Origin of the sequence: Candidatus Mycoplasma haematobovis (assembly GCF_001645765.1) — a bacterium.
In the GTDB taxonomy this organism is placed as follows: domain Bacteria; phylum Bacillota_I; class Bacilli_A; order Mycoplasmatales; family Mycoplasmoidaceae; genus Eperythrozoon_B; species Eperythrozoon_B haematobovis.
Genome location: NZ_LWUJ01000011.1, coordinates 1 through 57671, shown reverse-complemented (window position 1 = coordinate 57671; position 57671 = coordinate 1). Strand labels below are relative to the sequence as shown.

Annotated in this window: 55 protein-coding genes and 7 tRNA genes (1 of these 62 running past the window's edge); 48 read left to right on the top strand and 14 right to left on the bottom strand. The window is 29.5% G+C overall.

Features of this window, described 5'->3' with window-relative positions; translation table 4 throughout:
- The 7 genes in view from A6V39_RS02415 to A6V39_RS02385 are tightly spaced (at most 47 nt apart) and all read left to right on the top strand, a layout consistent with a single transcriptional unit that may run on beyond the window.
- Positions 1-544, top strand: the final stretch of a protein-coding gene (locus A6V39_RS02415; RefSeq protein WP_245633489.1) for an adenylosuccinate synthase. It extends 683 nt beyond the left edge of the window; 544 of the gene's 1227 nt are visible here — the last part of the coding sequence; its start codon lies off the left edge, out of view; it ends in the stop codon at positions 542-544.
- Complete coding sequence (locus A6V39_RS02410) at positions 534-1325, top strand: GTPase (protein WP_187150069.1); 792 nt, start codon at positions 534-536, stop codon at positions 1323-1325. Before A6V39_RS02415 ends, A6V39_RS02410 begins: the two co-directional genes overlap by 11 nt.
- A 47-nt stretch (positions 1326-1372) precedes the next feature.
- Positions 1373-1948: a hypothetical protein gene (locus A6V39_RS02405; protein WP_187150068.1), complete on the top strand. Its 576-nt coding sequence runs from the start codon at positions 1373-1375 to the stop codon at positions 1946-1948.
- On the top strand, positions 1948-3240 hold the full coding sequence (gene mnmE, locus A6V39_RS02400; RefSeq protein ID WP_187150067.1) for a tRNA uridine-5-carboxymethylaminomethyl(34) synthesis GTPase MnmE: 1293 nt from the start codon (positions 1948-1950) through the stop codon (positions 3238-3240). The genes A6V39_RS02405 and mnmE overlap by 1 nt, the downstream gene beginning before the upstream one ends.
- Complete coding sequence (locus A6V39_RS02395) at positions 3241-3981, top strand: TatD family hydrolase (RefSeq protein WP_187150066.1); 741 nt, start codon at positions 3241-3243, stop codon at positions 3979-3981. It abuts the gene before it with no gap.
- The gene (locus A6V39_RS02390; protein WP_187150065.1) at positions 3972-4232 is read left to right on the top strand and encodes a hypothetical protein; all 261 of its coding nucleotides are present in this window, start codon (positions 3972-3974) and stop codon (positions 4230-4232) included. The genes A6V39_RS02395 and A6V39_RS02390 overlap by 10 nt, the downstream gene beginning before the upstream one ends.
- Positions 4210-5001 carry a phosphotransferase gene (locus tag A6V39_RS02385; protein WP_187150064.1) on the top strand — a complete coding sequence of 264 codons (792 nt, stop codon included), beginning with the start codon at positions 4210-4212 and terminating at the stop codon, positions 4999-5001. Before A6V39_RS02390 ends, A6V39_RS02385 begins: the two co-directional genes overlap by 23 nt.
- Here the strand turns inward: A6V39_RS02385 and A6V39_RS02380 are convergent.
- On the bottom strand, positions 4990-6078 hold the full coding sequence (locus A6V39_RS02380; protein WP_187150063.1) for a guanosine monophosphate reductase: 1089 nt from the start codon (positions 6076-6078) through the stop codon (positions 4990-4992). The two genes, A6V39_RS02385 and A6V39_RS02380, sit on opposite strands and share 12 nt — an antisense overlap.
- A 36-nt stretch (positions 6079-6114) precedes the next feature.
- Here A6V39_RS02380 and A6V39_RS02375 point away from each other — a divergent pair, with 36 nt between their 5' ends.
- Positions 6115-7416, top strand: a complete 1302-nt coding sequence (locus A6V39_RS02375) for a lysylphosphatidylglycerol synthase domain-containing protein (RefSeq protein WP_245633488.1) — start codon at positions 6115-6117, stop codon at positions 7414-7416.
- On the opposite strand, the gene A6V39_RS02370 is transcribed toward A6V39_RS02375, so the two are convergent.
- Together A6V39_RS02370 and secA are read right to left on the bottom strand one after the other, a co-directional pair.
- Complete coding sequence (locus A6V39_RS02370; RefSeq protein ID WP_187150062.1) at positions 7367-7960, bottom strand: RNA polymerase sigma factor; 594 nt, start codon at positions 7958-7960, stop codon at positions 7367-7369. The two genes, A6V39_RS02375 and A6V39_RS02370, sit on opposite strands and share 50 nt — an antisense overlap.
- Positions 7961-8436: 476 nt before the next feature.
- Positions 8437-10827 carry a preprotein translocase subunit SecA gene (gene secA, locus A6V39_RS02365; protein WP_187150061.1) on the bottom strand — a complete coding sequence of 797 codons (2391 nt, stop codon included), beginning with the start codon at positions 10825-10827 and terminating at the stop codon, positions 8437-8439.
- Positions 10828-10832: 5 nt separating this feature from the next.
- Between secA and A6V39_RS02360 the strand changes: the two genes are divergently transcribed.
- Together A6V39_RS02360 and A6V39_RS02355 are read left to right on the top strand one after the other, a co-directional pair.
- Positions 10833-12287, top strand: coding sequence for a hypothetical protein (locus tag A6V39_RS02360; protein ID WP_187150060.1), 1455 nt, complete (start codon positions 10833-10835; stop codon positions 12285-12287).
- On the top strand, positions 12274-13734 hold the full coding sequence (locus A6V39_RS02355) for a preprotein translocase subunit SecD (RefSeq protein ID WP_187150059.1): 1461 nt from the start codon (positions 12274-12276) through the stop codon (positions 13732-13734). Before A6V39_RS02360 ends, A6V39_RS02355 begins: the two co-directional genes overlap by 14 nt.
- 11 nt (positions 13735-13745) lie before the next feature.
- Here the strand turns inward: A6V39_RS02355 and A6V39_RS02350 are convergent, their stop codons facing one another.
- Together A6V39_RS02350 and A6V39_RS02345 are read right to left on the bottom strand one after the other, a co-directional pair.
- Entirely contained in the window at positions 13746-14084 is a 339-nt protein-coding gene (locus tag A6V39_RS02350; RefSeq protein ID WP_187150058.1) for a hypothetical protein, read from the bottom strand.
- Between the two features lie 171 nt (positions 14085-14255).
- Positions 14256-15188: an L-lactate dehydrogenase gene (locus A6V39_RS02345; RefSeq protein WP_187150057.1), complete on the bottom strand. Its 933-nt coding sequence runs from the start codon at positions 15186-15188 to the stop codon at positions 14256-14258.
- Positions 15189-15241: 53 nt separating this feature from the next.
- Between A6V39_RS02345 and A6V39_RS02340 the strand changes: the two genes are divergently transcribed.
- A tRNA-His gene (locus A6V39_RS02340) sits at positions 15242-15317 on the top strand.
- 4 nt (positions 15318-15321) lie between these two features.
- Positions 15322-15993: a hypothetical protein gene (locus A6V39_RS02335; protein WP_187150056.1), complete on the top strand. Its 672-nt coding sequence runs from the start codon at positions 15322-15324 to the stop codon at positions 15991-15993.
- Here A6V39_RS02335 and A6V39_RS02330 read toward each other — a convergent pair.
- Positions 15985-16914: an RluA family pseudouridine synthase gene (locus tag A6V39_RS02330; RefSeq protein WP_245633487.1), complete on the bottom strand. Its 930-nt coding sequence runs from the start codon at positions 16912-16914 to the stop codon at positions 15985-15987. The genes A6V39_RS02335 and A6V39_RS02330 overlap by 9 nt on opposite strands.
- Positions 16915-16963: 49 nt before the next feature.
- On the opposite strand from A6V39_RS02330, the gene dnaK reads away from it, so the two are divergent.
- The 12 genes from dnaK (at position 16964) to A6V39_RS02270 (ending at position 31032) form a co-directional block, all read left to right on the top strand.
- The gene (dnaK, locus tag A6V39_RS02325; RefSeq protein ID WP_187150055.1) at positions 16964-18757 is read left to right on the top strand and encodes a molecular chaperone DnaK; all 1794 of its coding nucleotides are present in this window, start codon (positions 16964-16966) and stop codon (positions 18755-18757) included.
- Between the two features lie 78 nt (positions 18758-18835).
- Entirely contained in the window at positions 18836-19351 is a 516-nt protein-coding gene (locus A6V39_RS02320) for a ribonuclease R (RefSeq protein ID WP_245633486.1), read from the top strand.
- A gap of 4 nt (positions 19352-19355) precedes the next feature.
- Positions 19356-20150, top strand: a complete 795-nt coding sequence (locus A6V39_RS02315; protein WP_187150054.1) for a TIGR00282 family metallophosphoesterase — start codon at positions 19356-19358, stop codon at positions 20148-20150.
- A gap of 1 nt (position 20151) precedes the next feature.
- A complete protein-coding gene (dnaX, locus tag A6V39_RS02310) occupies positions 20152-21744 on the top strand; it encodes a DNA polymerase III subunit gamma/tau (protein WP_187150053.1) in 1593 nt (530 codons plus the stop codon).
- A 13-nt stretch (positions 21745-21757) separates the two neighbouring features.
- Entirely contained in the window at positions 21758-22048 is a 291-nt protein-coding gene (locus A6V39_RS02305) for a YbaB/EbfC family nucleoid-associated protein (protein ID WP_245633485.1), read from the top strand.
- 1 nt (position 22049) lies between these two features.
- Positions 22050-23480 carry a lysine--tRNA ligase gene (gene lysS / locus A6V39_RS02300; protein ID WP_187150051.1) on the top strand — a complete coding sequence of 477 codons (1431 nt, stop codon included), beginning with the start codon at positions 22050-22052 and terminating at the stop codon, positions 23478-23480.
- Position 23481: 1 nt separating this feature from the next.
- A complete protein-coding gene (locus tag A6V39_RS02295; protein WP_187150050.1) occupies positions 23482-26244 on the top strand; it encodes a PHP domain-containing protein in 2763 nt (920 codons plus the stop codon).
- Positions 26237-27049, top strand: a complete 813-nt coding sequence (locus tag A6V39_RS02290) for a 5'-3' exonuclease (RefSeq protein ID WP_187150049.1) — start codon at positions 26237-26239, stop codon at positions 27047-27049. The genes A6V39_RS02295 and A6V39_RS02290 overlap by 8 nt, the downstream gene beginning before the upstream one ends.
- Positions 27049-27636: an aminoacyl-tRNA hydrolase gene (pth, locus tag A6V39_RS02285; protein ID WP_187150048.1), complete on the top strand. Its 588-nt coding sequence runs from the start codon at positions 27049-27051 to the stop codon at positions 27634-27636. The genes A6V39_RS02290 and pth overlap by 1 nt, the downstream gene beginning before the upstream one ends.
- 41 nt (positions 27637-27677) lie before the next feature.
- The gene (locus A6V39_RS02280; RefSeq protein WP_187150047.1) at positions 27678-29900 is read left to right on the top strand and encodes a hypothetical protein; all 2223 of its coding nucleotides are present in this window, start codon (positions 27678-27680) and stop codon (positions 29898-29900) included.
- 9 nt (positions 29901-29909) lie between these two features.
- A complete protein-coding gene (rpmF, locus tag A6V39_RS02275) occupies positions 29910-30080 on the top strand; it encodes a 50S ribosomal protein L32 (protein ID WP_187150046.1) in 171 nt (56 codons plus the stop codon).
- Positions 30081-30249: 169 nt separating this feature from the next.
- Positions 30250-31032 carry a hypothetical protein gene (locus A6V39_RS02270; protein ID WP_187150045.1) on the top strand — a complete coding sequence of 261 codons (783 nt, stop codon included), beginning with the start codon at positions 30250-30252 and terminating at the stop codon, positions 31030-31032.
- On the opposite strand, the gene nrdF is transcribed toward A6V39_RS02270, so the two are convergent.
- Positions 31029-32012 (bottom strand): class 1b ribonucleoside-diphosphate reductase subunit beta, encoded by a 984-nt coding sequence (nrdF, locus tag A6V39_RS02265; RefSeq protein ID WP_187150044.1) that lies wholly within the window; start codon positions 32010-32012, stop codon positions 31029-31031. The genes A6V39_RS02270 and nrdF overlap by 4 nt on opposite strands.
- A gap of 19 nt (positions 32013-32031) precedes the next feature.
- On the opposite strand from nrdF, the gene nrdI reads away from it, so the two are divergent.
- Together nrdI and nrdE are read left to right on the top strand one after the other, a co-directional pair.
- Complete coding sequence (nrdI, locus tag A6V39_RS02260) at positions 32032-32397, top strand: class Ib ribonucleoside-diphosphate reductase assembly flavoprotein NrdI (RefSeq protein ID WP_187150043.1); 366 nt, start codon at positions 32032-32034, stop codon at positions 32395-32397.
- A complete protein-coding gene (gene nrdE / locus A6V39_RS02255; protein WP_222702663.1) occupies positions 32397-34499 on the top strand; it encodes a class 1b ribonucleoside-diphosphate reductase subunit alpha in 2103 nt (700 codons plus the stop codon). The genes nrdI and nrdE overlap by 1 nt, the downstream gene beginning before the upstream one ends.
- Here the strand turns inward: nrdE and asnS are convergent.
- Complete coding sequence (gene asnS, locus A6V39_RS02250; protein ID WP_187150042.1) at positions 34496-35818, bottom strand: asparagine--tRNA ligase; 1323 nt, start codon at positions 35816-35818, stop codon at positions 34496-34498. The two genes, nrdE and asnS, sit on opposite strands and share 4 nt — an antisense overlap.
- Positions 35809-37794: an NAD-dependent DNA ligase LigA gene (gene ligA / locus A6V39_RS02245; RefSeq protein WP_187150041.1), complete on the bottom strand. Its 1986-nt coding sequence runs from the start codon at positions 37792-37794 to the stop codon at positions 35809-35811. The genes asnS and ligA overlap by 10 nt, the downstream gene beginning before the upstream one ends.
- Here ligA and mnmA point away from each other — a divergent pair.
- Positions 37794-38894: a tRNA 2-thiouridine(34) synthase MnmA gene (mnmA, locus tag A6V39_RS02240; protein WP_245633484.1), complete on the top strand. Its 1101-nt coding sequence runs from the start codon at positions 37794-37796 to the stop codon at positions 38892-38894. The two genes, ligA and mnmA, sit on opposite strands and share 1 nt — an antisense overlap.
- On the top strand, positions 38884-41358 hold the full coding sequence (gene alaS, locus A6V39_RS02235; protein WP_187150040.1) for an alanine--tRNA ligase: 2475 nt from the start codon (positions 38884-38886) through the stop codon (positions 41356-41358). Before mnmA ends, alaS begins: the two co-directional genes overlap by 11 nt.
- Here the strand turns inward: alaS and A6V39_RS02230 are convergent.
- On the bottom strand, positions 41342-42049 hold the full coding sequence (locus tag A6V39_RS02230) for a hypothetical protein (RefSeq protein WP_187150039.1): 708 nt from the start codon (positions 42047-42049) through the stop codon (positions 41342-41344). The genes alaS and A6V39_RS02230 overlap by 17 nt on opposite strands.
- Positions 42050-42081: 32 nt before the next feature.
- On the opposite strand from A6V39_RS02230, the gene A6V39_RS02225 reads away from it, so the two are divergent.
- A complete protein-coding gene (locus tag A6V39_RS02225; RefSeq protein WP_187150038.1) occupies positions 42082-43605 on the top strand; it encodes a phosphoribosyltransferase family protein in 1524 nt (507 codons plus the stop codon).
- Positions 43606-45375, top strand: coding sequence for an adenylosuccinate lyase (purB, locus tag A6V39_RS02220; RefSeq protein WP_245633483.1), 1770 nt, complete (start codon positions 43606-43608; stop codon positions 45373-45375).
- Here the strand turns inward: purB and A6V39_RS02215 are convergent.
- Together A6V39_RS02215 and A6V39_RS02210 are read right to left on the bottom strand one after the other, a co-directional pair.
- Positions 45372-45740, bottom strand: coding sequence for a hypothetical protein (locus A6V39_RS02215; protein WP_187150037.1), 369 nt, complete (start codon positions 45738-45740; stop codon positions 45372-45374). The genes purB and A6V39_RS02215 overlap by 4 nt on opposite strands.
- Before the next feature lie 33 nt (positions 45741-45773).
- Positions 45774-46124, bottom strand: a complete 351-nt coding sequence (locus A6V39_RS02210) for a hypothetical protein (protein WP_187150036.1) — start codon at positions 46122-46124, stop codon at positions 45774-45776.
- Positions 46125-46762: 638 nt separating this feature from the next.
- On the opposite strand from A6V39_RS02210, the gene A6V39_RS02205 reads away from it, so the two are divergent.
- Positions 46763-46939 (top strand): hypothetical protein, encoded by a 177-nt coding sequence (locus tag A6V39_RS02205; RefSeq protein WP_187150035.1) that lies wholly within the window; start codon positions 46763-46765, stop codon positions 46937-46939.
- A gap of 40 nt (positions 46940-46979) precedes the next feature.
- Here A6V39_RS02205 and ptsP read toward each other — a convergent pair whose 3' ends face one another.
- Positions 46980-48680 carry a phosphoenolpyruvate--protein phosphotransferase gene (gene ptsP, locus A6V39_RS02200; RefSeq protein WP_187150034.1) on the bottom strand — a complete coding sequence of 567 codons (1701 nt, stop codon included), beginning with the start codon at positions 48678-48680 and terminating at the stop codon, positions 46980-46982.
- A 27-nt stretch (positions 48681-48707) separates the two neighbouring features.
- Here ptsP and A6V39_RS02195 point away from each other — a divergent pair, with 27 nt between their 5' ends.
- Genes A6V39_RS02195 through rpoE form a run of 4 tightly spaced genes read left to right on the top strand, consistent with a single transcriptional unit; the run spans position 48708 to position 53010 of the window.
- On the top strand, positions 48708-49907 hold the full coding sequence (locus A6V39_RS02195) for a serine hydroxymethyltransferase (RefSeq protein ID WP_187150033.1): 1200 nt from the start codon (positions 48708-48710) through the stop codon (positions 49905-49907).
- Between the two features lies 1 nt (position 49908).
- Positions 49909-51360, top strand: a complete 1452-nt coding sequence (gene gltX / locus A6V39_RS02190; protein ID WP_187150032.1) for a glutamate--tRNA ligase — start codon at positions 49909-49911, stop codon at positions 51358-51360.
- Positions 51353-52537, top strand: a complete 1185-nt coding sequence (locus tag A6V39_RS02185; protein ID WP_187150031.1) for an HD domain-containing protein — start codon at positions 51353-51355, stop codon at positions 52535-52537. The genes gltX and A6V39_RS02185 overlap by 8 nt, the downstream gene beginning before the upstream one ends.
- An 8-nt stretch (positions 52538-52545) precedes the next feature.
- Complete coding sequence (gene rpoE / locus A6V39_RS02180) at positions 52546-53010, top strand: DNA-directed RNA polymerase subunit delta (protein ID WP_187150030.1); 465 nt, start codon at positions 52546-52548, stop codon at positions 53008-53010.
- Here the strand turns inward: rpoE and A6V39_RS02175 are convergent.
- A tRNA-Leu gene (locus tag A6V39_RS02175) sits at positions 53011-53097 on the bottom strand. It lies immediately after the preceding gene.
- A 9-nt stretch (positions 53098-53106) separates the two neighbouring features.
- Between A6V39_RS02175 and infC the strand changes: the two genes are divergently transcribed.
- The 13 genes from infC to A6V39_RS02110 all read left to right on the top strand — a co-directional run.
- Positions 53107-53631, top strand: a complete 525-nt coding sequence (gene infC, locus A6V39_RS02170; RefSeq protein WP_245633482.1) for a translation initiation factor IF-3 — start codon at positions 53107-53109, stop codon at positions 53629-53631.
- Entirely contained in the window at positions 53631-53828 is a 198-nt protein-coding gene (gene rpmI / locus A6V39_RS02165; protein ID WP_370664256.1) for a 50S ribosomal protein L35, read from the top strand. Before infC ends, rpmI begins: the two co-directional genes overlap by 1 nt.
- Positions 53828-54160 carry a 50S ribosomal protein L20 gene (rplT, locus tag A6V39_RS02160; RefSeq protein ID WP_187150029.1) on the top strand — a complete coding sequence of 111 codons (333 nt, stop codon included), beginning with the start codon at positions 53828-53830 and terminating at the stop codon, positions 54158-54160. Before rpmI ends, rplT begins: the two co-directional genes overlap by 1 nt.
- Positions 54151-54639: a dUTP diphosphatase gene (locus tag A6V39_RS02155; RefSeq protein WP_187150028.1), complete on the top strand. Its 489-nt coding sequence runs from the start codon at positions 54151-54153 to the stop codon at positions 54637-54639. Before rplT ends, A6V39_RS02155 begins: the two co-directional genes overlap by 10 nt.
- A complete protein-coding gene (locus A6V39_RS02150; protein WP_187150027.1) occupies positions 54639-55187 on the top strand; it encodes a translation elongation factor P in 549 nt (182 codons plus the stop codon). The genes A6V39_RS02155 and A6V39_RS02150 overlap by 1 nt, the downstream gene beginning before the upstream one ends.
- Complete coding sequence (locus tag A6V39_RS02145) at positions 55165-55890, top strand: hypothetical protein (protein WP_187150026.1); 726 nt, start codon at positions 55165-55167, stop codon at positions 55888-55890. Before A6V39_RS02150 ends, A6V39_RS02145 begins: the two co-directional genes overlap by 23 nt.
- A tRNA-Tyr gene (locus A6V39_RS02140) sits at positions 55881-55966 on the top strand. The genes A6V39_RS02145 and A6V39_RS02140 overlap by 10 nt, the downstream gene beginning before the upstream one ends.
- A 6-nt stretch (positions 55967-55972) precedes the next feature.
- Positions 55973-56047, top strand: a tRNA-Gln gene (locus A6V39_RS02135).
- A 1-nt stretch (position 56048) separates the two neighbouring features.
- Positions 56049-56123, top strand: a tRNA-Lys gene (locus tag A6V39_RS02130).
- 12 nt (positions 56124-56135) lie between these two features.
- Positions 56136-56222 (top strand) — tRNA-Leu (locus A6V39_RS02125).
- 3 nt (positions 56223-56225) lie between these two features.
- Positions 56226-56299, top strand: a tRNA-Gly gene (locus A6V39_RS02120).
- A 23-nt stretch (positions 56300-56322) separates the two neighbouring features.
- A complete protein-coding gene (locus A6V39_RS02115; RefSeq protein WP_187150025.1) occupies positions 56323-57153 on the top strand; it encodes a hypothetical protein in 831 nt (276 codons plus the stop codon).
- A gap of 23 nt (positions 57154-57176) precedes the next feature.
- Positions 57177-57671 (top strand): hypothetical protein (locus tag A6V39_RS02110; RefSeq protein ID WP_187150024.1); only part of this gene is annotated, 495 nt, incomplete at its 3' end.

The following is a 57671-nucleotide window of genomic DNA, read 5'->3' as shown; positions in this document are numbered from 1 at the left end:
AGGTACTTATCCCTTTGTTACTTCTTCAAATATTATTGCTTCTGCATCTTCAGGTACCTCTATGCCTTTTTCATACTTTAAACGATTAATAGGAGTAGTTAAAGCCTATAGTAGTAGAGTAGGTAATGGTAGCTTTATCACAGAACTTACCGATGAAAGATTAACTAATTACATAAGACAAACAGCTAATGAATTTGGTTCTGTAACTGGAAGACCTAGAAGAATAGGTTGATTAGATTTAGTAGCACTTAAATATTCAGTAAATATTTCAGGAATAACAGAATTAGCTTTAACTCTAGTAGATGTACTTAATGGCTTAGATGAAGTTAAAGTATGTATTAATTATGATAAAGATTCTAATCCTGAATACAAAGCATTCAAGGGTTGAAAAGATGATTATTCTAAAATTAAGTCTTATTTGGATTTTTCTAAAGAATTGAGAGATTACTTAGAATTTATTGAATTTTTCATAGGAGTAAAAATTACCATTATTTCTTATGGCAAAGAAAGAGACGAAACATTTATTCGTATAGATGGGAATTAAGTTAGAGCTTCCTTCTCATATAAAAAACGCCTTACTTAACTTAAATGTTTTCAAAAAAGAAGTAGATTTAATTATTAATGTTATTGATGCTAGATCTACAAAAGTAAGTAATTTAAATGATGAGATTTCTAAGATATTTTTTAATACTAAAATTCTAAGCCTTTTTAGTAAAGTAGATTTAGCTGATGTTAAGCCTTCTAAAAATGCTTTTGATTTTAGATTTCAGAGCAATAGGAATAAGATACTTAAATTAATAAAGGACATATTAGCCCCTGAAAGAGCTAAGTTTAGAGCGGAGGGCTATTTGCAGCCCCATTTCCAAATATTAGTAGTAGGACTTCCTAATACAGGTAAATCCACTTTAATAAATCTCTTAAAGAATAAGAAGATCTCTCCTTGCGAAAATACACCAGGAGTTACTAAAAAAATAACTAAATATTACTTAGGTGATAACTTATGACTTTACGACTCTCCAGGAATCTTTTTCTACAAAAACATTTCAGAAGAATTACTCCAAAAACTAATAGTAATTAATGCTGTACCTGCTCAAATTAAAGAATACTCTAATATACTTGAAAGCTCTTTTTTGTACTTAAAAAAACACTACCCTGAATCCCTAAAAGGTTTAAATAATGAAAATTATATAGACTTTATTGAGTCTTTAGCTAGGAGGTATAACTTTAAAAGTAAAAATGATATTTGAGATATTACAAAAGCCGAAGAAAAGTTCTTATTTTTATTACGTAATGGAGGAATAAAGAATATCTCTTGAGATCAATAGCAAAGAAATTCCTTAGTTGATTAGAAAGAAATTTCTATACTTGAGCTATGCGCAGGTCTATAGGAAGAACCTTACGATCCTACTGCAAAAAGAAATTCTTAGGTCAAATTTCTTTCTTATCTGAAAACGAAAATGACATCGTCATTCTCTCTTCTTTTATTTTTGTTTCTTGCTCTTTAATGTGCAGAAAAGGCAAAGAAGAATATATGGACTTTGACTGAAAACCCTACTTTAGATCCTTTTCTTTTAAGCATCTAGACTCCTTCATTATATGTGCCATAAGATATTTACTAGATAATGGAAAGATATCTAAAGATAAAGAACCTTTAATAAGATCAAATTTTCGAGATATTAAATCTAACTTTAGAGAGCAGTATATTTACTCTCTAGTTTACAGAAAAGCTAAAGAATTAGATGAAAATGTAGATTTTGATAGCTATATAGCTCTTTTAGATATAGCGCTTAAAATAAATGGCGTACATAAGAATGAAATACCTAAAGATAGCTCTAGAGTAATGAGATTAGTAAGTTATTCTTCAGAATGAAAAAAAAGAGCCTTTAAATTATTTGGAAATAAGGCTGAATATGTAAACTATGCATTCTTTGTAAATTTAGATAAATAATGTCCACTATTGTGGCTTTAGCCACTCCTCCGGGCATTGGCGCTCTGCATGTTATAAGGATGTCTGGGGAGAGAGCTTTTGAAATTATTAATGCTCTCTCTTTAACTCCAGTAAATAGAACCGAAGACAGAATACAAGTAACTTTTCTTAAATCTAGAAATAATCAATTAATAGATCAAGTAGTCTTATCTAAATTCTATGCCCCTCACTCTTACACAGGAGAAGATTGCATAGAGATTAGTTGTCATGGTAATAATTTAATTTCTAAATTAATAATAGATGAATTATTAAAGTGTGGTGCTGTTTATGCTGAAAGAGGAGAGTTTACTAAGAGAGCTTTCTTAAATAATAAGATTGATTTAAATCAAGCCATAAATATAGGTAATTTATTTCAAGCAAAAACAGAAGTAGACATTTATTCTTCTATTAATGAAATAAGAGGGGCTTCTTCTGCTCTTATTAATAGCTATATTAGTGAATTACTTAATATTATTGCAGAATGTGAAATTAATATAGATTATCCAGCAGAAATAGAGAAAGATGATCCTACTTTTTTGCTTAATATAAGAAATAAAGTAAAGTCCTTATTTAATAAGTGCAAAACACTCTTAGATAATTCTAAGAAACAAAAACTTTCAGGCTATAGAGTAGCGTTAATTGGCAAGCCTAATGCAGGAAAGTCCTCACTTATTAATTATTTAATAGGTAAAGATAGAGTAATAGTTTCTGATAAAGCAGGAACTACACAAGACTCAATAGAAGTTGATTATTTTTTTGAAAATTATTTAATTACTTTAGTAGATACTGCTGGCATAGATTCAAAAGAGGATTACAAGAAGTATTTATCAGCTCAAAAGAGTAAACAAGAATTTAAAGCAGCAGACTTATTAATACATTTAATAGCTTCAGATCAAGAAGAAAGTACTTTTTTAAAGGAAGAAATAGGAGATAAAGCTTGTCTTACTTTTTTCTCCAAAGCAGACTTAGTTTCTAAAGAGGGAGCTAAATATATTTCAGTTAAGAATAATGATATTAAAGCATTGGAAAATGCTTTAATAGAGCACTTAAAAGAACACTACACACTAGTAGGAATAAAGTCTCAAGAAGGCATAAATCATTTAAGTAATGCTACTTTAGAATTAGAAAAATCTTTAGTACCTGAATTACCTCTAGATTTAATAGCAGAACATTTATCTTCTGCGCATGAAGAGTTAGCAAAAATACTTAAATTAAAACATGATAACTTTGAAAAAATCAACCACTTATTTGATAATTTCTGTGTAGGTAAGTAAATGATTAAATATTTTGATGCTCATATTCATTTAAATTCACCTAAACTTCAAGAATTGCTTGAAACTAATGAATTTTCAGAATGGATATTTAATAATATCTCTACTAATATAGAGGACTTTAGAATAGCTCTAGAACAAACTAAGAAATATAGTAATGTTTATTTAACGGCAGGTATACATCCTTTAGAAATAAATGATTTAGATGCTACTGAAGTAATAGAGGAATTTAAGAGAGAGATTGAAAATTACAAGAAGTGTATAGCAATAGGAGAAATAGGTTTAGATTTTTATAGATATTCAAAAGAGGAAGTATTTGAGAAACAGAAAGAGTGATTCTTATTGCAGTGTAAATTAGCTAAGGAATTAAATCTACCTGTAATTCTTCATATAAGAAATGCTCATGAAGAAGCTTTAGAGATCTTAAATACTTTAGATAATTATGGAATAATACATTGTTTTGAAGGTACTCTAGAATTAGCTAATAAATATTTAGCGTTAAAAAATAATTGAATGCTTTCTATTTCTCCTTTAGCTTTCAGAGAAGGCTCTAATTTAAGAGAAGTAGTAAAGTCAGTAGATATTTCTAAATTATTAGTAGAAACTGATGCTCCTTATTTATGCAAAAATAATGAAACTATTAAAGATATAATTTCCCTCATTGCAGAAGAGAAAGGAATTAGTTTTGAAGAGTGCAGAAGTACTTTATTAAATAATTTTTATAGTTTTTTCAAATGGCACTAAAGTTAAGAGTTATTACTATTAAAGGTGTAGTTTATGAAAATGAAGTGCGGAAAGTAAAGATAAGAAGACCGGATGGTCTCATGATCATTAATAAAAATTATTCTTCTGTATTAGAGCAATTAGCAGATGGCGAAATAGTTATTTATGAATCTGACGATAAAAAAGTTTCTTTAGAATTAGAAGGAGGTTGACTTACTGTAACTAGAAATAGATGTAATATATACGGTAATGTTATTGAGCCTGATAAATAAAGCTATTTCTACTAATGATATTGAAGATATAGAGAGAGTACATAAAGGTTATTCAAATAAAGTTTGGAAATTAATTACTAAGAGTGGAGGGAAGTACAAAATAAGAATAGGAGATAATAACGCTTTAATTTCTAGAAAGAATGAATTAGCAATACTTAAATTAATAAATAATAAGGATTGCTTATTTTATGAAGAAGAAAATGGGAATAGTATTTGGAAATGAATTGAGGGAACTACCACTTCTAAGAGTGATATTAATAAGCAATATTTAAATAGTCTTGTAGACTTAGTTAACAATATTCATAATACTCCTGTTAGTTCCAAAGTCTTACATCATGATGATATGGAATTTTATGAAATATCAAAAAAGTACTTTAATGAAGAAGATTTAAATCTTTACAAGAGATTGGTTGAGAAATATAAGAATGATGCTAGGGTACTTTGTCATAATGATGTTTCTTTGGGTAATTTAATTTATGACTCTGAGAATAAAAAATTACATTTAATTGATTATGAATGAGGAAGAATTAATTCTAGATATTGAGATTATGGTAATTTCATAAAGGAGAGCGATTTACCTCTTAAGCAAATTAAATATTTGTCAAAAATAGCTGATTTAAATTTAATTAAGCTATTACAGTATTGTTATTTGGCCACTATATATTCTTTACAATTAACTTATGTTTTAAATCTTTCTGAAGCTATTAAAGCCTACAGAAAAAAACTTATTGAACAATTAAATAAATATAGAGCACTATTAACCTATTAATTTATCAATACTATGATAATTATTTCTACTTAATACAGAAGCTGTAGTTTTTGTAAAGAATGATCTTTCTTTTGCTTCTTTTAAGTTAGAGGCGCCTAAATAACCAAAGGCAGCTTTAACTCCTCATTCAATAGAGTGCAAAATGTCTTTAACTGGCCCTTTAGCTTTAACATAACTTTCTACTCCTTCTGCAACTCACTTACAAGTAGCTAATAAGTGTCTATTGTATCTCCCCTCATTCTTATTTTCTTTCATAACACCATAACTTCCCATCCCTCTATAGTACTTGTACTTCTCCCCATCAATCTCCACTATATCTCCCGGACATTCATCACTACCGGCAAGCATATTACCTAACATAACTGCATCTGCTCCACATGCTATAGCTTTAACAATTTCATCAGTAGTTCTAATTCCTCCATCGGCAATAACTAATACATTACGTTCTTTACAATAATCAGCTACTTCTGCAATAGCACTTATTTGTCCTCTACCAATACCAGTTACTTTTCTAGTAGTGCAAATAGAACCGCATCCTATCCCTACTTTAATTGCATTAGCCCCCCTCTCTACTAAGAATTTAGCCGCTTCTGCAGTAACTACATTACCAGCAATTAAATAAACTTCTGGAAAAGTAGTAGAGATTCATTTAACTATATTCCCTACATTCTCAGAATGGGCATGTGCACAGTCAACTACAATCATATTAGCTCCCGCTTTAACCATCTTAGTCATTTCTTCTTCAGAATTATTAACGCCAACAGAAACACATATTGGTTTATTATCTCCAAATTCTTCCTTTAGTTTCTTAATATTTTCAATATTCCCATCAGTTACTACATTCTTGTGTAAAGGACCACAACAACCATACATTGTCATAGCTCTCGCCATCCCATAATCAGTAATAGTATCCATCGCTGCAGAAAAGATAGGAAGTGCAAGATTTAATTTATCGTTTAATTTAAGAGTTAAATCTATGTTAGCAGGTAAAACAGCAGAATGAGCAGGCTTTATCAGTATGTCATCATAAGAGAATGAAACTTCAGCTTTAGTTAACTTATCTTTAAAAAAAGACATCTAATAAGAATTTAAAATTTTAATTAATTTTTATTAATGTCTTGATTAGATAACGATCCAAATATTAATTTTTCTTGTTCACATATTAAGTATTCGGATGAAGAACCTAACTTTTTAGCCAGATTATTTCAAGCAGGAGCTAAGGCAAAGAAAGTAAGAGTAGGTAATGAGAATTTTTTTAATTACAAAAAAAAGAGAGTCATTGCCGCTTGAGGCGTAGCTTTTGCAGTAATAATTGTTGTTGCCATTGCTTTTTGTCTTGACTTAAGTCTAAATTCCTTTTTTGCTAAGTTATCTCAAGCCTCTTCTACTTCTTATTTCTTAATTACCTTATTAATGGGTTTATTTACTTTCTTATTATGTGATCTCTTAGTCAAAATAGTCATATTAAGAGATCAAGCAAAAGAAGAGCTTAAAGAAGTTACTAAATTTGAATGATTTAGTTTCTCTATTACTTCTTTCTTTATTCAATCTATTACTCCTTTCTCAATAGGATCAGAACCATATACTATTTGATGACTTAATAAGAAGGGAGTTTCTTTAAAGAGAGCTAGTGCTATAGTAGCTGTTACTTCTTTCTGTTGATTTGTAGGTCAATTTTTAATTACTTGACCTTCCTTTATTTATTTAACTATTCAGAGCGGTAGCAAAATTACTTCTTTACAGACTTATTGAGCGGTATTAGGAGGTTTATTTATAGATATGGCAGTAGCCATAGTTATCTTTAGTGTTTCTTATTTCAAAAAGATGCACTATTGACTATCTATGTGAGTTAATACTGTTAAGAAATATATGGATTTACCTCACTCCACAGAAGAAGAAATAGCTATTAAGTATTTAGAGAAGAATACTTTTCAGAAGATATATGTTGATCAAATCAAACGCAAAGTAACTTTAAAGGTAGTAGCATATTATTTATTAGCCAACCTTTATCTTTATTTATTATTTGTATTTATTCTTAGATTATTTAGTAGTTATGATTGAAGTTCTTCAAAAGCAATAGCAACTTACAACATCATTAATGTCTCTACTACAGCTAATAACTTTATTCCTTTACCATCAGCAGAAGGTTCTTTACACGTAGTAATAAAGAACTTATTATCTAGTTTGGAAAATAGTGGTTATGAGAACTTGTATTTAGATAACGTCAATAATAAACAAGCAGAAGAAGCACATAAGAGCGCAATCTTATTATGAAGATTTTTTAGCAAATATTTAGGCTTAATAATTAGTGTTATTTTCTTATCTCTATATGGCATTAATAGTAGCTCTATTAAATTAAAGAAATTTACAAAAGTTCCCCAAATTGTCCAAACTCCTCACGAATTAATTTTTTAATGTACTGGCTAGTGGATTTAAGTGTACTTTTACTTATTTTTAATTTGTCACAAATTTCATTATTTTTGTAACCTAATAATTTACATTCAAAAATATCAGCGTATAACTTACATTTCTTACTTAAGAAAGCAATTATCTTTTTGCACTTAAACTTATTTTCAAACATTTCCTCTTCGCTTGGTTTGTTTTCTTGTTCTTGCATGTATTGTTTTGTGAATTTTTCATAATTAGGGATTACTTGTCAATTAAATGTAGTTCTTAGCTCTTCATAGCTTTGGTACTTAATCATTTGATAGAAAAAGTTCTTGAATGATTGTATTTTTTCTCTATTTAGTGAATATTGTTTAACAGTTTTTACGAAAGCTATGTAAACAAAACTATCAATTTCAGAATGTTCAAATTGAATTAAATTACTATGTTTAAGTTTGGTAATGAATTTACATGCTCATCTGCACGCTTCAAAATAGTACATTTCAAGAAGCTTTTGAGTTGCTTCTTTGTCACCCGCCTGAGCTAAAGCTATTAGTTTTTCTAATCCAGACAATGGACAAGGACTTTTAATGAAATTGAATATATTTTTCAAAAATTTTTTAATTTGGAAGTATTATTTCTGCCATTCAAGGAAAGTTTTCAAAATTATGTAATTAGTAAAATAGAACTTAGATTAAGCCCCCCATAGAAAGCTGGTTTCCTAAGCTGTTTTGTTAAAAAATATGGCGAAAGATTGTACTGGCGAGATAATTAAGATCCCTAGTCGTGGGATTCGCTGAGGCGTCATTGTTTCTGGATTTCTTATTTTTATTTACTGTATCTTCCAATACTTTAGGATTTGCTATTTATAGGATTACTGTTTTTTCAAAAAACGAAAAGCCAAGAATAAAGTAATTAGTAAACATCGAGAAAAAAATCTTGAGCAAACACGATATTATTGGACTGCAGAAAGAATGAAAATGTTGAAACAGTAAATAAAAAAGTTGTTGGAAAATAGGCGTTTTTAATCTTAAAAAAAATAATCTAAGATTAACTTAACTGAAGAGATTGAGCTTTTCTTAATTCTTCTAAATACTCATAGCAGTCAGATCCAATAGGAGAATCAGGTAAATTCAATATATTCTTTAATACTAACTTACCACACTCCAGCAATATCTCTTCAAAAGACTCCCCAATTTTTTCAATAAATATATTTAATGGTGATTTTTGTTCTAAAGAGTGAAATCCAGCATTATTCTTTAATTTAGTAACAAAATCTAAATGATCTTGTCATACATGATCTAGAGATTTAATAAAGATTCTTTGCAAAAACTTACAAAACTTATCTTCATTTAATTTTTGTCTCTTTAAATAAGTGGCTCTCTTAAATGTTTCTTTAATAAGCCACTCTATTTCAGAAGTCTTCTTATTCCTAAAATCTAATTCTTCAAATATTGGATGAAAGAAATAATCTCCATTCAATGATTCTGTTAATTGTTTAGTATTAAGCCTCTGTAATTCTCCTTTTTCAACGTATTCAGCAATAATATGTTTAGTAACTCTCTCTATTACTCTATCTAATATATTTTGATTATCTTTATTAGTTAGTATATGGTGCCTTTGTTTGTAAATTAATTGTTGTTGCTTAGAAAGAATTTCACTATATTCAATTAAATTCTTTCTTGAATCAAAATTAACTGATTGTATTTTCTTTTGAATATTAGTTAGAGTTCTTGAAATAAATTTACTATCAAAGAACTCATCTTTAATTTTCTTAGCTAATTTCTCAAATCTATCTCCCCCAAACCTCTTAAATATATCATCCTCTAGAGAAATAAAGAATATAGACTTACCTGGATCTCCTTGTCTTCCAGATCTACCCCTTAATTGATTATCAATTCTTCTAGATTCATTTCTTTCTGTACCTAATACATAAAGCCCACCTAATTTCATTACTTCTTCATTAATTTTGATATCTACCCCCCTACCTGCAATATTTGTAGCTATGGTTATTGAATGTTTTCTGCCTGCTTGCGAAATTATCTTTCCTTCTTTATCATGATTCTTAGCATTAAGTATTTCGCAAGGAATATTTTGAGCCCTTAAAGAAGCATAAATTATTTCAGAATCATAAACAGAAGCTGTTCCTACTAATACTGGTTGGCCTGTTAAATAATGTCTTTTTACTTCTTCAATAATACCTTTAATTTTTGCTTCTTTAGTTCCAAAAATAACATCTGGCAAGTCCTTTCTCTTTATTGGCTTATTAGTAGGAACAGGTACAACAATCATATTGTATGTTTCCGAGAATTCTTGAGCTTCAGAAAGAGCTGTACCTGATAAAGCGGCTATTTTTTTGTAAAGTCTAAAGAAAGATTGATAAGTAATATTAGCTACTATCTTATTTTCAGGATCAATTCTTAATCATTCTTTGGCTTGAATAGCTTGATGCAACCCAGCATTATAGGTTTGTCCATATAGCAATCTACCTGTATAGTGGTCTACTAATATTATTCTGTCATTATTAACAATATATTCTCTACCATTCTTAAAAATAAAGTTAGCCATTAAAGCATTCTGTATTTTGTGTATTAAGTCTGAGTTTTCAAAAGTGTATAGTTTCTTAAGTTTGAATTCTTTTTCAAGCTTAAGTATTCCTGTACTTAATAAACTAATGGCTTTAATTTCATCATCCACCCTATAGTCATCTTCGCTTAATTTTTTAACTGCTAAATCTACATCAATATATCTAGCTACATCTGATTCATCAGGACCAGAAATAATTAAAGGAGTTCTTGCTTCATCTATTAATACTGAATCACCTTCATCAATAATTGCAAAATGCAATCTAGGTATTACTATATCTTCAGGAGTAAATACCATATTATCTCTTAAATAATCAAAAGCTAATTCAGAATTAGTAGTGTAAGTAACATCACAAGCATACATCTCTTTCTTAATTTTCTTATCCATATTTGAAGTAATAAAGCCAACTGTAATTCCTAAGAAATTAAGTATTTTTCTGCAGAACTCAGCATCTCTCTTTACTAAATATTCATTAACAGTTACTACATGTACTCCTTTTCTTTCTAAGGAGGCTATGTAAGCAGAAAGAGCTATAGTCAATGTTTTTCCTTCTCCAGTTTTCATTTCTGCAAAGTTACCCCCATAAATAACAAGAGCACTCATTAATTGAGTTCGGTATGCAAACATACCATGAACTCTATAAGCTGTTTCTCTTACAGTAGCTAATGCTTCTGGTAATAAATCATCTATACTTTCTCCAAACTTAATTCTTCTTAAGAAAGATTGAGTTTTATTTCTTAATTCTTGATCAGAATATTCTCTAAATTCATCTTTGAGCGCATCTACCTTGTTTACTAGGGACTTTATTTTCTGTAAGATTAAGCTAGAAGGCTTAAAAGCATTAAGAATTTTCATACTAAATGGTCTTTAATTTTGCTAATCCATATTTATTAGGTATACCAATAGGATTTACTTCACTTTTTTCTGTATATGGTATTTGAAATAATCTTAAATTTGCATCTAATACAGAACATAATTATTTAGCAAGAATACAGTTTTCTCTTAAAGAGGAAAATGGAACTGGGGATAGTCCTTTAAAGGTTAAACGAATTGAGAACAAGAATTATTTATTTAGTGATAAAGACACATTGAATAGATTAACCAAAGAAACAGCAGAAAGATTAGAGGCTTATGCAAAAGCTTATGGTTCTGAAACAGTTAATGTAAATGTTGCTAAGAATTCTGATGACTTCTTAGACTTTTTTATTCATTTCAGAACAGCAAAAAAAAGTGATAGTTTAAATAAATTATGAATGGATAATGTACATTTAAATCAAATTTCAATAGATAGATATGGTTACACTTTTAATGAGGATGGATTGCCTAAAGAAACTCAGGATAAAGTACATAAATTAGTTAAATGAGAAGATATTGGATTATCTAAAGCTAAATTAAATGTTCCTCAAGGCTTAGGAGTAGCGCACTTTGAATTTAATATCTTTAACCAAGATATTCCTAAAGTAGAATTAGCGGCACTTGCAAATACTGACCCCGAGAAGTTTAAGAATGGAGGTTCAGGAAGTAATGATTGATATGTTTGAAGAGATAAAGATTTATTAGCTATTAAATTTAATTATTGATTGCAGACATATGTATTTTCACACGAGCACACACAAAGTAATGAAAAAATACAAGCAATTATAGGAAGCTCAGGAAGTAGTAGCACAGATCAAAAAACAGCTAAAGAGCAAATTCAAAGAAATAAAGAAGCGATGAGTGAAAAAGAGAAAAAATTTGCAGAAGAATATTTAAGTATTTACCATAACAACTCTAATCCTATTTCAAGCATGAATAATTGAACTGAAGTAGTTCAATCAATAACTAATGAAAGCTCTTTTATTACCAGCGATAAATTAAATGATATTTTTGAGAAATTTGATAAGGCCAAAAAAGATATTTCTGTATTCTCAGGCCATTTAATAACTAAGATTCAAGCTGGTAGTGAAGATTGAAGTAAGTACTTTAATTTAAAGAAATTAACTCCTAAAAAAGATGAAAAGGAAGAAAGCGAGAAAGAGCAAAAAGAAGGCTGAGATATTAGTGGTATTAAAGCTATAAGAGATTATGAACAAGAAGCTTCAAATGACAAAATAAAAATATATGTAGACAGAAGAATTAATGAAGAGTTAAGTGCTAAAGAACTTTATCAATTAATTACTGAATATAGTGTTAGATATTTCGATTTTAGAACTTTAACTAAGGACAAAAATCTACTATGACCTTCTGCTATTTATTCTCAGAGTTCAGATGCCAAAAAAACTCAGAATATTTATGTATTAGATATCGAAAACAATAACGAATATGGATTCGCATAAACTGTTTCCAGTTTTATGCGTAATAATCTTTTTAGGACTTAGCTCCTATTTCTTAAATAAGTACTTTTCAGTACCTGGACTTATATTTTCAGGAGCAATAGCCCTAGGATTATTAAATATATTTGCTTTATTCTTTACTTTAGGATCTAAACTTTCTTTAGTAGGGGCAGGAGCAACTATTACGGGGGTATTCTATGCTCTCATAATGTCGTTCTACTTTTTGAACTTATTAAAGAAGCTCTTTGATGTTGAATTTATTAGTAAAGATAATATTTTCTTATCTTTCAAAAAGAATTTAACTTTTGCTGCTGATGTAACTTTACCTCTTTTTATTTTTTCTGTTTTAGTAGCCTTTTTTGCACCATTACACATAAGAGAATATGGAATAGTACTTTCAATTTCTATCTTAATTTACTTTATCTTTATTCCTATATGTGCTTCAAGTTGTGCAATAAAGTACACTAAAGATAATTTCCTATATATCTCTAGTCTTTATCGTAAATTTGATCCCAAAGAAGACTTTATTTTTAATAAGACTAAGAATTATTTAAGTGATAGGGCTTTAATTTATGGTTTTTCAGGCTTAGGAATTTTAATATTACTAGCCATTCTAATATTCTCCCTTACAGGAGTTAATTCTTTTTCTTTATTTAAGAAGAACTATTTATTAGTTGTTCTTGATAGTAAACATAATTTAAATAATGCTTTATCAAAAGAGAATGCACATCAAGTTATGGATCTTTTTAGGAGTGGAGTTGGTTCAAAAAGTTATTTAATAGAGAGTTCTGAAAATATTGAAATTTTAAAACAAAAACTAAATCTTAATGGTAAAGATAACATTATTCAAGAAACTAATAGCTTTAATGATGCTATTAGTTTAGGAAAAATACTTACAATAGCTCTTTTTTCTTTATCTCTAGCTTCTGTCTATACCTTTATTAGATTTGGATTTAAGAATACTATACTTCTTTGAAGTAATACTTTCATTTCATTATTTACCATTTCTTCTTTAATAATACTATTAAGAATTACTGTTTACTCTAGTATTTTTGTAGCATTATGTTCTTTCTTCGCTTTAGCTATTATTTATCATATTTATTGATTTAATTCCGAGACTTTATTTAAATTAGAGTGATTTAATAGGGGAGATAAATATTCTTTTGCATATGGCATTGACTATTGTATGAAAGTTGTTGCTTGTCTCTTTTTTGTATGTTTTTTAGCTTCTTCAAAAGAAGAGTTAGTTATTACTAGTTTCTACTTTATTTTAGCTTTCTTTACTATTCATTACTTCTCTAAAGTATTTTTCTTAATGGTTAATAACAAATTGGATTTCTTAAGAGATAAATTCTTATGGAAAAAAGAAACTATTTTGGAAGGAGAAGAGAGTGAAGTTAATAGTTATGATCCCTATGATGAAGAGCTTATTTCAGAAATAAACAATTAAGTTAAATAAATTTAATTTTTTTCTCTTTCTTCTGCTTCTTTAAGTGCTCTTGCTACCTGTGCTTGCAAATTATTTCTGTTCCTTAACAAAACGTCTTCTACTTCTCTCAATTGTGCTCTTTGACCTTCCGCAGTACGAGTATATATTTGTGTTTGTCTTCTTAATGTAGCAATATCTTTATTAAGTCTTTGTTTTCTTTTGTCTCTAGAGATGTTAGATATTTCATTATTTTTAGTTAATGTTATTGTGGTTCCTACTATACTTGTTACTCCTAAAACTATTGAAATGATAGTGGCAAAGACCTTCTTTCAAGGAAATCTGAGAGAAGGTAAAGCCGGTATATCTTCCATTATTGTATAAACGACAATGGAATAACACTAACATCCAACACGATCTTAAAAACAACTATATTGTTACTCATCACCTTATTGACAAAACAAGCCCCAAAACCCATTTACGTCGTTTACTTAAATTTTATCCTAATAAATCGCTAATCCTAAAGTTTTTTCTAAAATAGAAAACTAAGAAACAGCATCTTTATTAATATCAGCAATTATTTTGTACGATTTTTCTAATTTTTCTCTTTCTTTAGAATTAATATTAACTTCTACTACTTTCTTAATGCCTTCCTTACCTAAAATACAAGGAACACCCATAACAATATCATTAAAACCATATTCCCCTTCTAGGTAAGCACCACATACTACAATTTCATTTTTATCTTGCATAACAGTACTTAATATTTTCGCCATACCAGCCCCAATACCATAGAAAGTAGCTCTTTTTTTATTAATTATTTCATAAGCTTTTTTAGCAACATATTTCTCTAATTTATCTTCGTAATTTTCAGCAGTAAATTTAGATTTTCATTCAGATAGAGGAGAATTACCAATGGTAATGGTTGAGAATGTAGTTACTGAGGAATCACCATGTTCACCAATAACATAAGCATTATTTACATTTGAAGGAGACACATTTAAGTCTTTAGCAATTTCAATTTTAAGTCTAGCTGTATCAAGAACTGTACCAGAACCAATTACCTTAGCTTTAGGAAAACCAGTGGCCTTCAAATAAGCATAAGTAAGAATATCTACTGGATTAGCGCAAATAAATGTAATTCCTTTGAAACCTGAAGATTTGATTTTTTCAGCAATACCTTTAATAATTTCAACATTATCTTGAACCATTTGTAGTCTTGTTTCCCCTGGTTTTTGTGGCCTACCAGCAGCAATCATGATGTAATCAACATCACCTAATTCAGAATAGTCAGTAGCATAAATCTTATACTCTCTAGGAACAGATGCTATTGCGTCTTCAAGATCTAATACATTACCATCTCTTCCATTTTCAGAAACATCAATAATTCCATATTCATTAGCTAAACCTTGGTTAATAGCCGCATATAGAAATGAGGTACCTACAGCACCTGCACCAATTAGTACAACTTTTGACATTATTTAAATATTATATTAAAAAATAAATAGTTGAGCGAAAGCTTTTCGTTCTGGCGATTATGGTGAAGTGGTTAACACGCCTGATTGTGGTCCAGGTATGCGTGGGTTCGACTCCCACTAATCGCCCCATTATATGAGACTTCTTAGAACAAGAACCGAAAAAGATCCCTTTCCCAGACTTTTTAAAAGGGGTGCAAAACTTTGTACTATTATTTTTATAACTTGAATATTTTTCTTTACTTCTTGAGTAATAGCTAGTTCTAGAGAGTACATAATTATTTCAAATACTACTAGTTACTCTAAATTTTTCTATTTCATTAATCCAAATATCTTTAAGAAATATATACTAGGTGGTAATTTAGTTAATTGATGATTTGGGGCAGTTACAGAAGAGTCCTTATTATTTATTGTTTTTTACTTAATATCAATAATTACTTTTGCAATTATTTTTATTTCTTGCTTTATTCTTTTCATAATTTCCTATCATACTAGTGTTAAATACTTTCAATATATAGCTTGTTTTGGTATTTTTCCAGTAATAGGTATATTCTTAATTACTTATTTTGTAGTTAAATTATGAATACATCAATTTGATCTTAAATTTAGAGGTGTTTCTAGATATCAAAAAGATTTTGATCCAGAAGTATTTGAAGATCCAGAAATAGCTAATTTAAATGAAGAAAGAGCGGCCAAAAGACCTATTACTTCTCAATTTACTATAGCCCATTATGAAAAGCTTTATGTGGCTGAAAAAAAAGATTTAGTTTCAGTTATTTATGAATGATTAGATAGCAAATTAAAGTAGCTTTTCAAATCAAATATCCCTTATTTCAAACTCTTTATTCTTTAGAGTTTCTATCTCTATACTTTCTAGAAATTTCAATTTGTAAGCGCAGAGAGCTGGATAAGGAAAGTCTTTCTTATTCTTTTCTACTCCATATTTTTGATCTCCTCTTATTGGATAATTAAGGCTTGCTAAGTGCGCTCTAATTTGATGTGTCTTACCAGTTACTAATTCCAACTCTAATAGACTTGAGTTATGTGCAAAATAGTGCTTTATTAATTTAACTTTAGTTATTGCTTCTTTAGCTCCCTTAGTATTAGGAGCTACTACTTCAACTTTTTTATCTCGTTTTAATAATCAAAGCTTAATAATTCGTTCTTTAAAGCTAACTATTCCATTTACTAATGCTTTGTACTTCTTAATTATTTGCTGTTCTTTTTGAGCTTTATTAAGGTTCTGTCAACTTTGATAATTTTTAGCTGCTATTAACAAACCTGTAGTATTGTAATCTAATCTATGTATGAATACCGGTTTTCATTTATTGCTACCAGCATCTCAATTTAAGTGCTGCAATAATCTATTATTCATATTATTAAAGGCACTTTTTTCATCACTTTGTACTGATATCTTTACTTCTTTATTAGCAATTAAAGCGTTTTCATCTTCGTAAATTACTTTAAGAGTTTTAAGCTTACTTAAATTAAGGTCTTTAATCTTTACTTTTTCACTACCAAATATCTCTACTAAATCTCCTTCTTGAAGTCTGTAATTAATAGTAGTACTCTTTGAATTAATCTTTACATTCTTAGTTCTGATCATTTTGTATGCAAAGACTTTAGTTCAGCTTGGTTGAAGTAATTTTAAGTACTTTATTAAGCAGTAATTATTAAAGTCTGAAGATACTTTTTTCTTTATTTTGACCAGTTTTGAAGGACTTTTCATAAAAAAAATTTAGCAATGACACCATCTTTCTGCTAAAATTTTTTATGTTATGGCAAAAGAAGTGATAATAGGTATTGATTTGGGAACTACCAACTCTTGTGTTGCAGTAGTTGAAGGTACTTCTCCAAAAATACTTGAAACTAATGATGGTAAACGAACTGTGCCTTCTGTAGTTGCTTTTAAGGGTGATGAAATTATTGTTGGGGATAGTGCCAAAAGACAAATGGTTACCAACAAAGATACTATTGTTTCAATCAAGAGGCTTATTGGTACTGGTAAAAAAGTAACTGCTAGAGGCAAGGAGTATACACCCGAAGAGATTTCTGCATATATTCTTAAGTATATTAAGAAGTATGCCGAAGATAAATTAGGTTGTTCTGTGCAAAAAGCAGTTATTACTGTACCTGCTTATTTTAATGATGCTGAAAGACAAGCTACTAAGAATGCTGGAACTATTGCTGGTTTGGACGTAGTAAGAATAGTTAATGAGCCTACTGCTGCGGCTTTAGCATATGGATTAGATAATAGTGAAAAAGATCAAAAAATTTTGGTTTATGACTTAGGTGGTGGTACTTTTGATGTATCAGTACTTGATATGTCAGATGGTACTTTTGAAGTATTAGCCACTTCTGGTGATAATCATTTGGGTGGCGATGATTGAGACCAAGCTTTAATTAATTGATTATTAGAGGAAATTAAAAAAGAACATGGTGTTGATTTGTCAAAAGATAATTTAGCTTTACAGAGACTTAAAGATGGAGCAGAAAAGGCAAAGATTGAGCTTTCTTCTGTAACTCAAACACAAATTCTTTTACCTTTCTTATCAATGGTAGAGGGTCAGCCATTAAATGTAGACAAGACTGTTACAAGAATTCAATTTGAAGCTTTAACTAAAGATTTATTAGAGAGGACTAGAAAACCTTTCTTGGATGCTTTACAAGAATCTAAACTTTCTGCCTCTGATATAGATCAGGTACTATTAGTAGGCGGATCTACTAAGATGCCTGCTGTTCAGGCTTTAGTTAAATCTTTATCTGGTAAAGTGCCTAATCTTTCAATTAATCCTGATGAAGTAGTAGCTTTAGGTGCTTCTGTGCAAGGAGCTATTCTTGCTGGTGATATTAAAGGTATTCTTCTTTTAGATGTAACTCCTTTAACTTTAAGTATTGAGACTTTGGGTGGAGTAGCAACACCTTTAATTAAGAGAAATACTACTGTGCCTGTGGAAAAAACTCAAGTATTTTCTACTGCTGCAGATAATCAACCCTCTGTAGATATTCATGTAGTACAGGGTGAAAGACCGATGGCAAATCAGAATAAATCTTTGGGTGTCTTTACTCTTGATGGCATTCAAGCTGCTCCTAAAGGCGTTCCTCAGATCCAAGTTACTTTTTCTATAGATGCAAATGGTATTTTGAAAGTTAAGGCAGAGGACAAGGCAACTGGTAAATCTAATTCCATTACTATTAACCAATCTTCTGGTTTAAGTGAAGAAGAAATTCAGAAGATAATTAAAGATGCTGAATTAAATATGGAGAAAGATCAAAAAGTTAAAGAAGCGGCTGAAGTTAAGAATGAAGCTGATTCTTGAATTGCAATATTGGAAAAACAAATGGCTGAGAATACTTCTATTCCTCCGGATCAAAGAGTATCAGCTCAAAAGATGATTGATGAATTAAGAATTCTAAAGCAAGAAGAGAAGATAGATGAACTTAAAGCTAAGATGGAAGCTATTAAGACTCTGAGTCAGGATATAGCTAAATATGCGCAACAACCAGAAGCTTCTACTGATGCTCAAGAAGCTGAAGTAGTTAATGCAGATGTTGAAGATCCTAAATCTTAGGTATATAATCAATAGGAGAAGTTATTAATTGAAATCTAAGTTGTTGCTATATAAAAATAAGTTGAGAAATTTAAACGTTTGAATTTAGGATTATCTCCCGAAAAAGCGGCTAATTTGAAGAAGGATATTAAGAATTCTATACTCAAAGTTCTCTTGAATGATAGCAGGGCAATGCCCCTAAATATTTTGATGCATAAAGTATTTCAAGATATTAAACCTAAATATCCCTCGTTTTATATAGATCAAAAATACTTTATGGCTGCTTTAGATGACTTAAAGAAAGCTTATTTAGTAGGAAAAAACAACTTTAATAAATATTTCATAGATTATTTAGATTACGAAGAGAAAGATGTTGAGGGAGAGGGGTTTTTAGAAGTAGATCCTTTAACAGGTAATGGCTACATTACTGTTAAGAAGAGCTTTAATGAACGTAAAAAATCTTCACATTTTGTTCATAAAAAGAATTTAAATAATGCTAAACATGGAGATTATGTTAGATTTGTAGAATTGGCTGTAACTAAGAAGCATTTTGATAAATTCTCCACCATTGATGCAAGAGTAAAAGAAGTGCTTCCTAAACCTATAATCAAATAAGTGAGTGCGCATATTATTTATAGGGGATGTTTTTGGCTCTCCAGGCAGGAGGATAATAGAGTCTTTACTTAATAAAGTTAAACAAGAACATTCAATAGACTATGTAATTGCTAATGCTGAGAATGCCGCACATGGCAAGGGATTAACTCCTAAAATCTTTAATAATCTCATAAGAAACGGTGTTGATTTCATAACTATGGGAAATCATACTTGATTTAGAAAAGAAGTAGAAGAAGTTTTTGAAAAGTATGAAAATATTATTAGGCCTCTTAATTTAAATAGTAACTTTCCACATTATTACTTAGGAAAAGGTACTAAAGAGTTTGAGTTTAAAAATTTAAGAATAAGAGTAACTAATTTACTAGGAAGTAGTGTGAATTTTAAGAACTTTCAAACTAATCCTTTTAGAGCTATGGAAAGCTTACTTTATGCTATTAATAAGCCTGATATACATATAGTAGATTTTCATGCTGAAACTACTAGTGAAAAGTATGCATTCTTGTGGGCATTTAATGGTAAAGTAGATGCTATTCTAGGAACACATACCCATGTTCCTACAAATGATGCTTTTGTAACTACTTTAAATACAGCTTTTATTTGTGATGTAGGAATGACAGGACCTTCTCAAGGCGTTATAGGGGGAGAAAGAACAAGAATAATAAAAAAATTTTTCAATCCTGAAACTAAATTTGTATTGGAAGTACAACAAGGACCAGCAAAGCTCTCATCTGTAATTCTCAATTATGATGAAATAAATAAAAAAATGATTTCAATAACCCCTTTAATTTTGGAAGAATAAGGTGAGTGAGATAAATTTATACAATAAATACAGACCCAAAAAATTATCAGAAATTATAGGTCAAGAAACCATAAAGAAATTAATAACTCAGACCTTTAGTAAGAATAAGCTATTACAGTCTTTTATTTTCTATGGATTTGCTGGTACTGGAAAAACAACAACAGCAAGAATATTTGCAAAAGCTTGGAATTGTATTAACTTTAATAAAGAAGGAGATGTGTGTGATGGTTGTGATAACTGTAAATTAATAGAGGAAAATAAGACCACAGATATTTATGAAATTGATGCAGCTTCTAAGAGTGGCGTGGACAATATGCGCGAGCTAGTACTTAATTCCCAATATCCTTCCCTTCACTTATTAAAAAAAATTTACATAATTGATGAAGCTCATAATTTAAGTAAAGCTTCTTGAGATGTACTACTTAAAGTAATTGAAGAGCCTCCCGAGAATGTAATATTCTTATTTCTTACCACTAATATTCATAAGATACCAGAAACAATAATTTCTAGATGTCAAAAATATAATTTTTCTAGGTTATCTCAAGAAGAGTTATGTACTTTGATGGAGAGAGTATGCGAAGGAGAGGGATGCGAACTTGCTCAAGATGCTAAAGAGAGATTAAGTCAATTAGCAGGAGGTTCTGCAAGAGAGTGTTTAACTCTCTTAGAACAAGCGCTCCTTAGTTTTTCTCAGAATATTACTTTAGCTGATATTGAAAAAGTATTCTCTTTAGCAAGTAAAAAAGAATTACTTAGATTTGTAGAGTTAGTAATTACTAATAAAGTTGAAGAAGCTCTCAAATTTTTAGAGGAATTTAATCAAGCTAATAAGAATTTTTTTAACTATTATTCTGACTTATTTACAGTATTTATTGATCTCTTTACTTACAAAAAAACTAATAATGAACAGCTTATGAAACGTTTAGATATTTCTGAAATTGAAGGATTATTAAATGGTCCTTTTTTAGAGTATTTAGGAGTTATGGAAGAGAGACTATCTAGATATTTATTATCTCATAACAAATATGAGTGAGCTCAATTTACTTTATTTAAGCTCATGGAACATAATAAAGTTGAGGCTACTATTGAAGTAAAGAAAGAATTTCCTAAAGAGAAAACATTTCAAATTGAATTTACTGCCCCATCTAAAGTTAAGCTAGTTACAGATTTAGAAAAAAAGATACTTTTTGGCTTTAAATCTTCAAGTAAATCAATAAGTCAAGAAAACTATATGATCTATCAAAAATTATTAGAATCAGATAAGATTGATGAACGACTTTTAGATTTATTTAAAAAAATAAGTCAGAGGTGAAAGTTATTAAGTTCCCAAAGAACTATAATAGTAGTGTTTAGTGAGGACCTTGACGTTATTAAATTCAATGAATTAGCAGAAGAGCCCGAAATAAAACAATTTTTAGATACTTCTTTTTTTAAAGAATATTTATGAATAGCTTTAAATGAGTCAGATTTCAATAAATATCTTGAGTTGGCTAGAACAAAAACAAATGCCGAGTTGGCTGAGGATGTAGTATTTGATTCTAGTAGAAAAAGTAAAATATTTAGGGAATTAATGGAGATTTTGGAAAGCAATTAATATGGATCAAAGGATGTTGCAGAAGCTTCTGGCTGATGCTAGGAAGAGTAAAGAATTATTTGATAAGAAAATGTCAGAATTGGAAAAAGAAACATTTTCTGTATCAATAGGTGGAGGATTAATAGAGATGGCGGCTAATGGAAGATATGAAATTACTTCTTGCACTTTAAATGAAAATGCATTAGCAGATAAAGAAACTCTTGAAGATTTAATAATTACAGCTACTAATGATTTAATTCAAAAAATTAATGCAAAAGTTAAACAAATTGAAACTGAATTAGTACCTAAAAAAGCTGCTTTCTAGAATGGAAGAGCAAGAAAGAGAGAGGAGAAAGAAGTTAGAGAAATTAAGAAAAGAAGAGCAAGAAAGCCCATATAGTTTAGAGAAAGTATCGAATACTGAACATTTAGGACTATTAATTAAGTCTTATGGAAAAGAGAGTAGAGAGTGATTAGAGAAGAATACAGAAGATACTAAAGTAGTAGGAAGAGTAATATCTATACGTTTACCATTTTGCACTATTAGAGAAGAGTGAAATGATTTTCAAATGTATTTTCCAAAAGACTCTAATAGCTATGCTTATTTTGAAAAATATGTAGATGTTGGGGATTTTATTTTTGCACGAGGAAGATTATTTAAAACCAAACTACAAGTACTTACTCTGAGAGCAGAAAAAGTAAAGCTAATTACTAAATCTTTAAATCCTTTTCCTGATCAATATTATGGAATTAAGGATAAAGAATTACAGTTAAGAAATAGAGTTACGCATTGTTTAGTAGATAAAGAAGTATTTAATACTTTTCAACTTAGATCTCGCATTATTTGACATATTAGATCTTTTTTGCATCAAAATTCCTATATGGAAGTTGAAACCCCTATACTTCAAAGCATATATGGAGGAGCTACAGCAGAACCCTTTAAGACTTATTATGAATCATTGAAGTCTGATTTTTTCTTAAGAATAGCTCCTGAATTACCTCTTAAAAAATTAATAATTGCTGGTTTTCCAAAAGTATTTGAAATAGGTAAAGTATTCAGAAATGAAGGCATAGATAGTACACATAATCCAGAATTTACTTCTTTAGAAATTTACACAGTTAATCATGGACTAGAAGAGGTAATGAATTTAACAGAACAAATATTTCAAGAAGTAGCTAAAGAATTAAAGTGTACTAATTTAAATTGAAATGGATATGAAGACATTGATCTTACTAAGCCCTTTAAGAGAGTAAGAATTAGTGAACTTTTGAGTGAAAAATTGGATGAGGACTTTTATAAAAGTTCTTGTTCTCTTGAAAAAGCACTAAAGCTAGAACAAGAACACTTGCTAGAACTTAAAGAAGATGAAAAGAGTGTTGGAAATATTATTCATAAATTATTCGAAAAATATATAGAGAAAGACTTAATTCAACCAACATTTGTTACTTATTTTCATAAAGATGTTTCTCCTTTAGCTAAATCTGACCCAAATAATCAAGAATTTACTCTTAGATATGAGCTCTATATTGGAGGTAAAGAATTTGCTAATGGTTTTGCAGAATTAAATGATCCTGATGACCAATTAGAGAGATTTAAACAGCAACGAGAAGAGGTAGATTACGATTATATAAATGCTATGAAATATGGCTTGCCCCCTACAGGTGGAATAGGTATAGGAATAGATAGATTAGTAATGTTATTTACTCAAAAAAATTCCATTAAAGATGTAATATTCTTTCCACACTTAAAAAAATAAATTGCTTTATCCTCATCTCTTTGCGCGTTCTCATTTCACTTTTCTTAAATCAACTTTAAGAGTAGAAGACATAATAGATTATGCACTTAATAATAAGCATAAATATGCAGTTATTTCTGATTTCAGAAATACACATGTCTGAATTTCTTTCTACAAAAAGTGTAAAGAAGCCAGATTAACACCTATTTTTGCACTTGAACTCAATTATCAAAATTCTTTACTACTATTAATAGCTCGCAATAAGCAAGGATATCAGAATTTACTTCATATAGCTACTTATGATTTTGATCCTAGTAAGCTAGAGAATTTAATAATTGTGCATATAGATGGAGAGAAATACTTTTCTGATCATGAGAACTTCTTTATTGCTAATAGCGAAGAAGAGAATGGAGTTTATTTAAGAGAGAATAAGTTCTTGAATGCAGAAGACTATGAATTCTTTTGTTTATTACGAGCTATAGATAACCAAACATTATTATCAGAAGAGATAGAGCTTAATCAACACTTTAAAGAAGATTATTTAAATAAGTCTTGTGAATTATCACAAGACTCTATTCAAATTAAGAATATCTACAAAATATTAAGTCTTTGTAAAAGCTATGATATTTTTGATACTAGTAATAAGCTTGATTTCTTTAGTGATTCAGCTAAAGATTTAGAGAAGCTTTCGAGGCAAGGACTTAAAGCTTACGGAAAAGATAAGAATAAAGAGTATTTAGAGAGGCTTGAAAATGAACTTAAGATAGTTATTCAGAAAGGATTTGATGCCTATTTCTTAATAGTTCAAGATGCAGTTAATTGAGCTAAAAATAATGATATATGTGTGGGACCTGGTAGGGGCTCAGTATGCGGCTCTTTATTAGCCTTCTTATTAGGTATTACAGAAGTAGATCCTTTAAAGTATGGCCTTTATTTTGAACGTTTTTTAAATCCAGAAAGAGAAGCCGATCCTGATATAGATATTGATGTATCTAATAATAAGAGAGAGCTATTGCTTGAATATTTAAGAGATAAATATGGTCCTGATCACCTTTCTTTAATAATAACTTTCTCTACTTTCAAGGGCAAAAATTCTCTAAGAGAAATAGGTAAAGCTTTTGGAATTGTTGGAGAAGAAGCAGACTATTTAACAGAAAATAAACTACCTACAAAAGCCAGAGGCTTTTTGCAAAGAATAATAGACTTTCCTAAGAACACTTCCATACATGCAGCAGGAGTTATTATTTCTTCCAAACCTTTATGTTCCATAATACCTTTAATTCCTAAAGAATTTAATTTAACTCAATGAGAAGCTCAAAATTTAAAGTACTTTAATTTAATTAAATTTGACTTTCTTGCTCTTCATTACTTAAGTGTATTAGATACAGTTAAAAAAAATGTTGAAAACTCTTTAAATATCAAAATAGATTGAGAGAATATAGATGAAAATGATGCAAAAGTTTATGAGACATTAATTAAAGGCCGAAATGCCTTTATTTTCCAATTTGATAGTTACAAAATTAAAGGTTTAATTAGAAAATTTAAGCCCAATTCTTTATTAGATTTAGCTTTACTTTCGGCTTTAAATAGACCAGGAGCTTCTGATCAAATAGCACCTCTATTAGCAAGAAAATTCTCTATTAATAATCCATCTTTACTACCCCCAGTATTTGACTCTTTTTTAAATGAAACTTATGGCCTAATTGTTTATCAAGAACAAGTTATGAAAATTATTAGTTTAGTCACTAATTCTTCTTTTGGTTATGCAGATTCATTCAGAAGAGAACTAACTTCAGCTGAGTCGATACAGAAATGTAGAGAGATATTTTTGTCTCCTAATGCTAAATATTCAAAAGAGGATTTAAAGAAGACTTGGGAGTATATTTCTAGATTTGCTAAATATGGTTTTAATAAGTCTCATGCTTTGGCTTATGCCATTATTTCTTATAGATTGCTCTGATTAAAGACTTATTATCCTTCTTTTTTCTATACTGAATTACTCTCTTTTTCAGACTCTCCAGAACACTTTTCAGAAATAGAAGAAGCAGGCTTCTCTTTTTCTTACCCCAAAATGCGCTATTCAGAAATGGATTCTTTTGTATGCCACAATAATTCTTTCTTTTTCCCCATTTCTAAAATTACTAGACTCTCTCTTGCCTTTAGAGAAAGATATAAAAAAAACTCTTTCTCTAGCACGCTTGAAGCTCTTAAATATTTAGTCTCTTTAAAGATCTCCAAAGATGATTTACTAGTCTTAATAAGGTCAAATTTTTTTGAAAATGATGAACACCCTCACTATTGAGAATGCAATTTAGAAGATATTTATTCTTCTCTGCTTTATGTTGATGTAAATACTAATAAAGCTTTATTTGAACTAAATCTAAAGGATGTAAAGATTACTAAAGAAATACAAGAACAATACAAAAAGTATTTAGTAGATTACATAGGAGTTGATTTAGATAAGTATTACATAAATCCTAAGTTTTTTGAAAAGAATAAAAAAATATATTCAATTTTGAGGTTAAATGAGCAAGAATCAGGGACCTGTAGATATTTATCCTTTATTTCTTATTTACGTAGCCAAAAAACCCATAATGAAATACCATATTTAAAAATGCGCTTTTCAGAACGATTCTATATGTCTTCGGTTGTTGTATATTATGGCGAAAATGTTGAGGAATTAAAAGAGGCATTAGTTAATAGGCATGCTGTACTAGTTACTATAGAGAAACATAAAGAGTTCTTCAAAGTTACAAAAATACAAGTATTAAAGAGAAATGGATAAAGCTCTAATAATTGATGGGAATGCTGTCATATACAAAGCATATTTTGCTTCTCAAGCTAATGCTATTAAGCAAAATAAGAGCGATGATGAAATTACTAAAGAAATAAACAAGACTATTAGATTTGTCTCTAATATTTGTAATTCTTTATTAACTAAGAAAGAGTATCAGTATGCTACAGTGGTTTTTGATAGCTCTAGAAAGACCTTTAGACAAGAGAAATTTAGTGAATACAAAGCAAATAGATCTCCTATGCCTACACCACTACTTAATGTATTACCCCCAATTAAAGAAGTATTATGAAATTTAGGTTTTGTAGTAGTTAATGCTCCTAAGTGTTATGAAGGTGATGATGTTATATGTACATTAGCTAAGATCTTTAATGATAACGGTATACAAGCAGAAGTCTTTTCTACTGATAAAGATTTATTACAATTAGTTTCTCCTAATACTACAGTAACTTTATTTAGAGCTAAAGGAGAAGATCCAAAACAATACAATTATGAAGACTTCTTTAATTTAACAAAGGGTTTAATGCCCTATCAAATACCACAACTTAAAGCTATAGCCGGAGATGCTTCTGATAACTATAGCGGCTTGCCAGGAGTGGGAGACAAAACAGCTAGAGATTTATTATCTAAATATAGTAGTATTGAAAATATTTATGAAAACTTAGATTCACTTAATCCTAAATTAAGAGAGAAATTTGCTACTCATAAAGAATTATTATTCTTATTTCTAGAATTAGCTACTACAGTATCAAATGTTGATATTTCTAAAGATATTAATAAGTACAAACGTAGGTAGTGAAAGTAATAGTGGGACTAGGAAATCCAGGATTTGAATATACAAATACTAAACATAATCTAGGTTTCTTAGCAATAGATCAATTTATTAATGAATTAAATCTCTCAGAAAGAAAAGAATTTAGATCTTTAACTTATAGGTACATCTGAAAAAATGAAACAGTTTTATTCTGCAAACCACAGACCTTTATGAATTCATCTGGAGAAGCTTTAGTTGAAATTAAAAATTTTTATAAATTAAGTAATAGTGACTTCCTAGTAATTTATGATGATTTGTATATAGATACTGGTTTTTTTAAGCTTTCTTTAAGTAGAGGAAATGGGGGTCATAAGGGCCTTCAAAGCATTGAAAAAGAATTAGGATCTAATATTTTTTTTAAATTAAGAATGGGTATAGGACCTCGTTCTAAAGTGCCTAACTTAATTAAAGATTATGTATTATCTAAATTTACTTCAGAAGAAACACAAAAGAATAATAGCCTTTTTCTAGAAATTAAGAAAATAGTGGAGGCTTTTATGGATAACTTGAGTTATGAACAATTAGTAACCTTGTCTAGCTTGTCTCCTCTTTATCACGGAAAAGCCTAGTAAATTCTTTCTTTTTTAAGAAAAATTTACATTAATGAAGTGTGAAAGCACTCCCGCTATTACTTGCATCAGCATTTGGAACAAGAGAAGAATTGGAGCAATTTAATGCAACGCACAAAGCACTTCAATATGAAAAAGAGTTATTTGAAATATTTAAAACTCCTGCAAAATTAGCTGTCCCAGTAGCTCTAACAGTATTTGAAGCTTATTACAAAAATTTTGATTTTTACAAGTACTTAGATGAATACACCTTTGAAGACAAAATATTTATTTTTGATGCTAAGACTTTAGTTGACAACAAAAACCATTTTTATCAAGCTTCTGAAGCTTGATTGCCTAATTTAAAAAGAACTAATAATTTAAGATATTTTGATTACAAAAATTATGCCTCTAAACATAATATTAAAGAGCACCAACATATTAATTGAATAGATGGCAATTCAGATTTAAGCTCTAAATTACGAAATATTCTTAAATTAGATTTAAGTAATATTTCAGAAGCTTTTGAACCTAAAATTAAAAAAATATCTTTTGAACATAATTGATATGCAGACGGAAGAATTAATTTATATTCCTCTTATTTCTTAAAAAATGATTTAAAGAATCATTACCATAGCATTAATTATGGAAAACATAAATATGATCCAAGAACAGCTAAATCACTCTTTAATCCTTGAATAAGTGCTTCAAATTGTAATGACTACAGCGCTGAATCTAGTAGGAATTTAAGAATAAGTACTATAGATAATGATGGTTATGACGGTATATGTAATGGTATTAATTTTTGAGGTACTTGGAATTTAGATTTTACTCATGCCTATAGTAGAAAATGAACCACTCCTTATGTTGCTTACAGAAGAGCCAAACCTAGATATTGAGAGGATGAATATTATTATTACTCTTTAGGAGGATTTGAAAATAATAAAGGTTTTGGAAGTAATTTAAATCAAAGCTACAATAACAAAACTCTATGGCAAGTAAATTATGATGATATCTTTGTACTTGCTAATCCTAAAGATACAATAGATGGCTACTCTAAACTTCAATTAGGACTAAATTTCAAAAAAATTAAGAATTACACTAATTTTCTTAAAGTTTCCCACTTACTAGATTTCACTCTAAATATTTCAGTTAATGGAGTGCCTAAAGTATTTAAATTTAATTTTGATGAATTAATGCAAAATAAGAATGTTATTGATCTTAAATTAAAGAGTAAATATCAAACATCTCTATTTTCAGATATATCTTTAATTGTTTCAAAGAGAGCACATGCCAATGATAAGTATGTTCAATTATTTAATAAGGGAAAAGGAGATTTTAGATACAGTGTTGATATTTCTGAGTTAATTAAGAATGAACAAATAGTTAGTCATATTGAATTTTCAACTTCCAAATTAGATGCATATTATCCTTCAGAAATGTTGGATAAAGACAAATTAAAAAAGTTCTTTTTTATTACTAATGGAAAAAATAAGAAATCTAATATTCCAGATGAAATACTTGATAAATTAGATGTAAGACTGGATTTTGATGATGTTAGAGGAATTCTAAGTGTTAAGTATTACGATTTCTTAAGAGATCTAAATTCTGAAGGCTATGTTAATAATATGAAAATTATTCCACACCCTAAAGACTACAACATTAGCTCTTTAGCTAATGCCAAAGAGATGTTAAAGAGTAGATATAAGGAAGATACTACAGATTATTTATGAAACTCTATAGATTTTGTGCCTAATGGAAATGACTATGATATTGTAGTTAACCATAAAAATCCAGAAGTTAAAGAACAATGAGAGACTTTTTTTAAAGAAAAAACACCTTCTTTTTCTAATAAAGTAGATCTATCTTTAATTCCTCTATATTCTAGATACAACCCAACCGCTTATTATGATTCTTCTACTATTACTGCTTTATTTAAATTAAGTGATACTGCTCATAATTTAGGCCTCTCTATGAATGATTACAAATTTGTTGTGAATAGAAAAAGCAATAATGAAACAGAAGTAAGAGTACTATTAAATTATGATCAGAATGGTCAAGAGCATAAGGGAGAGAAAGTTTATTTATTTAAAGGAAAGACCAAAATAAATTTAGATTTAGTGCAATTTAATAGCATTCCTGAACCTACTCTTCCTATAGATGAAAAAGAGCAAGGAATATTTAAATATGCTATGATGGCAATAGGTGGAGTGCTAGCTACTTCGGTTTCTTCTTTAGGAATATTAGAAGTATTAAAAATTCTAAACAGAAGAAAAATTTTATAATTCTAAGAAATGGCTGTTTCACCCAGAAGAGTTTCAAAATCTAGGAAAGGAATGCGTAATTCCCACACAGCTCTTAAATTAACTACTCTTACAATTTGTAGTAATTGTGCTAAATATATAAAATCTCATTCAGTTTGCTCTTGTGGATACTACAATAAAAAACAAATCATCAAAAGATAACGAATTTAATAACGTTTCTGAGATATTTGAAAAGTATAATATAGATCAATATTTTTGAAGAAGCTATAGAGATACCCCCCGCTTAAAGAGGCTGATTTATATTTTCCTAGTAGCCTTCATTTCAATAATTAGCGCCATACTTTGTTGTCACTACTTCCTTCCCAGATAAATGTTCCTAGTTTTTCAAGGAAGGATATATGAAAAGGATAAGTTAGTTGCTATTTGCTCCTTTTTAGGAGGAGCACTCTTCTTTTTTGGTAATTTAGTTTACTTTATTCTCGAACCCTCTTGAGCTAAATTATTTGAAAATATTTCCAAAATAACTTTCAATAGTAATTTATTAGCCTTTATTGTTTCTGGCCTTTACCTTTATGATCCTAAGCACAGCGTATTTAAAAATAACTTTTTAATGTGCTTTACAGCTATTCTTCTTTGATTTGCAGCTTTAGGCTTTTGATGTATTCTATTCCCCATTTTCTATATAGATTTAGGTAATTATTTAATCTCTCAACAGACAACTAGATGACACCCCTTTACTTTATTTTTCACTGTTTGAAATCATGCAGTTAATCCTTTACTCTTCTTAATTACTTTTCTTTATTGTACTAAGAAAACTTCTTCTGAATTCTTAACTCCAGTTTCTGCAAAAGACTTAGGAATAGCAATTTACTTGTATTTAATTTCTTGAGTACTATGAAATATCTTAATTAGTGCTGTAGATAGGACTTTCCCTACTTATGGAATCTTAACTAATTTCAATCCTTATTCTCAACATGTAGAGGGCAAAAATCTTTATAGTCTTAAATCCTTATTAGGTTGCAATATAGCTTGTGTTTTTCTTTCTTGTTTATTAATTACTTTCTTCTCTAGAATTTCTTACAAATTCTTTATTATTAATCACTACAGAAGTACTGGAATTGTGAAAATTACTAAAGGCACTAACTTTCTTTAAAAAATAAAGTCTTCATCCTTTATTTCTTCAACTTTTGTAGTCTTAATATATCCATTTCCCTTAGAGCTAAAGAAGTCATGACTTTTTGTAGTAGTCTTTAAACCATTAAATACTATAGGATTAATATCTTTAGCAGTAGTACTATATTCATTTTCAAAACCTAAATTCTGAAGAGCTTTATTAGCATTGTACTCTAAGAATTTTTTTACATCATCTACTATACCAATGGAACTATAAATTAACTCAGTATATTTCAATTCATTCTCCATAAGTACCCTTAATAATTCCTTAACTTTAATTCCTAATTCTGCCTTTTTTGCTTCATCAAAAGTCTTAAATATTTCAATAGAAAGTAGTCCAATGTAAAGGCCATGTATAGCTTCATCTCTTATTATTAAATTAATAATCTCTCCACTATTAACCATCATACCTTTACCTGATAAATAAAGCATGTAATAGAAGCCAGAATAGAATAAGAAGGACTCTAGAAAGACAGAAGCAACCATAGCCATATACAAACTTTCATCATCAGTAATATTCTCATAATAAGTAGAAATAATTCTTAATTTTGTTTGCAATACTTCTGTATCTTCAGCTCACTTAAATAACTCTTCAATTTCTTTAGTAGTAGCTAATGTTGAGAAAATAGTAGAGTAACTCTTTGCATGCATTTGCTCCATCATCCCCATAAATTGCAATACAGCAGTAGCATGAGGATTATCAATAGCCATAGAAATATTAGACATACCAGAAATACCTTGGTGAGTATCTAATAAAGTAAGACCCATTAATACTTTTTTGTATACTTCTTTTTCGGATTCACTAAGTTCTGTGGCCCAAATTAATTTATCCCCACTCAAGGGTATCTCTTCATCCACTCAGAATTGCCTTACATTCTGATTTCAAAATACTTTAGAGTATTTATCTGAAACGTTATTTCAATTAACAGCTGAAAATACTTTAGATTTTTTTTTAAACATTTATTAAATTTTAAAAATCGTGTTATTAGCCTATATTTCTAGAACTAATAATATTCAGAATATAGTTAATAAGTTATCCTTAGATGCTAAATCTATAATAAATATTTCAGATAATCCAGATCTTATTTTGGAGCAAGATTTCTGTCTCCTCACGTATACAGATTTTTTAGGACAAATACCTGACATTGTTCTTTCTTTTTTGTCGAAAAATTCTTTAAAATTGAAAGCAGTAGCAGGTAGTGGGAATAGAAATTTTGGAAGAAATTTTTGCGGAGCAGCCAAGAAAATACAAGAGTTGTATCATGTTCCGATAGTGGCTTTATTTGAGCTTTCGGGCGATGATGAAAGTATTAGGAATTTTAAAGAATTCTTAATTACTCATTAGTGGAGGATAGTTTACGTCGCTCTTTAGAGCTCAATAATATGGTCGCTCATCGGACGGAGAGCGGCTTTTTTGATTTAGAGAAAGATCAAGAAGCTATTGAAGAGTATGAGAAGTATGTTAATGATAATTTTGCTACAGGTTTAGAGGGATTAGCCAAAATTAATTGATTAATTAATAATAATTACTATGTTACAGACTTAATAAAGCCCTTTACTAATGAAGAAGTAGAGGAAATTATTGAAATAGTAAAGAGTCATAAATTTAAGTTCAAAAGCTACATGTCCATAAAGAAATTCTATGACAGTTATGCACTTAAGACAGATGATAAGAAAAAGTTCTTGGAAAGATATGAAGATAGGATTATTGCTTGTGCTCTATTCCTAGGTCGTAGAGACTTTACTTTTGCCAAGAAATTAGCAAAAATGATGATAGAGCAAAAATATCAACCAGCTACTCCTACCTTTAGTAATGCGGGGAAAAAACGTTCAGGAGAATTAATTTCTTGTTTTTTACTAGAGGTAGATGATTCTTTAAATTCAATAAATTACATTATCTCTACAGCTATGCAACTTTCCAAAATAGGGGGAGGAGTAGCAATTAATTTAAGTAAATTAAGAGCTAGGGGGGCCAAAATTAAAAACATTGCGGCCGCCGCTTCAGGAGTTATTCCAGTTATTAAGATTCTTGAAAATGTTTTTGATTATGCAGATCAATTGGGTCAAAGAAGAGGCGCTGGCGCAGCTTATTTAAATATTTTCCACTGAGATTTAATAGAGTTCTTAGACTGTAAGAAAATTAATGCCGATGAAAAGTCAAGAATTCAAACACTTTCTTTAGGTCTCTTAGTGCCTAATAAATTTATTGATTTATGTATTAATAATGCAGATTATTATTTATTTGAACCTTACACAGTATTTAAGAAGCATGGAATGCATCTCTCTGATATGGATATGAACAAGTGGTATGAAGTTTTAGCCAGAGATAATGAAATAGTTAAGAAAACTATTTCAGCAAGAGATGTACTTAATAATATAGCTAAGACTCAATTTGAATCAGGCTACCCTTACATTATTTATATAGATACAGCTAATAATAAGAATCCTTTACATAAATTAGGAAGAATTAAGATGAGTAATTTATGTACTGAGATCTTTCAAATACAAGAAACCTCAACTATTAATGATTATGGTAATTTAGATGAGATTAGATACGATGTTTCTTGCAATTTAGGTTCTTTAAATATTAATTCTATTTTTGAAGGAGAAAGGAATTTAGAGGAAGTAGTAGAGACTGCTATGAGAGCTTTAAGTATGGTTTCAGATATGTCTAGTATTGCTAATGCTCCGGGAGTAAGAAAAGCTAATGCTGAATTGCATTCTGTAGGCTTAGGCACTATGAATTTAGCAGGCTTCTTAGCTAAGAATAAGATATTTTATGATTCAGATGAAGCCATTGAATTTGCTTCAGTACTCTTTGCCGCTATTAATTTCTATTCTTTAAAGGCCAGCTGTTTAATAGCTAGAGAGAAAAAAGAGAGCTTTAAAGGCTTTGAGAAATCAGATTATTATTCAGGAGTGTATTTCTACAAGTACTTAGAGAATGAATATTTACCAACTCTTGATAAAGTTAAAGAGTTATTTGCAGGTATGAAATTACCTACTAAAGAAGATTGAAAAGCGTTGGCACAAGAAGTTAAAGAAAATGGGCTATACAATGCTTACAGATTAGCAGTAGCTCCAACTCAAACTATTAGTTATTTAAATAACTCTACTTCTTCTATTTCTCCTGTTATTGATTTATTAGAGACAAGACTTTATGGTAACTCTTTAACTTATTACCCTATGCCTTTCTTAAATCAAGATAATTGAATGTATTACAAAACAGCCTACTCTCTAGATCAAAAGAAAATAATAGATATGGTAGCGGCTATCCAAGAACATGTAGATCAAGGAATATCTACAGTACTTTATGTAACAAGTAATACTTCAACAAGAGACTTAGTACGCCTTTACTTATATGCTTGACATAAAGGCCTTAAATCTCTTTACTATACAAGAACTAAGAATTTAGAAATAGAAGAATGTTTAAGTTGTCACGCTTAAAAAGCTAATTGACCATAACTTCTTGGATAATTAATAATATCTTTAATATTCTTTACTCCTGTTAAATACATAACCAATCTTTCATAACCACATCCATAGCCAGAACTAGCATAATAACCATACTTTCTTAAATCTAAATACCACTCTAATTGCTCTGTAGGAATAGAAAACTCTATAGCTTTATTTCTTAATTTTTCTAAATCGGACTCTCTTTCTGAACCTCCTATTAATTCTCCTACTTCCGGCACTAATAAATCAATAGCTAATACTTCTTTATCATCAGTATCTTTCATATAGAACGCCTTAATATTTCTTGGGTAGTGCGTAATAAATACAGGCATTTGTAATTGACTAGTAATATATTTCTCATGTTCAGAAGCTAAATCAATTCCATAACTTATTTCACTATTCTCAAATTTAACTCCACTTTTTTGAAGCATCTCAATAGCTTCTTTGTACCTCATTCTCTTAAATGAAGAATTAACTATATTCTCTAATCTAACTATTAAATTCTCATTATCTGGTATTTGTTGAGCTAAAAACTCTAACTCTTCTCTCTTATTAATAAGTACTCTATTAGTTACATATTTCACAAATTCTTCAATTAATTCCATATTACCCTCTAAATTAAGAAAAGAACACTCAGGCTCTATCATTCAGAATTCTGCTAAGTGTTGAGAAGTATTAGATTTTTCTGCTCTGAAAGTAGGACCAAAAGTGTAAACATTTTTAAGTCCTAGTGCCATACCTTCTGCATGGAACTGCCCACTAACACTTAATAAAGCAGGCTTTTTGAATATATTAATAGCATCTTTAATTTCAAACACTTCTGAACCTCCTTCACAATTATTAGTAGTTAAGATCGGAGATTGAACTCAAATAAAGCCTTTTTTGTAGAAAAATTCATGGACAGAAAAGGATATCTCATTCTTAATAGAGTTAATAGCACTAAATAAACTAGTTCTTACTCTTTGATGCGCATTCTCTCTTAAAAACTCTACAGTATGTTCTTTCTTTTGAATAGGAAATTTCTCATCTGCTTTAGCTAATACTTCAACTCTATCTGCTAATAACTCTATTTCCTCTTGTCCTTTTTTAGCTTTCACTAATAATCCCTCTACTTCAATAGCAGAACCTGTAGATAATTGAGAAACATCTAATTTATTCTTAAAAAGAATTTGAATATTCCTATATATTGAACCATCATTTAATTTAATAAATACTAAGCTTTCTCCATGTACTTGAGCACTCTTGATTCAGCCCTGTAGCTTTATTTTGGTATTTAAGGGAGGAGCTTTAAATAATTCTCTTAATTGCATAATTTCTTCATTAATTCTTCTTCTGTAAATACCTCTATATTTAATTCTTTTGCTTTCTTTAATTTAGATCCTGCTCCCTCTCCCACAACTAAATAATTAACTTTAGCACTCACATCTTTGGCAATTATTGCACCATATTTATTTCTTAGTAAAGCTTGGAATTCTTCTCTAGGAATAGATAATTTACCAGTAACTACTACTCTCTTATCTTTAATAAAGTTTTCCTCTATTACTTTTGTAGTTGCTTTAAAGAGCCCAAATCCTTTAAGTTCTTCTATTAAAGCCATATTACTTTCATCTTTAGCCCAAGATACTAAAGATTCAGCACATTTCTCTCCCACCCCATCTACTTTCATTAATTCTTCTTTTGTAGAGCTTAAGAGAGTATCAATATTATTAAAGCTTTGAAATAATAAATAAGCCACTTCTTCTCCAATAAATTCTATTCCTAATCCAAATAGTAATCTGTAATTCTCACTATTTTTTGATTTATTAATAGCTAATATTAATTTATCAAATAACTTTTCTTTAATTCTTAAATCAGCCCCTAATACTTGCTCTCTATATTGATGTAACTTATATATATCACTCAATTTCTTTACTATTCCTAATTTATGAAATTTAATTATCATACTTTTTGACAGTCCTTCAATATCTGCTGCAGATCTAGAAGTAAAGTGAATTAATTGAGCATATTTCTTCTCTAAACATTCTTTATTAATACAAAATTGTGTAGATAAATTCTCTCTTGTTATTAATTTGTTTCCACAACTAGGACATTCATTAATAGGTATTCATTTCTCTAAATTCGCTTCTCTTCTTTCTCTAGAAAAGCCTACTATTTTAGGCACTATTTCTCCAGACTTGTAAACAGAAACATAATCCCCTATTCGTAAATCTAATTCTTGAATGTAATTGGCATTATGCAAAGTAGCATATTGAACTATACTGCCCTCTAATTCGACAGGCTCTATTCTTGCAGAATAAGTAATCTTTCCTGTTCTTCCTACTGTAGGTATTATTTGTAATAATTTACTCTCTTTAATTAAAGAAGGATATTTGTAAGCTATAGCTCATTTAGGAAATTTACTAGTATGTCCAATATTCTCTAATTTATTTAAATCATTAACTTTAATAACTAAACCATCATAAGGAATGTCTGAAGTTTTCTTAATTTCACAGAAATCTTTAATAAATTTAAAGATTTCTTCTTTATTAGAACTCTTTAATAAGTCTTTAGGGTTATGTGTATTAAAGCCTAAAGATCTAATATATTCAATAACTTCTGATTGGTTATATATACTGTGTCTTTCAGTGGCATGTAATAAGCTGTAAACCTTAATATTTAATTCTTTCTTACTAATACTTTCATAATCTTTAAGTCTTAAAGTTCCAGAGACAAAATTTCTATGATTAGAGAAAGTCTTATTAGTACTTTCATCATATTTAAGTCTTTCAAAAGAACTCTTATTAATATAAATCTCTCCCCTAACCACTATTCTCTCTTTAATTCTTAAATGTATGGGAATAGAAGAAATGTAAATAATTCGCTGAGTTAAATCCTCCCCTATTTCTCCATCTCCTCTACTTATTGCTTTAGATAAATAACCATTTTCATATATTAAGCTAATACTAGCTCCATCTATTTTGGGTTCTAAAAAATATTCTAAATCTACTTCTTCTTTTTCACATTGGGCAAAAAAAGTATTTAATTCTTCTTCATTAAAGGCATTATTAAGTGAAAGCATAGGTAATTCATGTTGAAGCTTTATGTTTTGAGGATCTAAGAAAAAACCTATTTTCTTAGTAGGAGAATCACTACTAGCATATTCAGGATATTGATTTTCTAAATGTAATAAAGTACGTAATTTAAAGTCATATATTTCATCATCAGTTTTTGAATTTCCTGAATAATATTCTTTCTCTAATTGCTTAAGCTCTTTACTTAGAGCCTTTATAGTTTCTTTTATGCTCAATGTCTCTTAAAGTAGTAATTGCTCTTTCGGGCGGAGTAGATTCAGCAATAGCTGCATTTTTGCTCAAAAAACAAGGCTATCAGCTTTTTGGAGTATATATGCAAAATTGAGATGTTCAATTGAATGAAGAAAATGCTCCTAATTCTTTTTGTTCTAAACAAGAAGATCTAAAGTATGTTAAAGAAATATGTAATAAATTAAATATACCCCTACAAGTCTATAATTTTGTTCCAGAGTATTGAGAAAATGTTTTTGAACCTTATTTAGATTTATTGGAAAATAGCTTAATTTCCAATCCCGATATTCTTTGTAATTCTAGAATTAAATTTGGAATTTTACTTAATAAATTAAGGGAAAATTATGGAGATGATATTAAGATAGCTACTGGACATTGGGCTAGGATTCTTAAAGAAGAGAATAAATATTATTTAGCTAGATGTAGTAATAGTTCTAAAGATCAAACTTATTTCTTAAGTAGACTTACAGAAGAACAACTTAAATACATAATATTTCCTCTACAGGATATTCAAAATAAAGAAGAAATAAGAGCATTAGCAAAAGCTAATGATCTTTCAGTATGAAAACGTAAAGATTCTATGGGAATATGCTTTATCGGTAAGCGTGAATACTCTTCCTTTATTACTAATTATTTACCTGTCCAAGAAGGTGATTTAATTGATATAGATAGTAAAGAAATACTAGGAAAGCATAAAGGAGCCCATTTATATGTATTACATCAAAGAGGCGGTTTTGCTCTTAAAGGATATCAAGAAAGATATTATGTATGCTCTAAAGATGTAGAGAGAAATATAGTTTATTTATGTAGAGAATCTCGAATAGCTAAATATCTTTACACTACTATTAGTTTTTGTGAAGATCCTCATTGAATTAATGATATTCCTGCTTTAAACTCCATTTTTTTTGTAAAGACTAGACATGGTGGCGAGTTTTTAAAAATGAAATTACTTACTTTAGATAACATTTCTTGTTCTTTAGAACACGAAGCTATTTTCACTACTTCGCCTGGGCAATATTTTGTATTCTATGATGAAAATAAGAATAAGTGTTTAGGTAGTGCTATGTACAAATATGGAAAATAAAGCTTCTTGATTAAGAAAGAAGTGACTTTCTTTTTTTAGTTCTAAAGAACATTTTGATATCTCAGGTAAGTCCATAATACCTCCTGCTAGCGATAAGTCTTTACTTTTCATAAATTCTGGAGTAGCAGCTATTAAAGCTTACTTTTCTGGAGACTTACCCCCCCCTTCTTCAAGATTAGTAAGTTGCCAAGCAGTAATAAGAACAGGAGATATAGAGAGTATTGGGGAGAGCTTAAGACACCACACTTATTTTGAGATGCTTGGCAATTTCTCTTTAGAGGATTACTTTAAAGCAGAAGCCATTGCTTGGGCCTGAGAATTTCTTACTAAAGAATTAGGCCTCAAGCCTGAATTGCTTTATGTAACTATTTATGAAGAAGATAAAGAGGCCTATGAAGAGTGACTTAAATTAATTCCTAAAGAACAAATAATAAAGGGAGGTAAAGATACTAATTTTTGAGACATGGGAGTGGGGCCTTGTGGCCCCTGTACTGAAATATATTTTGATAAGGGCGAGAAATATGATCCAAGTAAGTGAGGACTTAAATTACTTAAAGAAAATATAGATAATGAGCGTTACTTAGAGGTTTGAAATATTGTTTTCAGTGAATTCTTAAATATAGATGGCAAAATAACTCCTTCTCCTAGAAAAAATATAGATACTGGAGCGGGGTTAGAGAGATTATTAAGTGTTCTTGAAAATAAAGATAGTAATTTTGAGAACTCTCTTTTTGCTCCCTTAATAGCTTTTTTAAATACTTATTTTTCTAGCGCTTCTCAAGCTCTTTGAGCTCCAGTAGATTATTTAAGAACTACTTGTGTCCTACTCAGCCAAGGAGTATTTTTCGGTAGTAAAGGAAGAGAATATGTATTGCGAAAACTATTCAGAAAAGCTCTTTGACTATTAAGAAACATTGAGCACAAAGAGCTAAAGAAAGAGTTTTTTGAGCAGTTAGTACTGGAAGTAGGAAAGAGTTTGGAAGCTTTCCATCCTACTATTCTTAAAGAACATTCCTATATTACAGAAGATCTAGAAAAAGAATATTTATTAAGTCTTAAATCTTATGAACAAGCCTCTAATTTATTAAGTACTTTAATTAAGAAATATAGTGAAGAAATACCTGCCCAAGAAATATTTGATTTAGTTGCTACACATGGCTTAGAGCTTTGATTAATAAAGAATACACTTAATAAAGAAGGGAGGCATTTCAATATAGAAGAATATGAAGAATTACAACAAAAACATAAAGTAGTTTCTTTCAACACTAATATCTCTTCTGCTTTCATTAAGCAAAATAAGAACTTATTGAATTTAACTTTAGATTCAGTAATGGATTATGAAGTTATTTCATTAAATAGTGAAATAATAGCTATATTCGATGAATCTTTTGAACCTATTAATGAATTAAATGGAAAAGGTTATTTAGTATTCAAAAATACTTGTATTTTTCCTTTTTCTGGAGGACAAGATGCAGATAAAGGTTTTATTAATGATATAGAGGTAGAAGAGGCACTTAAAGCTCCTAATGGACAAGCTATTTATGGTATTAGAGGCAATTTTAAATTAGGAGAAAAAGTAGTAATAAAGAGAGATAGCAATAAGCGTAAAGGACTAGAGAGACATCATACTCTAGAACACTTATTATTAGCCCTTCTCAAGAAAGAAATCTCTAATAATATAGAGAGATCTTCTGGTCAAAAATATAGTAATTATTTCAATTTAGAAATAACTCTTCCTAAAGAGCTTGATCGCAATGACCTTAATATTGATTTCTTAAATGAGAAATTGAATGAATTAATTAAAGAAGATTTAGAGGTAAAGATAAGTTATTTAACTCTTAAAGAAGCTAAAGATTTGAATTTGCCACAGCAATTTGAAGAAGTTTACAAAAAGAGTGAAAATAAGCTTAGGTATGTCCAAATTGGGGAGTATAGTAAAGAGTTATGTGCAGGTACTCATGTAAGTAGTACTTCTGAAATTGAAGTAGCTCAAATAGCGGGATTAAAGAAGAAATATGCCAATATTTATAAATTTAAAGTAATAGCTGGTAAAGCGCTAGTTGAAGCTTATTTAAAGAAAGTAAGCGCACAAACTAAGAGTACTAAGAAATTAGATTTAAAGAGTGAACAGAAGAGTTTTAAGTCCTATATAGCTGAACATATTAATAAAGAAGGTTTAATTATTCTTAGAGAGAAAGAGATAGATGCTCAAGTAATAATGAGAGCCTTTAAAGAATTAAGAAATGAATTAAAGAATAATACTATTTTCTTATTTAGTGGTATGAAATATTTTGTAATTAGTGATGCCATAGATGTACTTAAGTTATTAGATTTTTTAAAGATTAAATATGGTTGAAAAGGGGGGGGGAATGTAGGTTATGGAACCGGATTAGCTAAAGAGATAAGTGATACTTTTGAAATAGAGCTAATGAATTATTATGAAGAACTTATAGGTAATCATTAGTCAAAGGCATTTCAATCTTTAATTCAGGCACTTTGGTTCTTTCTTTTACTTTTCTTTCTGCTTCTTCATAATCATCTACAGCACCTTTAACACTTTTTAAAAATAAAGTTAAATAATCCATTTCTTGCTCAAAAAAATCATTGAATAACTTACAATAACCAGAAATATCATCTACCACTACTCCTTTCTTAATGCCATCTATAATATTTTCAATTTCACTTTGGAAAAATTCAGTATTAATTACTCTTCTATTTCTGTAATCATTAGCTATTTTTCCTATAGCACCTTTAAATTTCATTAATTCGTGAACATATTTATTATTATTTATGACTTTCATATATTCAGTTAATTTTTCATTAAATACAATAAATATTTGATAATTTCTGAAGAATTGTCTTTGAATAGCATCTTCTGTATTACTAATAGCTCTTTTAAGAGCCCTATTTCTTCAAAATAATCTCCCTTTTGAAGCTTTCTTAATTGCTTTAAATTCTGTTTGAGATATCTTTACTTCAAAAGGCTTCTCCCCAAATTCATTAAATAAATTATTAAATAACTCTATTTTTTGAAGTATCTCAACTCTACCTACAAAAATTATTTTTTCAAGAATCTCATTTATTTCTTCGTAAGCATATTTAGCATTGTTTCTTATTTCATCTTTTTGACTTAAATTTAAAACATTGTTCTTCATTTAGAAAAATATTATTAAAATTTTATTTTTTTATGTGTGAAACAGTTTGTGCTTTCAATAACCATACTACTTACGAAGAGTGAGCTACTGTTGTAGTTACCCATATCAAGTATTTAGTTAATACAAATTCTATTAAAGAAGAGGTAGGAAAAGAATTAATCAGGAAAATTAATGAAGGAAATGCAGAAGGTTGTCCATGTGAGTACATGGATTTTATTGATTTTACGGAGGCATTAGAGTCTACTCTTACTCCAGAAGAAAAAGAAATTATTAATAAATTGCCTGAAGCAAGTATTACTGATACTGCAAGTAAATTAATTATTAAGTGTGTTAATGATAGTATGCTTTCTGATTTCTATCTTTATGCAGATACTCTTAAGAAGTTAGCTTTAGATAATAAATCAATTTACAGAATGGTTATTTGTCCAATAACAGGAGCAAAAAGTATTACTTCTTTAGGTTATCAATTTGCTCTTTTCTTTAATAGCTTTAGAGAACAACTGGAACGTCTACAGGTAAGTAGGAAATATATTGAATATATTAATCCAACTAATTCACTTTCGGGTCTTATCTCTTATCCGATTAAATTACAAGATTTTATGGCTAAAGAGTTAGATTTATTCTGTTTCTCTCCTTATTCTTCAGAAAATAATTGATTTATGGAAGTATTAGGTAGTTTTGCAAAATTGGGAGAGACAATTGCTACATTTATTAAAGATCTGAAAGTTTCTGGCGAAGTTGAATTTGATGAAATGGGAGATTCACATTTGAGAGATATTTTTTCTGCTGTATCAAGACTTAGATGTGCTGGTTGCAAAGTAATTGCTTTTGATATTGATTTAGATTCATATAGGGTATTAGCTGGTGATTTTCATACTCTTTTTTACAACTTAGATTACTTATTATTAGGAATGGAAATTAAAGCTAAATCCCTTGATAATGTTGATGCTAAATACCAAAGCGAAAACGATGAAGCTTTTGTAAGAATTTTTGAAGCTGAAGAGAAGAAAGAATTTATGGAAGAAATTTACTATGAGGGCGCAGAGATAAGAAATGGAATTTTAAGATTAGCTCAACAACTTAATAATGAATACAGAAATGAAAAAGAACCAGTAGTTTGTGTAGGTTTTACTGAAGGTGTTTTGCCTTTATTAGGCCAAATGCTTACTCATTTACACTTTCCATTAATAGTAGTTACTGCTAAAGTATCTCTATATGGCGTTAACTTAGTTGGTGATGATTCTTGTCCTATAGATATTGAGTTTGATAAAGATAAATTTGATAACAGAAGAGTAATTATTTTTGATGATATCTTAGACAAAGGTATGACTATTAAAGTTTACAAATCACAAATGTCTAAAAAAGTTAATATCAAAGATTGCAAAACATGTATATTGTTCTCTAAACCTCATCCAGAGAGAACAGATCTTGAAGCAGATTTCTTAGGATTTGCACTTCCTCCTAAATGAGTTATTGGTTATGGACTTGATACAGCTTACAAATATAGAAATATTGATGGTGTAGGTGCTATTAAAGAAAAATACAAACCTGTTTAGTTGATTCCTAGATATTCGTCCGAGAGAATAAGTCAAATATTTTCGGATGACAATAAATTTAAAAAATGATTAGAGATAGAGAAGTACTTACTTAAATTCTTAGCTGAAAAAGATAAGTTTTCTAAGAAGAATGCAGAGATACTCTGCAATTCATTATCTATTAATAAGGATGAGGTATATGAAGAAGAACAAAAAACTAAACATGATGTAGTAGCGTTTGTTAATGCTGTATGTAAGAAAACATTATTGATAGAGAAAAAGTGAATACATTATGGAATTACTTCTTCTGATATTGTAGATACTGCTAATTCTTTATTACTTAAAGAAGCTAATGATTATTTATTCTCATTAATTTTTGAATTAAGAAAAGTATTAAAGCATTTAGCACTTAAACATAAAGCACTTATTTCCTATGATGGAAAACAAATTATTTCTTTAGGATACAAATTTGCCACTTGCTATGCACACTTAAATGAATTACTTGAAAGCTTTAGTGATATACGTCCCTATATAGAATGTGCTTCTATTAGTGGGGCTGTTGGCACTTGTGCACATGTAACTCCAGATTGTCAAGAATATATTTCACAGAAATTAAATTTATTTAGTTCTAAAGCTTCAACTCAAGTTCTTTCAAGAGAAAGATATAGTTCTTATTTCTCTATTCTTGCTTCAATAGGTACTTTAATTAGTGATTTAGCTTTAGATTTAAGACAATTAACAAGAACAGAGATAGGCGAGCTTTCTGAGACTTTTGGTACTCGACAAATTGGTTCTTCATGTATGCCGCACAAGAGAAATCCAATAACATTAGAGAATATATGTGGTTTAGCTAGATTACTTAAAGGTTATGCATATAGCGCTTCTTTAAATACCTCTATTTGACTAGAGAGAGATATTTCACATTCTTCTGTAGATAGAGTAGTATTTCTTGATGCTATTACTATTATGGCTTTAATACTTAAGAAAAGTACTTCTACTTTGAGAAATATAGTCTTTAATGAAGAAAATATAAGAAGGAATTTAGAGAAAGCAAAAGAGTTAGTATTTGTAGAAACAGCACAACAAGTACTCTTAGAAAAGACAAATTTTAGTAGAGTTCAAATTGAACATTGATTAGAGGAAATATTAGTAGTTTGTAAAGAACATAATGCTTCTTTTGAAGATATGTTTAGGACTTCTGAATTGCCTAAATATATTAATGCTGAAGATTTAAGAAATATATTTGATTTAGAGTCTAGAGTTAAATATGTAGATATTTTGTATTCTAGAATTTTTGAAGAGGAAGGAATGAAAGATAATTTCAAAAAGATTTATTTTGAAAAAGAAGAAGTGGAGTTAGCAATAGCAAGATTAGCTTCTTTATTGAATGGGGAATATAGATCAGGGGAAGAAGTAATATTGGTGGGTATTATGGAAGGGGCTTATTTATTCTTAGAAAAGCTCTTAGGTATGCTTAAATTTAAGATCAATTTGAAATTACTTAGTATGAGAGATGCTAACGGGGATATTAGACGCAAAGTGGGGAATGTGGGTAGTGCAAGAATATTGATAGTGGATGAGTTAGTAGATACAGGAACCACTATTGGTTTCTTTAAACAAACTTTAGAACCAATGAGGCCAATAGATATTAAAGTATGCACACTCTTTACTAAGCAGAAAGTGTCAGTGGATTTTTATGGACTTGAATTGCCTAGTGGGAATTGGGCTGGTTATGGCATGGATATAGAAAATAGTTATAGGAATATGGAATTTGTAGGAGAACCTAATTAATTTTTTTTGCCCTTTAAACCAAATAAATCAACTTTAACTAAAGAGTATTTTTTAGTATCGATTTTATAACCTCCAATACCAGTAATTAAAGATTTTCAAGTATTACTCTCTACTTCTCTAATGTACATTCTAAATCTAGTAGTAGGAATAGCCTTACTTAAAGATATATTTCTTGCTTTAAGAGATTCAAGCTCCATATTTAATAAATCTTTACTGTAAGTAAGTCATACTTCATAGCACGTTGAATGGTCAAGAAAAGAATCAATTATTAATGAAAATTCACGATTTCCTAAAGTAATATTTTCAATCAAAAACTTCTTAATTTCTTCTTTGTCTTTTGCTGTTAGCCTTAACTTATTTTTCATATCTCTTTATTATTCCAAAATTTCATAAATGGCTTAAAAAATTTGATAATCTTTGAAAGAAAGACAAATTAATAGATGCTTCTTTCCATCGATTTTATAACCTCCAATACCAGTAATTAAAGATTTTCAAGTATCCCCTTCTTCTTTTTGAAATAATCTAAATTTACTTTCAGGAATAGTATTTTCAATATGACTATTCTCAAGTGAATTTATTGATTTCAGTTCCATATTTAAGATTTCTTCGTCATAAGTTATTCATACTTCCGACTCAAATCAATGCTTTAAAAAAATCTCTGAAACGGGGGCAAAATCACTACTTCCTGTAGTGGCTTTGAAAGCTTTAAGAAGCATTTCATCTGCTATTTTCTTAATTTTTGAATGCATTAAGTTTCGAAAAAAAATTTATCTTTTTTCATTTAATTGTTTTGAATTCTTCTCTTAATTGAAATTCATTCTGATTGTTGTATGAGTCTTGTGGATGAAAACACGTTCAAAACTGTTAAAGAAGCACTAAATTAACTTTCTTCAAATATTTCTGAACCTTCTTAGCCAATTTTAAACAAAAGGCTATTAAGGTTCTTTCTGAGTCTGCTACAAAAATTATGATGGAAATGCCTGAAAAATTTACTTTTCGCTGTGCATGTATTTGTTTTATGAAAGAAAATAATAAAGTTATGTTTAAAAAATACTATGAATATAAAAATAATTCAAGAGATCTAGCTCTTTCTAAGAAAAATCTTTATCAATTGGTTGATTCTAAACCAATTACAGTAGGTTGTTAACTTGCTCTTTTCTACAATAACTTTAAAGAAATTCTTGAAAAAATTACTATTGCAAAAAGATTCGTTAAGATAATTAATGATACTTTAAAATTCAAAGACTTGACACCCTTACTAAGCACATTGAATCGTTTAATTCAACTACTTTTGCTTCTTCAAATGCCAACTAGTTTGCATTAGCTATGAAGGAATTAGGTGGCTTAGCCAAAAGGCGTTGTTGATTATATACAAATGATTTGTGTGATGCAACAAGCTTTTAGTTTTGCTCCTACACCTATTTTTGAAGTTGGCTTTGATCATTATGTAAGCATGTTTATTCAAATGAATAATGTAGTTTCAGATATGAATAAAGTTATTAAGAATGTGAAAATTAATGATGCAGTGGTTAAAGAAAGAAAGAAAGTTTCAAAAAAAAGTTAATTCAGTAATTAGAAAAAAGATCCTAAAGTTAACTTAAAAACTAATTAGAAAAAAGATCCAGTACTTCTTCTTCAGTATTCATTTCCAAAGCTTTATTTGCTAATTCTTGACATTCTTTAAGTGTTCATTTACTAATTTCTCTCTTAATTTGAGGAATAGCTACAGCACTCATAGAAAGACTAGTTACGCCAAGTCCTATTAATAATATAGCTGATTTAACATTACTTGCCATTTCACCACATACACTAACCTCTCTACCTTTTGTAGATGCTCCTATTACAGACATCTTTATTAAATGAAGAATACTTGGATTATTTGGTTGATATAGATAATTAACTTCTTCTGACATTCTGTCTACAGCATGTGTATATTGAATTAAATCATTCGAACCAATTGAAAAGAATTCTGATTCTTGTGCAAATACTTTAGATAACACAGCAGCCGAAGGTATCTCAATCATCATGCCTAATTTGTATTTACCAATAATATGACCTTCTTTAATTAACATTTGCTCTACTTCTTTAGTTATTTCTTTAGCTTTAAGGAATTCTTCATAACAAGTAACCATTGGAAACATAATTTTCAAATTTCCATAACTACTTGCTCTAAGTAAGGCTCTTAATTGAGTTACAAATATCTCTTTCTTATTTAAACTTAATCTAAGTGCCCTATATCCCAAGAAAGGATTCATTTCTTTAGGGAAAGTAAAGTAATTAAGATGCTTATCTCCACCAATGTCCAAAGTTCTGATAGTAACATCATATTCTTTAGTTTCCTCTAAAACGGTCTTGTAAGCTTCAAATTGCTCTTCTTCTGTAGGTCAATCTTGACTTTCCATATATAGGAATTCACTCCTAAATAAACCAACCCCTTTCCCGCCGTATTCCAATACTTTCTTTAGATCTTTAGGTTGTCCTATATTCCCCTTAACAGAAATTGAAATACCATCTTTAGTCTTACACTCAATAGTTTTGTATTTCTCTAACTCTACTTTTTCAATTTCAAATTGTTCTTTATCCCTTTCCCACTTTCTTTCATCTTCTGTACTTAATTCATAAGCTACTACACCATCTTTAGCATTAAGAGCTATTTTGTCTCCTGTCTTAACTAGAGAAGTAATTTCTTTAAGTGATACTATCGCAGGAATCTCTAACGTTCTTGCCATAATAGCAGAGTGAGAAGTAGCTCCTCCTATATCGGTAGCAAATCCTTTAATATATTTCTTATTTAAAATAGCTGTTTCACTAGGACTCAAATCATGCGCTATTATTATGCACTCTTCTTCAATCAACAATAGATCTGGTAAATTTACTTTGCAAGCAATAGAAAGAAATCTTTTTTTAAGATCTTTAACATCACTTGCTCTCTCTTTAAAATAAGCATCATTCATGCTTTCAAACATAGCTTGATACTTATCAAAAATTGAAGCAATAGCAAATGCTTCACTTTTTCCTTGTTCAATAAGTTCTTTAATTTCAGATTGCATTTGTTCATCTTGAACTATTGACAAATGTGCTTCGAATATCTCTCCTTTTTCTGCTGAAATATTCTTAGTAGCTACTTCAATAAGTTTTTTCATTTGAGTAGTAGCTTCATTAATAGTATTTGCATAATTGGCTAATTCTTGATCTATTGAGATGATACTTCTTTCAGAAAAATTAAACTCTGGTTCTTTAAGTACAAAAGCTTTAGCAATAGCTATACCGCCCCCAACCCCTATTCCTTTTTGTATTTTTGCCATAAATTAAGATAATTTTAATTGTATTCTATGAGTAGTGGCTTTTTATTACGCTACATCAGAAAAGAACAAAAAAGGCAAAAAAGCACGCTATCTCTGATAGCTTCTGAGAATCTTATATATCCAGAAGCATTAAAGTTAGCTTCTAAGTCTTTAATTAATAAATATGTTGAAGGTTATGCTAACAAAAGATTCTATGCTGGTTGTCAAAATATAGATGAAGTTGAGAATTATGCTATCGAATTAGCAAAGAAATTATTTAATTGTTCTTTTGCTAATGTACAGCCTTATTCAGGCTCTACCGCCAATTTCGCTATATATAAAGCTTTACTTAAACCTAGAGATATTATTCTTAGTTTAGAGATGAGTGGCGGGGGCCACTTAACTCACTCCTCTAAGCTTTCTTTTGTCTCAGAATTTTATGAAGTACATACTTATTCTTTAGATGAAAAGAATCTCATAATTGACTATGAAAATCTTCGTAATAAAGCTTTAAAATTAAGACCAAAATTAATAATCGCAGGAGCTTCAAGTTATCCTTTCAGTCTCGATTTTGAGAGATTTAGAAAGATAGCTGATGAGGTAGGAGCTTACCTCTTAGCAGATATTTGTCATTATTCTGCTTTCGTAATTACAGGACTACATCAACATTGTTTTCCCCATGCACATGTTGCTATGTTTACTACACATAAACAATTAAGAGGGGGAAAGGGGGCGGTCATTTTATGAAATGACCCCTCTTTTCCTATAAATAAAGCAGTATTTCCAGGTATTCAGGGCGGTTTAAATGTAATGAGTTTAATAATGAATACTGTAGCTTTAGAGAAGGCCACTACTCCAGAGTTTAAAGAATATGCACATAAAATTTTGGAAATCGCTTCTTACTTAGTAAAGAAATTTAAACAATTAGGAGTTGAAGTAATTGGCACTGAAACACATATGCTATTAATTAATACTAAAAAAAGCTTTGGACTAACAGGAAAAGAAGCAACAAATATATTAGAGCAAGCAGGACTAATAACTAATCAAAATTTATTACCTTTTGATACAGAAGCTCCTTCAGTTGCTTCTGGAATAAGAATAGGTTCTCTTACTTTAGCAGCGCTTAACTTTACTAAAGAAGAATTAGATTGATTAGCTACTCGTATATATAGACTACTTGCAAATAATAATAAAGAAGAAGTGAAAAAAACAAAAACAGAGTTGCTAAAGATATTATCTGGAAAGTAAGATGGAAAAGAAAACACAAGTATGTACTAGATATGCTCCTTCACCCACAGGAGCTTTACATATAGGAGGAGCAAGAACCGCTTTATTTAATTATGTTTATGCCAAAAAACATAAAGGTAAATTCATTATGAGAATTGAAGATACTGATCAAGAGAGAAATATAGGAGATGGACATATTGGACTTGAAGAGGATTTAAAGTTTCTTAATATTTTTCCTGACGAATCTTTTTCTATACCAGGCCCAAGAGGACCTTATTTACAATCTCAGAAATTAGATAGATATCGAAAGATAGCTAATGCTTTATTGAAAGAAGGAAAAGCCTATAGATGTTTTTGTACTGAAAAAGAATTAACAGAAGCAAGAGAAAGAGCTATTAGTAATAACTCTACCCCTATTTACTCAAAGAAATGCAGAAATCTTTCTGAAAAAGAAATAGAGGAAAAACTTAAAGCCAATATCCCCCATACCATAAGACTTAAAGTAAATATTCTTAAACAATATCAATGAAAAGATCTAGTTAGAGGAGAGATAACAGTACCTGAACATTCTATGAGTGATTACATTATTATGCGCTCTAATGGTAATCCTACTTACAATTTTGCTGTAGTAATAGATGATTATGATATGGGTATTAGCCATGTTTTAAGGGGCGAAGAGCATATATCTAATACACCTTATCAATTAGCTACTTATCATGCTCTAGGATGAGAAGAGCATTTGCCTGAATTTGGACATCTTTCTATTATTGTGGATATTGATAGAAAAAAATTATCTAAGCGTTCAGGCAATGAATTGCATTTTATTTCAGGCCTTTCCAAGAAGGGATATCCGCCGGAAGCTATATTTAATTTTTTAGCTTTGTTAGGATGATCAAATGGAGAAGAAGAAATCTTTTCTTCTGATGAAATAATTAAAGACTTTAAATTAGAATCTTTAAGCCTTGCACCTGCTTATTACGATATAGATAAATTAAACTGAATGAGTCATAAATATTTTCAAAGCATGTCCGCTCCTTATTACTTAAACTTTGTAAATAATTACTTTACAGTAGATTTAGGAGACTTTAATGATAAGAAAGAGATGTTTGCTTTAGCTAATAAAAAAATTATTTATTGCGCTTCTCAATTAAATGAAATGGCTAAAGAATTTTATGAAAGTAAAGAATTAGATGTTACTCAAATAGGTTTCTTAAAAAAACACAAAAATATATTAAATTTAGCACTTGATCACTTCCCTTTATCATCTGATAAATGAGATTTGACTACGATCAGAAACTATTTAAAGCAATTAATACATATTAGCGAGCTTGAAGGTAAGTCATTCTACAAACCACTTAGATTAGCATTTTCATTTAGAGAAGAAGGTTTTGAATTAGCTAATGTGATGGAATGTTTAGGCAGAGATGTTTTGTTAAATAATTTAAATAAAGTAATGGCTTTGCTGAATGAATAACTTATTAAATTTTTCAAAAATACATCTCCAAGAATCAGAACCTACAGAAGCTTTCATAAAGGATCCGATTCTAAAAACTATTAATTTCTCTAAAGAACAATTTTGACTTTATGAAATAGTTAATACTTTTGAATTTCAAAGATTAGCAAAAATAAAGCAATTATCTCTAACTATTAATAATTTTCCTTCTTGTACACATACTAGATTAACTCATTCTTTAGGCGTTTATGAGTTGTGTAATAGATTTACACAACACTTTATTGCTTCAGGCGATTTAGACAAGAATAAAGATCAAATAGCCATAAATATAGCTCTTGCTACTTCTTTATTGCATGATATAGGACATGGTCCATTATCACATGCTTTAGAGAGAGCATTACCTCATTTTCATCATGAAAAAATGGCAGTATTGCTTCTTAATTCTCCTGAAACTAAGATAAATCTTTTATTAAGAAAAAAAGCTAAAGAAGATAATTTAGATGAATTTTTCTATATTCAAGAAATAGAGAAAGTCTTTAATAAGACTTCTGAACATAAATGAATAATAGATTTGATTTCTTCGGATATAGATATTGATAGATTAGATTTCTTAATTAGAGACTCTTATTATTCAGGAGTACAGTATGGAAGTACTGTAGATGTTAGTTTATTAATTAAGTGATCGCTGTTAAGAAAAGATGCAAATGGTGATTTACGCTTCTTTTTTCAACTTAAAGCTAAATATATGATTGGTAATTTCTTACTTACTAGATATCATATGTATGAAGAGCTTTATAGGAATAGAGCTTCTTTAGTATATGAAGACTTATTATGTAAGACTTTCTCTTACATAAAAGAAAACCAAGAATATTTCAAAAATTTAGAGCCCTTTAAAAAAATATCTTTCTTATTTTCTGAATTAGATAACTGAAATATTATGTCTTTTTTAAGTCTTACTGATGAGCTTTTCTTATCTTTGTTTAATGAATTAACAAATATGGATTTTAAAATGTTAAAATTCTTTAGAGCTCTTTTTTTAGGCTTCTCAAACAAAGAAGATATTTCAACTTATTTGAGTAAAAATCCCTTAGAAAAAGATACATCCTTAGGAGGGGAAAAAATAACTATTTCTTTTTGAGATACTAAACAAGAGAGTATTGTAGAAAGCACCATAAATATCTCAGATTTTTATAATTAGGAGCAAGAATGTCAAAAGCTAAGAATACTAATTTACATGTTTCTTTATTAACTGAATTAGCATACGAAGTAGCAAAAGAACATTTCAAAGGGGATTTTTTTAGTTTTCATGCTCTTTGATCTAAGACTTGAAAAAGTGCTACAGCTTTCTCTAAAGAAAAAGTGGAGGATTGGATAGGCTACTTTTATGCAGAAATTCTTCTAGATCCAAGATTTGTTTCTTTCAATTTTGCCAAGTGAAAGCTTAAAGAATATATGCCTTCAGATGAAGTACATAAATTAAGAACTACTGTATTCTCAGAAGATTCACTATTTGAAGAAGACTACGAAAAATATATGGCAGTTGAAAAAGATAAGAAGAAAAAGGATGATGTTGAAATTGTACCTGGAGAAGATTCTTCTATTGAAGAAGGATTGCTAGAAACAGAAGAGATCAATGAAGATGACGAACCTCCTTTTGATCCTGAAGTTTAGTGGTGCCCAAGGGGGGAGTCGAACCCCCACAACATTGCTGTCGACAGGTTTTGAATCTGTTGCGTCTGCCAATTCCGCCACTCGGGCTTAACAAATATGAATTCTAATGATTTAAAGAAAAAAAAACAGCATTTAATTAATGAAGAGATAACTTTTTCACCAGTTCTATTAGTAAATCCTGATGGAGTTAACATTACTATGGATATTTCTGAAGCACTTTCTTTAGCCCAAAAGCAAGAATTAGATTTAGTGTTAATAAGCGACAAAAGTAATCCACCTGTAGTCAAAATTCTTGATTATGGTAAGTATTTGTATGAATTAAAGAAAAATCAAAGTGGTAAGAAGAATGTAAGTAAAGTAAAATCAATTACTGTTAAACCAAGTATTAGCGCTCATGATATTGAGTGAAAAGCTAAGCAAGCAATAGATTGGTTTAAAGCGGGGGATAAAGTACAATTTGTAGTAAAGGCGCCAGGGCGTATGTCAACTAGAGTAGATCTAATAGAAGATGTATTTAATCAATTTGTAGCTTTAGTTGATAATTACGGTAAATCTAGAGAAGGTTTGAAGAAAATAAGTAAAATTCAATATGCTACTTATTTTATGCCTATTAAGAAATAATGAAAATTAAGATTAAAACTAAAAAAGCTTTTTCAAAGCGTATTCGTGTATTAGGGAATGGTAAATTGAAGAGAAAACATTCTCATAGATCTCATTTAGCTTCAAATAAATCTACTAAACAAAAGAGACAAGCTAGATCAAGTGTAATGCTTAATAAGTCCCAGATAAAAAGAGCTTATCAATTACTTCAAGGCTAATGCGAGTTCCGGGCGGATATAGCACTAAGCAAAGAAGAAAAAGAGTATTAAACAGAGCAGAGGGATTCTGGGGTCATAGACATAGATCTTACAGAACTGCTAAGCAGTCTTTAATAAAGGCAGCTCAATATGCCTATAGAGATCGAAAGAATAATAAGAGGAATTTCAGACGTTTATGAATTCAGCGTATTAATGTTGCAACTAGATCTAATGGTCTTACTTATTCCCAATTTATAGCTAAACTTAAAAAACAAAATATTATTCTTAATAGAAAAATGCTTTCCGAAATGGCTATTCATGATCCTGATTCATTCAGAAAATTATGTCAATAGATTGAGTTAAATTTTTGGAAGGACAGACAAAATTAGATCAATATATTTTCGAAAGAAAAGGACTAAATTATCAAGAAACTTCTCAAGCTAGATTATTAGCTTTAATTGTGGAATTAAATGAGTTAGCCAATGCTACTAAAGTATTTAAATTTTGATCAGAAAAAGAAGGGAGTAAAGAAGATGCATTAGCTGAATATGCAGATGTCTTACACTTCTTATTAACATTCTCTTTAGAAAAAAAATATAGTTTGGAGAATATTTCTTTTCCTATTGAAAAATTAGCTTCAAAAGAAAAATTAATTAATTTATTTCTTAAACTTAATGCTTTAGCTTTTTTTGAATCAGAAATTGAATTTAGAACATGAGTAGAGAATTTTCTTTTATTAGGAGCTATGTTAGGCTTTAATTTTAAAGAAATTGAAGAAGCTTATTGGCATAAGTGAAAAATAAATTTTGAAAGACAAAATAATAGTTATTAATGGCAGAGTTTATTCAGGCTATTGACCTTAGAAAAGGCCAAACTATTCTTTGAAAGGGAGATATTTATTTAGTATTAGATCATTCCTTTAATAAGACAGCTATGAGGGGAGGTATAGTAAAGTGTAAAGTTAAGAATTTAAAAAACGGATCAATAACTATTGAAGATTTTTCAGGAATGAAATTTGAAAGAGCTTTAATTAATAAATTAAATGTTACTTATTCTTACACAGATTCGGAATTTACTCATTTTATGGATGCAGAAACATTTGAAGATATTGAAGTTTCAAATGAGAAATTTAAAGAAGAATTAAAGTTTGTGGAAGAAGGGATAGAGCTTAGTTTAAGTACTTATGAAGGAGAGATATTGGCTATTAATTTGCCTGAAATAGTTTCTTTAACGATAGAGAAATTTGATGATGATTTGCCAGCAACAGAACAAAAGAAAGCTATTACTGTTAATGGTTTAGTAGTAGCTGTACCTAAATTTTGTGTTGTAGGAGATAAGATTTTTGTTTCTACTTCTGATGGAAAATATAAATCGCGTTAACCAATATTGCTATTTAAGACTTCTTGTATTACCTTTTTCACTTCCTCTTTTTTTAATAAAGTATTGAAGAGGAAAGAAGGATGCACAAGATTATTTATTTAATAGAAGAATCTTTACTCTAGAAGATAGATATGGAAGATTTTTGACTTTTCTTAAGAGATTACACTTTATCCAAAACAAAACCTTTATCTTCTTGAGTCAGCACAAAATTTCAAAAAATCAAACTATATTTCTTGTTAATGAAGATATATCTTGAGATACATTGATTCTCCTCCGATTCTTAGCTAAAGATAATCCTTACATAATTCCTTTTCTAAATAGGGACTTATTAAGAGGGAATTCCTCTTTAGTATTGGATTTAGTAGATGCAATATATGAAGAACAAGATTTACAATTATTTTTTCAGAGTAAACGTTCTTTACTTATTTCAAAAGATTTTTTATTCTCAGAAGCTTTTGAGCCGCTTAAAAATAGCAAACTCTCTATAATCCCTATTTATTTTCAGAAGAAAAGAAGAGAGTTTTTTTATAAGGCAGGAGAGGCTATCAAATCTCAAGAGCTTTTTTATTTAACTAAAAAGGCCATGGAAGAGAGAGTATCTCTTTTTTTTGAGCAATTAAAGAAAGAATTGTGGCTATGAATAAATAAAAATAAGATAGCCAAGAGAAAAAGTTCTGTACAATTCTTTAAAATGGGTAGGTAGCGAAGTGGCTAAACGCTTCTGACTGTAGATCAGACACCTTATGGTTTCGGGGGTTCGAATCCCTCCCTGCCCACCATATTTTTGGGCTGTAGCCAAGCGGTAAGGCACTAGACTTTGACTCTATGATGCGATGGTTCGAATCCCTCCAGCCCAGCCAAGACTTGCTAGCTCAGCGGTAGAGCATTCGCCTTTTAAGCGAAGGGTCCTGGGTTCGAATCCCAGGCGAGTCACCACTATAAATAAGTGCTGGAGTGGCGGAATTGGTAGACGCCCAGGACTTAAGATCCTGTGAAGGTAACTTCGTGAGAGTTCGAGTCTCTCTTCCAGCACCAGTTGCGGGCATAGTTTAATGATAGAACCGCAGCCTTCCAAGCTGCTGATGTGGGTTTGATTCCCATTGTCCGCTCCAATTTTTTATAATTTAAAGAACGTATGTTTCCAACTACAGTAAGAGGACTTAAAGAACAGCTTGCGCAACCGCTTGGTAAGGCAGAAGTACAGTTCCTTATTAAGACTTTCCAATATGCTTGCATGTTCTTTTTTGGCTTTGGTTTCCTTACTTTCTTAGCTGGTAGTGTGGTTATTCAAATTAGTGGTAGTGGTTTTGGATGAGTAGGAACTGTTCTTTGCAGTTTGATAGGTTTCTTGCTCTACTTCCCACTTAATTTCTATGCAATGAAATATAAGAATGATCCAGTTGCTGCTGATTCTAAATTAGTAACTACCGCTTTCACTATATTAGCTTGTACTTTCTTCTTCTTGTTTATGGGTGTTATTGGTGTGTTAGGAAATATTGTTTCAGGACCATCAAGTACAACTATTGGTTGACTTGGAAAAATGATCGCTTTTGTATTTGGCATTACCCTAGTTATTTATGCAATTCCTCTTGGAATAGCTTTCCAAATTCAAAAGAAATCCACAATTCTTAATTTGAATAAATTTTTAAATTTCTGTGGCTTCTCATATATTGCTTTTTTCGTAATCCTATTACTTCTTTCTTTTGCTGGTGGTTTTGTGACTGGTGCTGGTTCCTGAATACTCTTTTTATTATCTGCAATAATGCTTTTTGTTTCTCCAATTATCACTCTTTACAGAATGAGAAGCATTGTTCCTTACATTAATCACAATGATCCAATAGAAAGAAAGAGATGAGAACATTACTTTGCTTTCGAAATCTCTTTTCAATTACTTCAATTAGCTTGATATATCGCAAGAATAGTAGCAACTCTTGTAAACGGTCGTTCTACTTCTCGCCTTCAATAAAATCTCATTGATTTTAGCAATCAATGAGCTTGCTACTCAAGACTTCCCTAGTACATATACGTAAAAATATAGTAATAATATCTGCTTTATCTTTCTTTATTTCGTTAGGAGTTACAGTATTTTCATCAGTAAATAATCTTTCAGATAATTTAACCAAAGGGTTCGAGGATATTAATTATGACTCGAACCCTCATGATTTAATACTAGTTAATAAATCCTTTAAGCAATCTCAGGATCTAGATATTGATCCTAGTTACAACATAGAATTTAGTCAAATTAAATACACACCAAGAATTGGATATCGATGATCATTTGATACTAATAAGGAAGAGCCCTGAGTAAAGAAGGGTAATAAGGCAATATTAGATAAACAACAAGAAGGTAATACACAATCCTCATCCTCATCCTCATCCTCATCAAAACTTGAAAAAATACCAAAAAGCTTATTGACCATACCTATAGGCGATGCTTCAGATCCTAAAAATTATGGATATGCCAATGCCAATGCCAATCTAATA